This is a genomic window from Glycomyces rhizosphaerae, from assembly GCF_042647865.1.
Taxonomy (GTDB): Bacteria; Actinomycetota; Actinomycetes; order Mycobacteriales; family Micromonosporaceae; genus Glycomyces; species Glycomyces rhizosphaerae.
The window spans coordinates 113238-169400 of the sequence record NZ_JBHRWO010000008.1 but is presented as its reverse complement, the minus strand read 5'-3'; the positions used below and the strand labels follow the sequence as shown (position 1 = coordinate 169400).

Annotated in this window: 52 protein-coding genes and 1 pseudogene (2 of these 53 running past the window's edge); 25 read left to right on the top strand and 28 right to left on the bottom strand. The window is 69.6% G+C overall.

What is annotated here, in order from left to right; genetic code table 11:
- Together ACFO8M_RS08915 and ACFO8M_RS08910 are read left to right on the top strand one after the other, a co-directional pair.
- A protein-coding gene (locus tag ACFO8M_RS08915) for a hypothetical protein (RefSeq protein WP_387973504.1) crosses the window boundary here: on the top strand, window positions 1-342 show its 3' portion. It extends 18 nt beyond the left edge of the window; the window shows 342 of its 360 coding nt (coding positions 19-360); its start codon lies beyond the left edge, outside the window; its stop codon occupies window positions 340-342.
- 142 nt (window positions 343-484) lie between these two features.
- A complete protein-coding gene (locus ACFO8M_RS08910) occupies window positions 485-1963 on the top strand; it encodes a family 43 glycosylhydrolase (protein WP_387973501.1) in 1479 nt (492 codons plus the stop codon).
- A gap of 69 nt (window positions 1964-2032) precedes the next feature.
- On the opposite strand, the gene ACFO8M_RS08905 is transcribed toward ACFO8M_RS08910, so the two are convergent.
- Together ACFO8M_RS08905 and ACFO8M_RS08900 are read right to left on the bottom strand one after the other, a co-directional pair.
- A complete protein-coding gene (locus ACFO8M_RS08905) occupies window positions 2033-2464 on the bottom strand; it encodes a YybH family protein (protein ID WP_387973499.1) in 432 nt (143 codons plus the stop codon).
- Between the two features lie 42 nt (window positions 2465-2506).
- Complete coding sequence (locus tag ACFO8M_RS08900) at window positions 2507-3337, bottom strand: SDR family NAD(P)-dependent oxidoreductase (protein ID WP_387973496.1); 831 nt, start codon at window positions 3335-3337, stop codon at window positions 2507-2509.
- A gap of 151 nt (window positions 3338-3488) precedes the next feature.
- Here ACFO8M_RS08900 and ACFO8M_RS08895 point away from each other — a divergent pair, with 151 nt between their 5' ends.
- Window positions 3489-3737, top strand: a complete 249-nt coding sequence (locus ACFO8M_RS08895; protein WP_387973494.1) for a BTAD domain-containing putative transcriptional regulator — start codon at window positions 3489-3491, stop codon at window positions 3735-3737.
- Here the strand turns inward: ACFO8M_RS08895 and ACFO8M_RS08890 are convergent.
- Window positions 3716-4150, bottom strand: a complete 435-nt coding sequence (locus tag ACFO8M_RS08890; RefSeq protein WP_387973491.1) for a CBS domain-containing protein — start codon at window positions 4148-4150, stop codon at window positions 3716-3718. The genes ACFO8M_RS08895 and ACFO8M_RS08890 overlap by 22 nt on opposite strands.
- Window positions 4151-4228: 78 nt before the next feature.
- The gene (locus ACFO8M_RS08885) at window positions 4229-4759 is read right to left on the bottom strand and encodes a LysR family substrate-binding domain-containing protein (protein WP_387973488.1); all 531 of its coding nucleotides are present in this window, start codon (window positions 4757-4759) and stop codon (window positions 4229-4231) included.
- On the opposite strand from ACFO8M_RS08885, the gene ACFO8M_RS08880 reads away from it, so the two are divergent.
- Complete coding sequence (locus ACFO8M_RS08880; protein ID WP_387973712.1) at window positions 4759-5295, top strand: RraA family protein; 537 nt, start codon at window positions 4759-4761, stop codon at window positions 5293-5295. The genes ACFO8M_RS08885 and ACFO8M_RS08880 overlap by 1 nt on opposite strands.
- Window positions 5296-5391: 96 nt before the next feature.
- Here ACFO8M_RS08880 and ACFO8M_RS08875 read toward each other — a convergent pair whose 3' ends face one another.
- Window positions 5392-5856, bottom strand: coding sequence for a heme-degrading domain-containing protein (locus ACFO8M_RS08875; protein WP_387973485.1), 465 nt, complete (start codon window positions 5854-5856; stop codon window positions 5392-5394).
- A gap of 221 nt (window positions 5857-6077) precedes the next feature.
- Between ACFO8M_RS08875 and ACFO8M_RS08870 the strand changes: the two genes are divergently transcribed.
- Window positions 6078-6575, top strand: coding sequence for a hypothetical protein (locus tag ACFO8M_RS08870; protein ID WP_387973482.1), 498 nt, complete (start codon window positions 6078-6080; stop codon window positions 6573-6575).
- 82 nt (window positions 6576-6657) lie between these two features.
- Window positions 6658-7395, top strand: coding sequence for a hypothetical protein (locus ACFO8M_RS08865; protein WP_387973479.1), 738 nt, complete (start codon window positions 6658-6660; stop codon window positions 7393-7395).
- Window positions 7396-7399: 4 nt separating this feature from the next.
- Here the strand turns inward: ACFO8M_RS08865 and ACFO8M_RS08860 are convergent, their stop codons facing one another.
- From ACFO8M_RS08860 to ACFO8M_RS08840, 5 genes and pseudogenes are all read right to left on the bottom strand, one after another.
- A complete protein-coding gene (locus ACFO8M_RS08860) occupies window positions 7400-8905 on the bottom strand; it encodes a molybdopterin-dependent oxidoreductase (protein ID WP_387973476.1) in 1506 nt (501 codons plus the stop codon).
- 125 nt (window positions 8906-9030) lie between these two features.
- Window positions 9031-10170, bottom strand: a complete 1140-nt coding sequence (locus tag ACFO8M_RS08855) for a trans-sulfuration enzyme family protein (protein WP_387973473.1) — start codon at window positions 10168-10170, stop codon at window positions 9031-9033.
- A gap of 47 nt (window positions 10171-10217) precedes the next feature.
- On the bottom strand, window positions 10218-11006 hold the full coding sequence (locus tag ACFO8M_RS08850; protein WP_387973470.1) for an S-methyl-5'-thioadenosine phosphorylase: 789 nt from the start codon (window positions 11004-11006) through the stop codon (window positions 10218-10220).
- 10 nt (window positions 11007-11016) lie between these two features.
- On the bottom strand, window positions 11017-11694 hold the full coding sequence (locus tag ACFO8M_RS08845) for a glycosyltransferase family 2 protein (protein ID WP_387973709.1): 678 nt from the start codon (window positions 11692-11694) through the stop codon (window positions 11017-11019).
- A gap of 168 nt (window positions 11695-11862) precedes the next feature.
- Window positions 11863-12312, bottom strand: a pseudogene (locus ACFO8M_RS08840) (TIGR04282 family arsenosugar biosynthesis glycosyltransferase); the annotation flags it as partial.
- 113 nt (window positions 12313-12425) lie between these two features.
- Between ACFO8M_RS08840 and ACFO8M_RS08835 the strand changes: the two are divergent.
- The 12 genes from ACFO8M_RS08835 (at window position 12426) to ACFO8M_RS08780 (ending at window position 26226) form a co-directional block, all read left to right on the top strand.
- The gene (locus tag ACFO8M_RS08835) at window positions 12426-13121 is read left to right on the top strand and encodes a response regulator (RefSeq protein WP_387973467.1); all 696 of its coding nucleotides are present in this window, start codon (window positions 12426-12428) and stop codon (window positions 13119-13121) included.
- Window positions 13121-14356: a sensor histidine kinase gene (locus tag ACFO8M_RS08830; RefSeq protein WP_387973464.1), complete on the top strand. Its 1236-nt coding sequence runs from the start codon at window positions 13121-13123 to the stop codon at window positions 14354-14356. The genes ACFO8M_RS08835 and ACFO8M_RS08830 overlap by 1 nt, the downstream gene beginning before the upstream one ends.
- A complete protein-coding gene (locus ACFO8M_RS08825; RefSeq protein WP_387973461.1) occupies window positions 14353-15639 on the top strand; it encodes a hypothetical protein in 1287 nt (428 codons plus the stop codon). The genes ACFO8M_RS08830 and ACFO8M_RS08825 overlap by 4 nt, the downstream gene beginning before the upstream one ends.
- A 19-nt stretch (window positions 15640-15658) precedes the next feature.
- Window positions 15659-16690 (top strand): NAD-dependent epimerase/dehydratase family protein, encoded by a 1032-nt coding sequence (locus ACFO8M_RS08820; RefSeq protein ID WP_387973458.1) that lies wholly within the window; start codon window positions 15659-15661, stop codon window positions 16688-16690.
- A gap of 380 nt (window positions 16691-17070) precedes the next feature.
- The gene (locus tag ACFO8M_RS08815; protein WP_387973455.1) at window positions 17071-17736 is read left to right on the top strand and encodes a DUF624 domain-containing protein; all 666 of its coding nucleotides are present in this window, start codon (window positions 17071-17073) and stop codon (window positions 17734-17736) included.
- A gap of 62 nt (window positions 17737-17798) precedes the next feature.
- Entirely contained in the window at window positions 17799-19319 is a 1521-nt protein-coding gene (locus ACFO8M_RS08810) for an extracellular solute-binding protein (RefSeq protein ID WP_387973453.1), read from the top strand.
- Between the two features lie 133 nt (window positions 19320-19452).
- Complete coding sequence (locus ACFO8M_RS08805) at window positions 19453-20421, top strand: ABC transporter permease (protein WP_387973450.1); 969 nt, start codon at window positions 19453-19455, stop codon at window positions 20419-20421.
- Window positions 20421-21305, top strand: coding sequence for a carbohydrate ABC transporter permease (locus tag ACFO8M_RS08800; protein WP_387973447.1), 885 nt, complete (start codon window positions 20421-20423; stop codon window positions 21303-21305). Before ACFO8M_RS08805 ends, ACFO8M_RS08800 begins: the two co-directional genes overlap by 1 nt.
- Window positions 21305-22009, top strand: a complete 705-nt coding sequence (locus tag ACFO8M_RS08795; RefSeq protein ID WP_387973444.1) for a GDSL-type esterase/lipase family protein — start codon at window positions 21305-21307, stop codon at window positions 22007-22009. Before ACFO8M_RS08800 ends, ACFO8M_RS08795 begins: the two co-directional genes overlap by 1 nt.
- A complete protein-coding gene (locus ACFO8M_RS08790) occupies window positions 22006-22665 on the top strand; it encodes a DUF1961 family protein (RefSeq protein ID WP_387973441.1) in 660 nt (219 codons plus the stop codon). Before ACFO8M_RS08795 ends, ACFO8M_RS08790 begins: the two co-directional genes overlap by 4 nt.
- Window positions 22662-25301 carry an exo-rhamnogalacturonan lyase family protein gene (locus ACFO8M_RS08785; protein WP_387973438.1) on the top strand — a complete coding sequence of 880 codons (2640 nt, stop codon included), beginning with the start codon at window positions 22662-22664 and terminating at the stop codon, window positions 25299-25301. Before ACFO8M_RS08790 ends, ACFO8M_RS08785 begins: the two co-directional genes overlap by 4 nt.
- A 61-nt stretch (window positions 25302-25362) precedes the next feature.
- The gene (locus tag ACFO8M_RS08780; RefSeq protein WP_387973435.1) at window positions 25363-26226 is read left to right on the top strand and encodes a hypothetical protein; all 864 of its coding nucleotides are present in this window, start codon (window positions 25363-25365) and stop codon (window positions 26224-26226) included.
- A 46-nt stretch (window positions 26227-26272) separates the two neighbouring features.
- Here ACFO8M_RS08780 and ACFO8M_RS08775 read toward each other — a convergent pair whose 3' ends face one another.
- Together ACFO8M_RS08775 and ACFO8M_RS08770 are read right to left on the bottom strand one after the other, a co-directional pair.
- Window positions 26273-27178, bottom strand: coding sequence for a hypothetical protein (locus ACFO8M_RS08775; RefSeq protein WP_387973433.1), 906 nt, complete (start codon window positions 27176-27178; stop codon window positions 26273-26275).
- Window positions 27175-28176, bottom strand: coding sequence for an SPFH domain-containing protein (locus ACFO8M_RS08770; protein WP_387973430.1), 1002 nt, complete (start codon window positions 28174-28176; stop codon window positions 27175-27177). Before ACFO8M_RS08770 ends, ACFO8M_RS08775 begins: the two co-directional genes overlap by 4 nt.
- A gap of 70 nt (window positions 28177-28246) precedes the next feature.
- Between ACFO8M_RS08770 and ACFO8M_RS08765 the strand changes: the two genes are divergently transcribed.
- Window positions 28247-28927, top strand: a complete 681-nt coding sequence (locus ACFO8M_RS08765) for an NUDIX hydrolase (protein ID WP_387973427.1) — start codon at window positions 28247-28249, stop codon at window positions 28925-28927.
- Window positions 28928-28936: 9 nt separating this feature from the next.
- Here the strand turns inward: ACFO8M_RS08765 and ACFO8M_RS08760 are convergent, their stop codons facing one another.
- From ACFO8M_RS08760 to ACFO8M_RS08740, 5 genes are all read right to left on the bottom strand, one after another.
- Window positions 28937-29701 (bottom strand): enoyl-CoA hydratase-related protein, encoded by a 765-nt coding sequence (locus ACFO8M_RS08760; RefSeq protein WP_387973424.1) that lies wholly within the window; start codon window positions 29699-29701, stop codon window positions 28937-28939.
- A gap of 14 nt (window positions 29702-29715) precedes the next feature.
- Window positions 29716-31008: a hypothetical protein gene (locus ACFO8M_RS08755; RefSeq protein ID WP_387973422.1), complete on the bottom strand. Its 1293-nt coding sequence runs from the start codon at window positions 31006-31008 to the stop codon at window positions 29716-29718.
- Window positions 31005-32504 carry an amino acid adenylation domain-containing protein gene (locus ACFO8M_RS08750; protein ID WP_387973706.1) on the bottom strand — a complete coding sequence of 500 codons (1500 nt, stop codon included), beginning with the start codon at window positions 32502-32504 and terminating at the stop codon, window positions 31005-31007. Before ACFO8M_RS08750 ends, ACFO8M_RS08755 begins: the two co-directional genes overlap by 4 nt.
- 340 nt (window positions 32505-32844) lie before the next feature.
- Window positions 32845-34407, bottom strand: a complete 1563-nt coding sequence (locus ACFO8M_RS08745) for a phytoene desaturase family protein (protein WP_387973703.1) — start codon at window positions 34405-34407, stop codon at window positions 32845-32847.
- 533 nt (window positions 34408-34940) lie between these two features.
- A complete protein-coding gene (locus ACFO8M_RS08740) occupies window positions 34941-35378 on the bottom strand; it encodes an RNA polymerase sigma factor (protein WP_387973700.1) in 438 nt (145 codons plus the stop codon).
- A 317-nt stretch (window positions 35379-35695) separates the two neighbouring features.
- On the opposite strand from ACFO8M_RS08740, the gene ACFO8M_RS08735 reads away from it, so the two are divergent.
- On the top strand, window positions 35696-36325 hold the full coding sequence (locus tag ACFO8M_RS08735) for a hypothetical protein (RefSeq protein ID WP_387973419.1): 630 nt from the start codon (window positions 35696-35698) through the stop codon (window positions 36323-36325).
- A 33-nt stretch (window positions 36326-36358) separates the two neighbouring features.
- The gene (locus ACFO8M_RS08730) at window positions 36359-37111 is read left to right on the top strand and encodes an SIR2 family NAD-dependent protein deacylase (RefSeq protein ID WP_387973416.1); all 753 of its coding nucleotides are present in this window, start codon (window positions 36359-36361) and stop codon (window positions 37109-37111) included.
- A 4-nt stretch (window positions 37112-37115) separates the two neighbouring features.
- Here ACFO8M_RS08730 and ACFO8M_RS08725 read toward each other — a convergent pair whose 3' ends face one another.
- Entirely contained in the window at window positions 37116-37625 is a 510-nt protein-coding gene (locus ACFO8M_RS08725; RefSeq protein ID WP_387973413.1) for a mycothiol transferase, read from the bottom strand.
- A gap of 192 nt (window positions 37626-37817) precedes the next feature.
- Between ACFO8M_RS08725 and ACFO8M_RS08720 the strand changes: the two genes are divergently transcribed.
- The gene (locus ACFO8M_RS08720; RefSeq protein WP_387973410.1) at window positions 37818-39314 is read left to right on the top strand and encodes a SulP family inorganic anion transporter; all 1497 of its coding nucleotides are present in this window, start codon (window positions 37818-37820) and stop codon (window positions 39312-39314) included.
- 7 nt (window positions 39315-39321) lie between these two features.
- Here ACFO8M_RS08720 and ACFO8M_RS08715 read toward each other — a convergent pair whose 3' ends face one another.
- Both ACFO8M_RS08715 and ACFO8M_RS08710 read right to left on the bottom strand, forming a co-directional pair.
- A complete protein-coding gene (locus ACFO8M_RS08715; protein WP_387973407.1) occupies window positions 39322-40290 on the bottom strand; it encodes an ADP-ribosylglycohydrolase family protein in 969 nt (322 codons plus the stop codon).
- Window positions 40291-40307: 17 nt separating this feature from the next.
- Window positions 40308-41801 carry an aminotransferase-like domain-containing protein gene (locus ACFO8M_RS08710; protein WP_387973404.1) on the bottom strand — a complete coding sequence of 498 codons (1494 nt, stop codon included), beginning with the start codon at window positions 41799-41801 and terminating at the stop codon, window positions 40308-40310.
- On the opposite strand from ACFO8M_RS08710, the gene ACFO8M_RS08705 reads away from it, so the two are divergent.
- A complete protein-coding gene (locus tag ACFO8M_RS08705) occupies window positions 41800-42768 on the top strand; it encodes a DMT family transporter (RefSeq protein ID WP_387973401.1) in 969 nt (322 codons plus the stop codon). The genes ACFO8M_RS08710 and ACFO8M_RS08705 overlap by 2 nt on opposite strands.
- On the opposite strand, the gene ACFO8M_RS08700 is transcribed toward ACFO8M_RS08705, so the two are convergent.
- Complete coding sequence (locus tag ACFO8M_RS08700) at window positions 42713-44134, bottom strand: dihydrolipoyl dehydrogenase family protein (protein ID WP_387973399.1); 1422 nt, start codon at window positions 44132-44134, stop codon at window positions 42713-42715. The genes ACFO8M_RS08705 and ACFO8M_RS08700 overlap by 56 nt on opposite strands.
- A gap of 437 nt (window positions 44135-44571) precedes the next feature.
- Here ACFO8M_RS08700 and ACFO8M_RS08695 point away from each other — a divergent pair, with 437 nt between their 5' ends.
- Window positions 44572-44970 (top strand): hypothetical protein, encoded by a 399-nt coding sequence (locus tag ACFO8M_RS08695; RefSeq protein ID WP_387973397.1) that lies wholly within the window; start codon window positions 44572-44574, stop codon window positions 44968-44970.
- 219 nt (window positions 44971-45189) lie between these two features.
- Here the strand turns inward: ACFO8M_RS08695 and ACFO8M_RS08690 are convergent, their stop codons facing one another.
- Window positions 45190-45600 (bottom strand): hypothetical protein, encoded by a 411-nt coding sequence (locus ACFO8M_RS08690; RefSeq protein ID WP_387973394.1) that lies wholly within the window; start codon window positions 45598-45600, stop codon window positions 45190-45192.
- Window positions 45601-45940: 340 nt separating this feature from the next.
- On the opposite strand from ACFO8M_RS08690, the gene ACFO8M_RS08685 reads away from it, so the two are divergent.
- Window positions 45941-46411, top strand: a complete 471-nt coding sequence (locus ACFO8M_RS08685; protein ID WP_387973718.1) for a hypothetical protein — start codon at window positions 45941-45943, stop codon at window positions 46409-46411.
- A 239-nt stretch (window positions 46412-46650) separates the two neighbouring features.
- On the opposite strand, the gene ACFO8M_RS08680 is transcribed toward ACFO8M_RS08685, so the two are convergent.
- From ACFO8M_RS08680 to ACFO8M_RS08655, 6 genes are all read right to left on the bottom strand, one after another.
- Window positions 46651-47208, bottom strand: a complete 558-nt coding sequence (locus tag ACFO8M_RS08680) for an IS5 family transposase (protein WP_387973391.1) — start codon at window positions 47206-47208, stop codon at window positions 46651-46653.
- A 1851-nt stretch (window positions 47209-49059) separates the two neighbouring features.
- Window positions 49060-50637 carry a ricin-type beta-trefoil lectin domain protein gene (locus ACFO8M_RS08675; RefSeq protein WP_387973388.1) on the bottom strand — a complete coding sequence of 526 codons (1578 nt, stop codon included), beginning with the start codon at window positions 50635-50637 and terminating at the stop codon, window positions 49060-49062.
- A 104-nt stretch (window positions 50638-50741) separates the two neighbouring features.
- Window positions 50742-51839 carry a Gfo/Idh/MocA family protein gene (locus tag ACFO8M_RS08670; RefSeq protein WP_387973386.1) on the bottom strand — a complete coding sequence of 366 codons (1098 nt, stop codon included), beginning with the start codon at window positions 51837-51839 and terminating at the stop codon, window positions 50742-50744.
- Complete coding sequence (locus ACFO8M_RS08665; protein WP_387973383.1) at window positions 51812-52519, bottom strand: ThuA domain-containing protein; 708 nt, start codon at window positions 52517-52519, stop codon at window positions 51812-51814. The genes ACFO8M_RS08670 and ACFO8M_RS08665 overlap by 28 nt, the downstream gene beginning before the upstream one ends.
- Window positions 52520-52713: 194 nt before the next feature.
- A complete protein-coding gene (locus ACFO8M_RS08660; protein ID WP_387973381.1) occupies window positions 52714-55299 on the bottom strand; it encodes a family 78 glycoside hydrolase catalytic domain in 2586 nt (861 codons plus the stop codon).
- A gap of 91 nt (window positions 55300-55390) precedes the next feature.
- Window positions 55391-56163 carry the 3' portion of a LacI family DNA-binding transcriptional regulator gene (locus ACFO8M_RS08655; RefSeq protein ID WP_387973378.1) on the bottom strand. The gene runs 301 nt beyond the window's last position, so the window shows 773 of its 1074 coding nt (coding positions 302-1074); its start codon lies beyond the right edge, outside the window — the gene reads right to left on this strand; its stop codon occupies window positions 55391-55393.

The window sequence follows — 56163 nt, the reverse complement described above, 5'->3', positions numbered from 1 at the left end:
GCCCTGGTCGGCCGCGACACGATCGATTCGGCGCGCCTCGACCTCTCCCGGTTCGAACCCCACCCGAAGCGGTGCGTCGACGACGGGCGGTACTGCGGGGCGAGCGCGAGATCCCGGTGGGGGAGTCGTTCGCCGCCGTCCTCGACCGGGTCCGCCGCGCATGCGCGCCCCTGCGGAGCGGTCTTCGGGGCGATCGCTCCGCAGCTGTTCGGCCCGGACTACGCCGCAACCGCCTCGCCGATGGCGATGCTCGCATTGCTCGCCCTCGCGTCCCTGGCGCTGGCCCTCACGTCCGGAAAGACCCCTGTACCGGCCCTTGAGGCCACCGCGGTGAAGGCGTGATCCCCACCCGGCGCCACCCGCGGGCGACGGGTTCGGCATCGAGGACGACTCCAAGTTGTGTTATCGGTAAAACTTAGCTAGGCTACCTGCACTAACCCATCGATAAACACAAATGCCGCAATGTCGGTGCTTGGAGCGCAACATGTCCAGCATGACCCTCACTCGCGCTCGCGCGCTCGTCGCGTTCGCCCTCATAGCCGCTCTGGCGGCGTTCGGGCTCTCGATCGTGGCTGCGAAGCCTGCCAAGGCCGCGGTCACGACCGGTACCTGGTTCACCATCACGAGCGCCCACTCGGGCCTGGCGCTCGACATTCAGAACGCCTCGACCACGGCCGGCGCGCCGCTCAACCAGTACACGCCGAACCAGTGCACCTGCCAGCAGTTCCGCTTCGTCGCCGCCGGCAGCGGCTACTACAAGATCCAGGCCCGGCACTCCAACCAGGTCCTCGAGGTCTTCGAGTGGAACGCCGCAGACGGCGCCACCATCGCCCAGTGGAACGACCTCGGCGGCACCAACCAGCAGTGGTCGGTCACCGAGCACGCGGACGGCACCCTCAGCTTCATCAACCGCTTCTCCGGCAAGGCCCTCGACCTTTGGGAGTGGTCCACGTCCGCCGGCGCCCGCATCTCGCAGTACGCCTACAACGGCCTGAACGCGCAGAAGTGGCGACTCGCCGAGGTCCCCGCGACAGGCGAGTCCACGGTGTCGAACCCGTTGCGCTCCAACGGCGCCGACCCGTGGATCGAGTACTGGGACGGCTACTACTACATGTCCACGACCACCTGGGATTCCACGGTGACCATGCGACGCGCGACGACGCTGAACGGCCTGAAGACGGCTTCGGACACCGTCGTCTGGAACGACTCGGGCACCGCGAGCCGCTGCTGCTCCCACTGGGCGCCGGAGTTCCACCGCATCGGCGGCACCTGGTACCTGATGTACACCTCCGGGAACTCGCAGACGAACTTCGACGGCCAGAAGCTCCACGTCCTCCGCTCGACCTCCGCGACCCCTATGGGGCCGTATGAGTTCATGGGCACGCCGCTCCCGAACCAGTGGAACATCGACGGCTCCTACCTGCAGGTCAACGGGCAGCTCTACCTGATGTGGTCCGAGTGGGTCGGCGCCGACCAGTCGATCCGGATCGCGGCGATGTCGAACCCGTGGACCGTGACCGGTTCCCACGTCACCATCTCCCGGCCCAGCTACAGCTGGGAGATCCAGGGCGGCAGGACGAACGAGGCCCCGGCCGTCCTCCAGCACAATGGACGGACCTTCGTGACCTACTCGGCCTCCTCGTGCAACACGCCGGACTACAAGCTCGGCCTGCTGGAGCTCACCGGCGCCAACCCGTTGGCGGCCTCCTCCTGGACCAAGACCTCGACGCCGGTCCTCCAACAGGGCGGCGGCGTCTTCGGCCCCGGCCACAACGGCTTCTTCACCTCCCCTGACGGCACCGAGGAATGGCTGGTCTACCACGGCAACACAAGCTCCAGCCAGGGCTGCGGGTCCACCCGCCAGACCCGCGTCCAACCCATCACCTGGAACGCCAACGGCACCCCGAACTTCGGCACGCCGCTCCCGAGCGGCGTCGTGATCCCGGCGCCTTCGGGGGAGTGATCACCGAACCCGAACAGTGAACGGGCCCCCTCTCTCGGAGAGGGGGCCCGCTCGCCGCGTCGAACGCCGTCACGGCTCCAGGTCGGCCACTCCTTTGCCGCTGGCGATGTCGAACGGTACGGAGACCTGATCGTGGGCGATCAGCCAGTCGCCGTCCACCTTCTGGAAACAGAAGGTGACGCGGACCCACATCCCGTTCGTCTTCGCTCCGTTCATCAAGGTCCCGCTGAGCCGCCCGAAGCCGTACGCGAACGCGACGTCATCGCCGGCGGTGATCTTCAAGTCGCGGACTTCGTAGTTCACGTCTCGGAAGACCGTGAACACCCGCTCCCAGTTCTTCAGTTTCGCGGCGAGGCCGACGTGCTGCAGCGGCGGATCGATGTCGAAGGAGACGACATCCGCCGCATAGATCCTCGCCAGGACGTCGAGGTCCTTGGTGCGGAGCCCTTCGATGATCTCGTCGATCTGCCCGGTGATCGCGGATTCGTGCTGTTCACTCATCACTTCACTTGCCTTCCTTCGATTCGGATGTAGGTTCCGCGGTCATCCCTGTGCCGCGACGGCGAGGTCCTGCCAGTCGGCCCAGGTCTTGAGCCGGTCGGCATAGGCCTGCTGGACCATCGGGTAGAAGCCGGTGCCGAACAGGATCCGCACGGGCGGGTTCTCGTCGTCGGCGAGTGTGAGGAGTGCCTGCGCGGCGGCGGCCGGGTCGCCCGCGGGCTGCTTGCCCGCGAAACCCGCCAGGCGCTCGCGGAGTGAGTCGTAGGCGGGGTGCTTCTCGGCCATGTGGCCGTTGTTGAGCGGGTCGGGGTTCTCGCCCTGCCGGGTGGCGAACCCGCCGGGCTCGATGATCGTCACCTTGATCCCGAACTCGGCGACCTCTTGCGCGAGCGCTTCGTTGAAGCCCTCCAGCGCCCACTTCGAGGCGCTGTAGGCCGCGCCGAGCGGCACCGTGATCAGGCCCGCGGCCGAGGACAGCTGGAAGATCCGCCCGCCGCCCTGTTCGCGCAGGTGCGGCAGTACGGCTTGCACCACCCAGGCGGCGCCGAACAGGTTCGTCTCCATCTGGTCGCGCAGCTCGGCTTCGGTCAGTTCCTCGACAGCGCCGATCTGCGCGTAGCCGGCGTTGTTGACGACCACATCGATCCGTCCGAAGTGCGCCATGGCCTGCTCGACGGCGGCGAAGACCGCAACCCGGTCGGTCACATCCATCGCCAAGGGCAGCACCGCGTCCCCATAGGCCGCGACCAGGTCGCCGAAGCCCTCGACGCTCCGGGCCGTGGCGGCGACCTTGTCGCCGCGAGAGAGGGCGGCCTCGGTGAACCGCCGTCCGAGGCCGCGGGAGGAACCGGTGATGAACCAGACCTTCTGCATGTCTGTGTTCCCTTCTGCATCAGTGAATCTCGGGTGTGCGCAACCTGAACCGGGCACGCCCCGAATCCCTGACGGGAATCCCCTATGAAGCACCTCACATTGAACGTTCCGGGCAGCGCGACCCGACCGCGGCGTTCCAGGGCGAAGCGCGGTGGCGGCGACCTGCTTAGGGCCTCGTCGACGCGCGAAGGCGTCCGGCGACCCCGCCGAGTCGCATCGCCTTCTGCGCCAGTCGCTTCAGCGCTGGCGGGGTCCGGTCCTGGCCGGGCTCGACTGCGAGTTCATCGCCGCGGCGGCGTTGGGCATGGAGGAGGAGCCCATCGCCGCTTCCGAGGATTTCAATGAAGCGGCTCCGGGCTCAGAGCCGGTTCGGAGCGGTCAGCTCGCTCCGGATATGTAGCCCTCGAGTTGCTCCTTTTCGAACTCGAGCTGGCCGATGCGGCCCTTGACGACGTCGCCGATGCTCACGATGCCTGCGAGGGCGCCGTCGTCGGTGACCACGGGGACGTGGCGGATGCGCTGGTCGGTCATGAGGACCATGAGGTCCTCGATGGAGTCGTTCAGGATCCGGGTGTGCACGTTGGCGGTCATGATCCGCGAGACGGGCGCGTCGAGCAGGTCGGGATCCGAATGGAGCCCTCTGGCGACGTCGCGTTCGGAGACGATGCCGGCCACGGCGAAGCCGTCTGCGCTCACCACCAGCGCGCCGACGTTGTGCTCGGCGAGCTTGGCCACCAATGTGCGCACTGAGTCCTCGGGCTGGATGGTCACCACCGCAGCGCCTTTGGATCGCAGAATGTCACGTATCAGCACAGAGACCCTCCCGTTTGCACAGCGAGTAGCTTTCCAGCGTAGCCCAGACAGGGCCGGAGGAACACCGTCAAAGCTTCATCAGATGCGAGTGAGGACGGTTCGGGCGCATTCGGTGAAGTCGGCGGCGACGGGGCCGGCGTCGTTGCGGGCGGCGACTGCGAGGCCGACGGTCTCGGCCATGTCGAGGAGGTGGCGGGCGGTCACGTTAGGCGGGGCGGCGGCCATGGCGGTGGACGGGACGATGGTGACGCCGAGTCCGCAGGACACGAGCGCGAGCTGGCTCGTGATCGATCGGGCCCAATGGGTCGCGGCCGGGCTGAAACCGGCCCGTCGGCAGGCCGCGGCCATGGCGTCGTGGTAGTCGGGCGTGATCTGGCGCGGCAGCCACACCCAGGGCTCATCGGCCAGCGCCGCGAGGTCGAGAGGGGACTCCTCGGCCGCGAGCGGGTGCGAGCGGGGGAGTGCCGCGACGAACTGGTCGGAGAGCAGCGGCATCGACCTGATCCCGCCGATCGGGGCGGCCTGTCGGACGACCGCGACGTCGAGGCGCCGATCCAGCAGCGCCCGGTTGGCCTCGTGCGAGTCGATCTCCTCGGCGCGGATCTCCAATTCCGGGCGCCTGGCCGGGAGCCCGGCTCTGCGGCCCGGCCTTCACCGTCCAGGGCGCGGGCGGCGACAACCTCGCACTGCACCACGCGGTGGCCGAAGCCCCTGCGGGCCATGTGCTCGTCGTCGACGTCGGCGGCGCAGCATTCGGGCACTGGGGCGAGATCCTCACGGTCGCGGCGCAAGCGCGCGGCCTGACCGGACTGCTCATCGACGGCGGCGTCCGCGACCGCGCTGAACTCGAGCGGCTCGGCTTCCCGGTGTTCTCGCGCAACGATGCGATCGGCGGCACCCGCAAGGACTTCCCGGGCGTGCTCGGAAGGCCGATCCGGGTCGGCGGCGTCGAGGTCGGCACCGGGGACCTGGTCGTCGGCGACGCCGACGGTGTCGTCGCCATCGCCTCGGCCGACATCGAACGGATCCTCGGCGCGGCCGACGCACGGGTCGAGAAGGAGCAGGACATCATCACGCAGCTGTGCACCGGACGCGCCACCCTCGACCTCTACCCGTTCGGAAGACAAGCGGCGCAACGCAGCTGACAATTTGATGCTCGCAAGACGATCGAGCTCAGGCACCACCGCAGTCGGCGTTCGGAAGGTCCGAGTCGCACCGTCGATAAGCCGCAGCGCAAATGGTCACGCGCTCGCTGCGAGGTGGGCGCGGATGCCCGCGACGATGAGCGCGTGATCCTCCATCGAGGACAATCCCGATGCGGTGGCGGCCGCGACGACGCCGACGCCGCGCACCCTGATCGGGAACGAGCCGCCGGTCACCGCATATTCGCTGGACGGAAGCCAGCCGGTCGCCGCCGGGTCGACTCCCTTGGCGGCGAGGCCGGCGGCCATGAGCGCGCTGCTGACCTCGGTGCGCAGCACGACCGCCGCTTTGCGGGCGATCCACGACTCCTGGTCGGGGCTGCTGCCCGGCAGGGCGGCGCGGAACAGGATGAGGCCGGGGCGGCGGATGTCGATGCCGACGGGATGGCCGGCCTCGCGGGCCATGGCGGCGAGGCGCGAGCCGAGGCTCCAGGCGTCGTCGTGGTCGAACGAGTCGAAGACGAGGTCTTGTTCCTGCTGCTCAAGCGTGTTGACGTCGGTCATGGTCGGCTCCTTCGGGACGTGGCGGCGATCGGGGCGTGGGCCGGTCGATCGCGTCGATCGTATGCACCGGCGATTCGGTGCGGCCCTGGACCGCGAAGAGTGCGAGGGCGGCAACGGCCGCGACCGGTGTGGCACGATCCCGGGAGTTCCGATTTGCGAGCGGGTTCTATGGTTCTCATCGAAAGCACCGAACACTTCTCATACCCGAGGCAGGGAGAGCGATGAGCGAATTCGAAGACACCACGGTCGAAGAAGACTTCACCACGGACGAGTACGGCACCGACTCGACCGGGGACTACACCGCTGAGGACTCGTCGACCTACACCGACGAGACCTACACCGAGGACTCCTACACCGATGAGACGTCCACGGACGACGTCTACACCTCCTACGCCGACACCGACGTGGACGGCGACGGCGTGAACGAGTCGGTCTCCTACGACATGGACGGCGACGGCGTCACCGAGACCGTCGAGTCCGACCTGGACGGCGACGGCTGGATCGACACGGTCACGACCGACGCCGACGCCGACGGTGTCGCCGAATCCGTGATCGTCGACACCGACGGCGACACGTTCCTGGACACGATCGCCACGGACGCCAACGAGGACGGCGTCTTCGAGACCGTCGAATCCGACACCGACGGCGACATGCTCCTCGACACGGTCGCCACGGACGCCGACGGCGACGGCGCCTACGAGGACGTCCAGTCCATCTAGGCGCGATGCCTCGGAGTCGGGCCCGCTCAAGGGAAGCGGATATCCACTTCCCTTGAGCGGGCCCGACTGCTAGACAACGACGATGACCGAAACGCAGCCGCTCACGTTCGACGCCGTCACCCGCATCGCGGCAACCGACCCCGCCGTCGCCGGGCTCTTCCTCATCGGCTCACATGCCATGGAGGGCTTGACCACCGAGCACTCCGACCACGACCTCTTCGTGGTCACCGCCGAAGGCGCGCCGACCGGCCTCGACCGGTACCGGAGGCAGCGCACGGCCACACTCGACCTGAACCTGGTGTCCCTCAACGAACTCCGCGGCGACGCCCTGCCCGAGTTCATGCGATACGCGCTCGCACGCAGCCGGGTCGTCCTCGATCGCACGGACGGCGAACTCACCGCGCTGCTCGAAGCGAAGCGGCGCCTCGAACCGCAGGAGGCCGCGGATCGCGCCGCCGAAGTGCTTGACGCCTATGCGAACTCGCTGTACCGGTCGGTGAAGAACCATCGCGACGGCCACCTGCTCGCGAGCCGACTCGACGCGGCCGACAGCGTCGGCTACCTTCTCGACCTGCTCTTCGCCATGGACCGGCGCCCGCGCCCGTACAACAAGTGCCTGGAGTGGGAGCTGGAGCGCCACCCGCTGCCTGGCTGGGACACCGCGGCGCTGTTCGACGCCATCGGCCGGATCCTCGCGACCGGCGAGACGGCGCTGCAGCGGCGGCTCTTCGCCGAGGTGGAACCGAAGGCGCGCAAAGCGGGCCACGGCTCGACCCTCGATGCGTGGGGCGCGGACCTCGATCTCATGCGACCGGCCTGAGCGCTCAGTCCACGGTGACGGCGACGCTGTGGAGGCCGGTGGCGCCGTCGGGGATGACGCCTTGGACCTCGCTGGTCTGCAGCACCCCTTCGCCGTCGGTGGCGCGGACGGTGAGCGTGTGTTCGCCGGAGGGGGCGTCCCATTCGAAGAGCCACTGCCGCCAAGTGTCACCGGTAGCCACATCGGACAGTTGGCACGGCTGCCAATCGCCGTCGTCGACCTGCAGTTCCACGGCAGAGATGCCGCGGTGCTGGGCCCAGGCGACGCCGGCGACCATGACGGTACCGGTGCTCGCGCGGGTGCGCGGGGTGTCGATGCGCGAGGCGGTCTTGATGGGGCGCGGGGTGGACCAGCCGCGGGTGATCCAGTAGGCGTCGTACGAGTCGAAGGTGGTGAGCTCGAGTTCGGTAAGCCACTTGGTGGCCGAGACGTACCCGTACAGGCCGGGGATGACGAGCCGGACGGGCCAGCCGTGCTCGACCGGGAGCGGCTCGCCGTTCATGCCGAACGCGATCATGGCGTCGCGGCCGTCGAAGACCAGGTCGGTCGGGCTTCCGGCGGTCCAGCCGTCGTCGGAGCGGGACACGAGCTGGTCGGCGGCGGGGTCGACGCCCGCCTCGGCGAGGAGTTCCGCGAGGGACACGCCGAGCCAGCGGGCGTTGCCGACGAGGTCGCCGCCGATCTGGTTGGACACGCAGGCCAGGGTGATGTCGCGTTCGATCAGCTCGCGCCCGAGCAGATCGTCGAAGGTGTAGGTCCGCTCGCGGTCGACCATGCCGTGGACGCGCAGGCTCCAGGAGTCGACGTCGATGCGCGGCACGGTGATCGCGGTGTCGATACGGTAGAACTCACCGTTCGGGACCCGGTAGGGCGCGAGGCCCTCGACGTCGAAGTCGGCCACCGGGCCGGGTTCGGCGGCCGGTACGTCCGGTTCGGGGAGCGCGATCGCCTCTCGGTCGGCCTCGACTCCGGCCGGGCCACTGCGTCCCGCCCACCACGAAGCGGTGAACGCGGCCGCTCCGACACCGCCGGCGACGGCCAGGAACCGGCGTCGCCCTGTGGATTCGCCAGTCCGGTACCGGTGGTCCCACCATTCGAGCCCCGCGAACGCGACCGCTCCGGCCATGAGGGAGGGCACTGCCGCGGCGGCGCCCAGGCCCGGCCTGGTGGCGGCGGCACCGGCGCCGACCAAGGCGAGGACGACGAGTGCGGTCCGTGCAAGCCACGGGCGGGTGCGCCAGAGCAGCCCGATCCCGGCACCCGCGACCGTGACGCCGAGCCCGAGGCCGATGAACAGCAGCGGCTTGTCGAGGGTGCCGACCAGTTCGATGAACCAGTGCGACACCTCCAGTGGGACGACCGCGATGACGGCGTCGCTCAGCGCCGAGAGCGGGGCGGCGCGCGGTGCGGTCAGCGCGGCGACGAGGTGGCCGATCGCCAGGCCGACGATGGTGGCGATGGCTCCCGCGCCCGCCCAAGCGCGCCCGGAGACGGGATGCGTGGTGTTCACCCCCCAATCATCGCGCTTCTTGCGTCGCATGGCTGGCGGCAGTGCTTACGATCCGCTAAACAACCTCGCACCCAGGGCGGCGAGGGACGTTTCGGGCGGCGTCCGAGCTGGAAGCGGACCGCGGTTCAGGCCCCGAGCGCCTGGGCGAAATCGTCGACGAGGTCTTCGGCCGCTTCGATGCCCGCCGAGAAGCGGATGACGTCTGCCGACATGCCCGGGATCGGCCCAGGGTGGCCGCCCGCGGCCGGGCGGGTCACGAGCGACTCGACGCCGCCCAGGCTCGACGCCGCGTACGGCAGCTGCAGCGATTTGATGAGCAGTTCCGCCGCTTCATTGCCGCCGACCGGCCGGAACGTCAGGACCGAACCGAACCCGTCGAACCACTCGGCCGCCCGCCGGTGGTCCGGGTGCGCCGCCAAACCCGGATAGCGCACGTCCGCGATCCGGTCGTGCGCGGCGAGGAACTCGGCGACCGCCAGCGCGTTGGCGTTCTGCTGGCGGACCCGCAGCGCGAGCGTCTTGAGCCCGCGTGAGAGCAGGAACGCCGCGTGCGGGTCGAGCGTGGAGCCATAGGCGCACAGCACCGACGCGACGTGCGCGATCCGCGTGCTCGACCCGGTCACCACGCCGGCGGCGAGGTCCGAGTGGCCGTTGAGCGCCTTGGTCGCCGAGTGGCACACGAGGTCGAAGCCGACGGTGTGCGGCCTGAACACGACCGGTGTCGCGAGGGTGTTGTCGATGATGGAGGTCAGCGCGTGCTCGCGGGCGAAGCGGGCGGCCCCGGCCAGGTCGCCGATCCGGATGGTCGGGTTGGTGATCGTCTCGGTCAGGAACGCCTTCGTGCCCGGGCGCAGCGCCCGCCGCCAGGCTCCTTCGTCGTCGGGGTCGACGATCTCGAAGGTCCATCCGAGGCGTGCGGCGTGCTCGGTGAGGAACTGGAGCGTCCCGCCGTAGAAGGCGCCCGCGGCGATCAGGTGGTCGCCGACGCCGAGGACACTGTGGAGCGCGGCGGTGATGGCGGCCATGCCCGAAGCGGTGGCGACGGCGGCCTCGGCCCCTTCGAGGGCCGCGAGCCGGTGCTGGAGGTGGCGCTGCGTCGGGTTGGTGCCGAGCCTGATGTACGGCGCGTCGGCGGCCGCGTCGCCGGGATCGGCCTCGAAGACCGTGCCCTGGTAGATCGGGAAGACCACCGACCCGTCCGCGCCGGGCCTCGGTTCGCCGCCGTGCACGGCCAGGGTCTCGAACCGAGTCTGCATGTCGCTCATGTGGCTGAGGCTACGGATCTCCACTGTCCCCGATCAACGAAATGTCCTTAACTTTCGCTTACGGTCGCGGCGATCTCGGGGATCGCCGCGTCCAGCAGCGTGCGGACCTTGCGCAGGTTCGCCTCGAAGACCGCGAAGACGGCCTCCTGGGTCACCGGTTCGACGTCCGGGTCCTCGTCGAGGCCGGCGTCGTAGTCGGTGACGAGCGCGATGCCGACGAACGGGATGCCGGCCTCCATCGCCAGGGGCGCTTCCGGGGATTGAGTCATGTTCACGACGTGCCAGCCGCTCTCGCGGTGCCAGCGCGACTCGGCGCGGCTGGAGAAGCGGGGGCCGTTGACGACCACGACGGTGCCGCCGTCGTGCGCGGTCACGCCGACCTCGGCGGCCGCGTCGAGCACGACGCGGCGCAGCCGCTCGTCGTAGGGATCGGCGAACGGGATGTGCACGGGTCCGTCCTCGAAGGAGTCGTAGAACGTGGATTCGCGTCCCCAAGTGCGGTCGACGATCTGGTCGCACACGACGAAGTCGCCGGGCTTGATCTCCGGGCGCAGCGATCCGGCCGCGAACGGGGCGATCAGGGCGCGCACGCCGAGCTGCCGCATCGCCTCCACATTGGCCCGGTAGTTGACCTTGTGCGGCGGGTACCGGTGGTCGGTGCCGTGCCTGGCCAGGAACGCCACCCGCACGTCCCCGAACGCGGCGACGGTCACGGGTGCCGACGGTTCGCCCCAAGGAGTCTCGATCTCCCAGGCTTCGGCTTCCTCGGCGAGGGAGTAGAAGCCGGAGCCGCCGAAGACGCCGATGTCGGCCAGGGGTCGCGGTTGGTCGTTCAAGTCGTGCTCCTCATTGCTCGCGGGTTTTGATCAGCGCCAGTTGCGCCCGCATGTCCTTGACGGCCTTGAGGGTCCCGCCGAGGGTGCCGGTGACCTTGCTCTTGCCGATCCGGGGCCGGTAGGGGACCCGCCGTTCGGCGATGCGCCAGCCGTCCTGTCCGGCGCGGAGCACCATTTCGAGGGGCCAGCCGAAACGGCGGTCGGTGATGCCGAGTTCGAGGAGGGCGGTGCGGCGGGCGGCGCGCATCGGTCCGATGTCGCTGATGTGCGCGCCGCTGCGGCGGCGGACTTCCCAGGCCAGGTAGCGGTTGGCGATGCGGCTGTGCGGGGGCAGCGCCCCGTCCTCGGCGTCCCGGGCGCCGAGTGCGAGGTCGGCTTCGCCGTCCAGGACCGGCGAGCAGAGTCCGGGCAGGTCGCCGGGGTCGAGCGAGGCGTCGCAGTCCATGAACGCCACCACGGGCGCCGTCGCGGCGAGGAGCCCGGCGTAGCAGGCCGCGCCGAAACCGCGGCGCGGCTCGGTCACCACCTCCGCACCGAGACCGGCGGCGATCTCGGCTGAGCCGTCGTCGGAGCCGTTGTCGACCACGATCGGCCGGAACCCCTCGGGCATGCGTTCGAGGACCCATGGGAGGGCGTCGCGCTCGTTGAGGACCGGGAGGACGACGTCGACACCGGCCTCGCCGTCCAGCACCCCGCGCAGGTGCACCGCGGTGCGCGTGCGCGGCGCCAGACGCGCGATCGCGCGGGCGTCCTCGGCGTCGTCGAGGTCGCGCAGCATCGGCAGGTCGGCCACCGCCAGACCGAGGGCCTCCAACTGCTTGCGCTGCATCAGCCCGGTGTCGCTCCGACTCATCGGAACGTCCCTGAACGCCTCGGGGTGCGGCCGGGCCAGGCCCAGCGCCCACCACCCGCCGTCCTCGGCGAGGCCCAGCGCCGCGTCGCGGCCGTCCTCGGTCACGACCGCGAGCGACGCGTCGAGCAGCGCCGCCGTCACCTGCGGCGTGTCCATCCCGATCTGCAGACCCGGCCCGCCCGCGCGGGCCCAAGCCGCGGCGAGCCGCTCGTTGAACGTCCCCGCGACCTGCGGAACCACCTCGAAGCCCTCGGGCAGCCACGGGCCGGGTTCGCCGTCGAGCGCGACGATGCGCCGGTCGGCGCCGCACTCCGCGACGGCCGCCAAGGTGTCCGCGAGCGCCGCCTCCGCGACAGCGGCGGCCTCTACAGTGGTCAACGGGGGAGTGAGCCTGGTCTTGGACCGGCCCGGCACGGGGGCCTTCGCCACGACGAGGAGATGGGTCCGCTGCATGGGGCCGATGCTACTGACGGAACGGGCGCTCGGGCCCTGGAGCATTCTTACGGTATGCGAAAGTCTGGACCCATTGGATGACGGAGGCGGTCGCGATCGGTCATCGTGGTCATATGAACGCTGAAGCCGACCCGCGCGTGCTGGTCGTCGACGACGACCCTGCGCTGGCGGACGTCGTCGCCCGCTACCTGCGCCGTGAAGGCTTCGAGGTCGACTACGCCGCCGACGGCGCCACCGGCCTGGAACGCGCGCTCTCGACCCTGCCCGACCTGGTCGTCCTCGACCTGATGATGCCGGGCATGGACGGCTTCGAGGTGTGCCGTCGCCTGCGGCAGGCCACCGACATACCGGTGGTCATGCTGACCGCGCGCGGCGAGGAGAACGACCGCATCGCCGGGCTCGACCTCGGCGCCGACGACTACGTGACCAAGCCGTTCTCCCCGGGCGAACTCGCCGCCCGGGTGCGGGCGGTCCTGCGCCGCGCGACCGCCGCGGCCGGCCCCGCTCAAGCCGACGTCATCACCGGCGGCGAGATCGAGATCGACACCCACGCCCACAAGGTCCGCTTCAAAGGCGAGCCGATCACGCTGACGACGAAGGAGTACGACCTGCTCGTGTGCTTCCTCCAGAACCCGGGCCGGGCCTTCCGCCGCGAAGAGCTGCTCGAAACCGTGTGGGGCTGGAGCATCGGCGACACCTCCACCGTCACCGTCCACGTCCGCCGCCTGCGCGAGAAGGTCGAGGACGACGCCTCCGCGCCGCGCCACCTCGCCACGGTCCGCGGCGTCGGCTACCGATGGGAGCCGTGATGACGCACCTGAAACGGCGCCGGGCGGGATCGCTGCTGATCCTCGCGTGCGCCCTCGGCGCGGCCACCGCCCTCGCGGTCGCCTTCGACTTCCCGCCCGCCGACATCGCCGTCCTCGTCGTCATCGCGGCGGTCGCCTCCGCAGTCGCGGGCGCGGTCGGCGGCGTCGCGCTCCGGCGGCTGCGCAACCGCCCCGCCCGCGTCCAGACCATGACCGTCGCGCTCTCCTCGGTCCTGGTCGCCGCCACCGGCGTCGTCACCGCCGCGCTCGCCATGTTCATCTCCTTCCACGACCTCGTCGTGCTCTTCGTCGTCCTCATCGTCGCCTCCGGCGTGGCCTTCGGCGCCGCCTGGCAGCTCGGCGACGACATCGGCGCCGGAGCCGAGCAGGTCGGGGCCTACGCCCGCACCATGGTCGGCACCGACGGGAACATCAGCGCCGAACGCGCCCCCGCGGTCACCGGTCCCGGCGAACTGGCCGCGCTCGCGGACGCCCTCGCCGACGTCTCCCGCCGCCTCGAGGAGTCCCAGCGGCGCGAGCGCGCCCTCGAATCCTCAAGGCGCGAACTCATCACCTGGGTCTCCCACGACCTTCGCGCCCCGCTCGCCACCATCCGCGCGATGTCCGAAGCGCTCGACGACGGCGTGGTCGACGACGACGCGGCCGTCAAGCGCTACCACTCCCAGATCCGCACCGACGCCGAACGGCTCACCGCCCTCGTCGACGACCTGTTCGAACTGTCCCGCATCCACAGCGGCTCACTGCGACTCGGCAGCGAGAAGGTCGACGTCTGCGACGCCGTCGCCGACGCCCTCGCCGGGGCCAGCGCCGCCGCCGACGTCAAGGGCGTCACCGTGGTCGAGCGCCTCTCCGCGCTCCCGCCCATCGAAGTCGCCGCCCGCGAGTGCTGCCGCGCCCTGGACAACCTCTTCGACAACGCCATTCGCCACACTCCCGCCGGCGGCACCGTCGTCATCGAAGCCGCCGCGGACGGGGACGCCGCCGTCCTCCACATCGAGGACGCATGCGGCGGCATCCCCGAGACCGACCTGCCGCGCGTCTTCGACATCGCCTTCCGCGGCGACGAGGCCCGCCGACGCGACGAACGCGGCGGCGGACTCGGCCTGGCGATCAGCCGCGGCCTCATCGAGGCCCACGCCGGAACGGTCACCGTGGCCAACACCGCCGCAGGCTGCCGCTTCACCGTCCGGCTGCCCGCCGAAGGCCGCCGGTGACGGGCCGCCGCGCCGCGGCCCGAGACGCCGCCGTCCTCATCGGATGGACGCTGCTCCTATACGCCGCTTGGCTTCTGGGTCAGCACAAGCTCGCCCAGACGACCGCGAGTCTCCAGCTCGGCGCCATGCCCCTGTTCGGCAGCTGGGAACGGCACGTCGAACCGAAGCTCCTGGTGCCGATCGCCGTCGGCGCCGCGCTGATCGCGCTCCTGCCCTGGGTCGCCGCGCATCTGCGCTGGCGCTGGGTCGTCCCGCTCACGGCTTTGGGCGGCGTGGCGATGAGCCTCGCGCTCGCCTTCGCCCACTCGCACCCGCTCACGTGGACCGACATCCACCACCACTACGGCGACCCGATCCACTACATCGACGACTTCGGCGGCGTCGCGGCGTTCCTGGAGACCTACACCGACGTACAGAACTCCGACTTCTTCGCCATCCACCTGCAGTCACACCCGCCCGGGCTCGTCCTGTTCCTCTGGGCCGCAGCGCAGATCGGCCTCAAGGGACTGATCTTCGAGAACACCCTGGCGATGCTCGGCGCAGCCGCGGCCATCGCGGCGGCACTCGTGATCGCCCGAGACGTGGCGGGGACCCGGCTCGCCCGCCGCGCCGCGCCGTTCCTCGTCATCACCCCGGCCGCGTTCTGGCACAGCAACGCCGACATCATCTTCGGCGGCGTCACACTCGCCGCCGTCGCCTGCCTGATCCTCGCCACGAGCCGCCACGGCGCGAGAGCGGTGTGGCTGACGATCGCCGGGGGCCTGATCGCGGGAGCGGCGCTGATGCTGTCGTTCTCGGCCTCGCTGCTGGCGGTCCCGTTCCTCGTCATCGCGGTGTTGCGCAAGCGCTGGAGCGTCATCCTGGCGGGAGGCGCGATAGCCGCGCTGGTGCTCCTCGTGCCGCTGCTGTGGGGCTACTGGTGGCTCGAAGGCCTCCAGGTGACGCGCGTGCGCTACTACGCGGGCGTGGCCTCGCTCCGCGGCTACTGGTACTTCCTGCTCGCGAACCTCGCGGTGTTCGCGCTGGCGCTCGGACCGGCGATCGCGGTCGCCCTCGCCCGCCTGCGCAACCGGCGCATGTGGATCGTCGTCGGCTCCTGCCTCGCGGCCGTGGCCATCGCCGACCTGTCGGGCATGTCCTCCGCCGAGACCGAGCGGATCTGGCAGCCGTTCATGCCGCTGGTGCTCCTGGCCGGATGCGCCCTGCCGTTCCCGCGGGCCTGGCTGGCGCTCCAGCTGACCGTGGCCGTCGTCCTCGCCGCCGCACTGCGCGTGCAGTGGTGACCGAGAGAAAGGCAAACCCATGCGCGTACTGGTGACCGGCGGGGCCGGTTTCATCGGCGGGGAGATCTGCCGCCGGCTCGCCGCCCGCGGCGACGATGTGGTGGTCCTCGACTCGCTTGCAGCCCATAAGGAACCACCCGATTACCTGCCCGATTCGATCGAGCTCATCGTCGGCGACCTCGGTGACGAGCACGCCGTGCACCGGGCGGTCGAAGGGGTCGACGCCGTCTGCCACCAGGCCGCGCGGGTCGGCCTCGGCGTCGACTTCGACGACGTGGCCGACTATGTCGCCGACAACGACGGCGGCACCGCGAACCTGCTGCGGGCGCTGTGGCGGCGCTCGTTCACCGGCCGCCTCGTCGTCGCCTCCTCCATGGTCGTCTACGGCGAGGGACGCTACCGCTGCCCCGAGCACGGCGACGTCACCGCCGAACCGAGGCGGCGCAGCGACCTCGACGAGGGCCGCTTCGAACCCCTCTGTCCCCGTTGCGGTGCCGACCTCGCCTGGGCGACGGTGGGGGAGGACGCCCGGCTCGACCCCCGGAACGTTTACGCCGCCACCAAGGTCCACACCGAACACTTGTCGTTCCTGTACGGCCGCGAGTCCGGTTCGGGCGTATGCGCCTTGCGCTACCACAACGTCTACGGCCCCCGCATGCCCCGCGACACCCCCTATGCGGGAGTCGCGAGCATCTTCCGCAGCGCCCTGGAGTCAGGCACGGCCCCCCGCGTGTTCGAGGACGGCGCGCAGACCCGCGACTTCGTCCACGTCAGCGACGTCGCCCGCGCCAATCTCCTTGCCCTCGAATCGGACTGGACCGGCGCGGCCAACATCGCCAGCGGCGAGCCGCACACCGTCGGCGACATGGCCCGCGCCCTCGCCGCGGCCTTCCCCGGTGCCGCGGACCCCGTCGTCACCGGCGAGTACCGGCTCGGCGACGTCCGCCACGTCGTCGCCTCACCCGACCTCGCCGCCGAGACACTCGGTTTCCGGGCCGAGACCGGCTTCGCCGAAGGCATGGCCGCCTTCGCGCACGATCCCCTTCGCTGACCGTTCACCCGCGCAAGCCGCAAGGGCGTCGCCCATCATGGACGACGCCCTCACTCCGCTTGCGCTGCTACATGGGGCCGAGGGCGTGGCGGGCGGAGCGCGCCCTTGAACCGTTTCAACGCCGTCCGTCGCCGCTCCGGCCGCGATCCAACCCGTGAATCACGGCCGACCTTGAGGAGTTCCGTTGTGTCACAAGGATAATGATCCTTCTGGACATCTGATGCCCCTGCGCTGTTGACGTGGGGATGATCGTTAACTATCGTGTCTAACACAATTGAATCCATTCAAATACCTAGATGTCCGCCGCCCGGAGCGGCATCACCATGAGCGGTCACCGGCAGGCTCGCTCCATTGCATCGACGGGGATGTGGAGGGCACGCATGACGACAGTGGAGACCTCTCGCGGTCAAGCGCCGACCGATCGGTCGGTCCGCGACGGCTCGCGCGTCGAACGCTGGTACGGCCGGCTCGACGCCATCGCGTTCGTCGGCATGCTCAACCTCCTGGTCATCACCTTCACGCTCGCGGGCGGGATCGTGGCGGGCTGGGCTCCCGCCCTGGCCGCCGCGGCCTCGTGCAGCCGCACCCGCCTACGCGGCGACACCCAGAGCCAATTGCGCGCCTTCGCAACCCGATGGCGCCGACAGTTCTGGCACGCCAACCTCCTCGCCGCGCCATCCGCCGCCGCACTCGCCTGCCTCGGCGTGAGTTACTTCGCGCTGGCCGGGCCCGGCACGGGCGGGCTCCGTTTCGCGCTCGCCGCGGCGGCCGCCGTCTGCCTCGCCCACCTCGTGCTCGTGCTGACGATGGACGCGCATTACGAGCTGCGGCGGGCGCAATGCATCCGCCTGTCCTGGGCGTTCCTGATCCGGTTCCCCGGGGCGCCGCTCCTGCTCATCGCGACGACCGCGCTCATCGTCGCGATCACCGCGTTCGTGCCCGGGCTGCTGCCCGTGCTCTCCATCGGCGTGTGGGCGCACCTGTGCACCGCGCTCTGCCTGTCCTTCTTCGCCGCGAACGACCGGAACCTCCCGGCCACCGACTGACCCGCCGGCGCCCACGCCGGCGGGACCGCTCCGACGACCTCCCCTTCGAAAGGATCCCTCCCATGGTTGAAAGAAAGCGCATACCGCTGGCGCTCATCGCCATCGGCAGCCTCGCGCTGACCGCATGCTCCGACGGCGGCGCCAGCGACGAACCGCTGGAATCCCTCGACATCATGGCGCCCTTCTTCTCCCCGACACCGCCCGAAGAGGACGACCCGATCGACAAGGCCCTCAGCGAACTCGCGGGCCTCGACCTCAGCGTCCAATGGGTGCCCAACAGCGACTACGGCGCCAAGACCAACACCGTCCTCGCCGGCGACGACATCCCCGACGTCATGGTCATCCAAGGCAAGGACCAGGCCTTCGTCCAGACCGCCGAGGCCGGCGGCTTCTGGGACCTCACCGAGCACCTCGCCTCCGGCGACTACCCGAACCTCGTCACCGAGAACGCCGAAGTGCAGGAGGCCGCCAGCGTCAACGGCAAGGTCTACGGCGTCTACCGCGCCCGCGACGTCATCCGCAGCAGCGTGATCCTCCGCCAGGACTGGCTCGACAACCTCGGCCTGGCCCTGCCCGAGACCACCGCCGACCTCGCCGAGATCGCCCGCGCCTTCACCGAGGACGATCCCGACGGCAACGGCCAGAACGACACCTACGGCATGATCAATCCCGCCTGGGGCGGCATCGGCAACGGCAGCCCCTACGACGCCATGGAGGTCTGGCACGGCTCGGGCAACCTGTGGCGCGACGAGGGCGGCGAACTCGTCCCCGCCTTCACCACCCCCGAATGGAATCAGGCGCTCGAGTACGAGCGGAGCCTCGTCGCGGGCGGCTACGTCAACCCCGACTACGCCACCATGGACCCCGCGACCTGGAACGAGCCGTTCCTCAACGGTGAGGGCGGCATCATCCTCGACGTCCAGTCCCGCGCCACCGAACTCGTCAAGCTGTTCAAGGAACAGGACCCCGACAACTTCGACCAGTACGTCGCCCTCGCCGGCCAGCTCGAAGGACCGAACGGCACCTTCGCGCTGCCCACCGCCGGCTACTCCGGCTTCCTCGCCGTCCCCCGCGCCGGCGTGCAGACCGAAGACCAGCTCAAGCAGGTCCTCACGGCCCTCAACGAACTGAACACCACTGAGGCGCAGAACCTCATGAACCACGGCATCGAAGGCGACAACTACACCGTCGAGGACGGCGGCGTCGTCGTCGACCCCGCGAAGCAGGACTTCACCGACCAGGTGACCGGGGCCTGGGCGCAACTCGGCATGAACGTCGCCGGCTACAACGCCCACCCGATCAAGCCGGCGACCGAGTACGACGCGGCGCTCGCGCAGCTCCGCCTCGACCTCATGGCCGAGGACCTCCCCAACGCCGTCTACAACCCCGCCGCCGGCCTCGTGTCCCCGACCTACACCACCAGCGGCGCCCAGCTCGACACGATCATCGCGGACGCCCGCATCCAGTACCTCGCCGGGCAGATCGACGAGGCCGGCGTGCAGGCGGCCATCGAGACCTGGCGCTCCAGCGGCGGCGACGACGTCATTGAAGAGATGAACGACCTCTACTCGGAACTCGACTGACCCTCCCGTCAGGGCCGGGTCGTCACAGAGCCGGATTCACGGCTCGCAAGCACTCTTGGCGAAGCTTGCGAGCCGTGAATCCGGCTAGCCGAGGCCGACCCGGCCCTCACCCCGATCCCCGAAGGAGCCTGCGATGACGACCGTGCTCGAGGTCGACCGCGAACCACCCGGCGCGCCATCGCGCCCGCCCGCCCGAAAACGGCGCCTGGCCAAGGACTTCGTGTGGTACCGGTGGCTGTTCTTCCTCATGCTGCCGGGCCTCCTGTACTTCGCCCTGTTCCGGTTCTGGCCCATGTACGGCGCCCGGATCGCGTTCAAGAACTACATCCCGTTCCTCGGCATCGACGGCAGCGAATGGGTCGGCCTCGCCCACTTCCAAGAGTTCCTCTCCAACCCCGACTTCCCACGGCTGCTGCAGAACACGCTCATCGTCGCGGGCCTCAGCCTGTTCATCGCGTTCCCGCTCACCATCGTGCTCGCGCTGCTGCTCAACGAGCTGCGCCTCCAGGTCCTCAAACGCACGGTGCAGACGCTCGTCTACATCCCGCACTTCCTGTCGTGGACCGTCGTCGTCTCCATCACCGCACTGCTGTTCGCCATCGGCAACGGTCCGCTGTGGACGTTCTTCGGCTGGCTGTTCGGCACCGACGCCAACATGCTCGCCGACCCCGACTGGTTCCGGCCGCTCATCCTCATGCAGGAGGTCTGGAAGAACACCGGCTGGGGCACGATCATCTTCCTCGCGGCGCTCGCCGGCGTCGACCAGGAGCAGTACGAAGCGGCCGTCATCGACGGCGCGGGGCGCTGGCAGCGCGTCTGGCACATCACGATCCCCTCGATCCTCCCCACGATCGTGGTGCTCCTCATCCTGCAGACCGGCCAGATCCTCAACACCGGCTTCGAGCAGATCTACCTGATGTCGAACTCGCTCAACCGCACCGTCGCGGACGTCTTCGACACCTACGTCTACTTCGCGGGCATCGAGCAGGGCGCGTACAGCTACTCCACCGCCGTCGGCCTGTTCAAGGCGATCGTCGGGCTCGTGCTCATCTTCGGCACCAACTGGCTCGCCAAGCGCTTCAACCAGCAGGGGATCTTCTGATGACCTCCACGACCCACAAGCGGTTCAACACCCGCGCCGGACGCGCCTTCGACGTCCTCAACATCGTGCTGCTCACCGCCGTCGGCCTGCTCGCCATCCTGCCGTTCGTGTACGTGCTCGCCGGGTCCTTCGCGACCGAACTCGAGATCACCACCCGGCCGTTCTTCCTGTGGCCGAACGAGTTCACCACCGCCTCGTACGAGTCGATCTTGTCCTCGGACGTGATCGTGCGAGCGTTCGTGACGACCATCGCGGTCACCTTCGTCGGCACGATGATCCAACTGGCGCTCACGGTCCTCATGGCCTACCCGCTGTCGAAAGTGGACCTGCCCGGTCGCCGCACGATCCTCAGCCTGGTCATCTTCACGATGGTCTTCAGCGCGGGCATGATCCCGACCTTCCTCGTGGTCAAGGACCTCGGCCTGCTCGACAGCTACTGGGCGCTGATCCTGCCGATGGCGATCAACCCGTTCAGCCTCATCATCATCAAGAACTTCTTCCAGCAGCTGCCCCACGAGCTGGAGGAGTCCGCCAAGATCGACGGCGCGAACGAGCTGCAGGTGCTGCGGCACGTCGTCCTCCCGCTGTCGAAACCCGTGCTGGCGACGTTCGCGCTGTTCTACGCCGTCGGCATCTGGAACGACTACCTCTCGCCGCTGCTGTACCTGAGCGACACCGGCAAGTGGACGCTCCAGATGATCCTGCGCCAGGTGACGGCCGCGGCCTCGCTCTCGGCCGACGAGCTGAACTCGGACGTGCCGCCGCCCGCCCAGGGCATCAAGTTCGCCGTGGTCGTCATCGCGACGATCCCGGTGCTCCTGGCCTACCCGTTCCTCCAGAAACACTTCGCGAAAGGCATGCTCATCGGGAGCGTGAAAGGCTGATGACGATCCATCTCGCAGGCGACTCCACCGTCGCCCCCACCGACAACGGCGCCACCTCCGGCCGCCCCGACCTGCCGCTCCTCGGCTGGGGCGACGAACTCGCCGCCTTCACCGAGGAACCGGTCAGCAACCGCGCCTTCGGCGGCGCCACCACCCGGTCCTTCCGTGAGCAGGGCGACTGGAAGCAGATCACGGACGAACTCAGGCCGGGCGACACCGTCGTGTTCGGGTTCGGCCACAACGACCAGAAGGAACCCGAGACCCTGGCCGCCGACGGCGGCTACCGCGAGCGGCTGACCGCGTTCATCTCCGAGGTCCGCAGCGCCGAAGCCCGGCCCGTCCTGACCACCAGCGTCGAACGCCGCATGTTCACACCCGAAGGCGCGCTGCGGCACTCGCACGGCCCCTACCCGGCAGAGGTCCGCCGCCTCGGCCGTGAACTCGACGTGCCCGTGATCGACCTCAACGCCTTCACCCTCTGGCTCTACACCTGGCTCGGCGAGCGCGAGTCGGCCGCGCTGTTCGTGCACGGCGCCGCCGCCGAACGCGGCATCGAGGTCAGCGCCGACCTCGCCAAGGACAACACCCACTACACGACCGCCGGAGCCCGAGCGGCGGCCCGCTTCGTCGCCGAGGCGCTCCACGCGCTCGACGGCCGAGGCGCGGACGCCGCACCCGCCGGGCTGGAGATGCTCCGCAAGTGAGCACCTACCGCAACTCGCTCACGGCCCCTTCGGATCTCGACGGCTGGATCGCCGAAGGGCCCGTCGGGGTCGAACACCGCGACGGCGGCATGGTGCTGTCGAGCACCGCGAACGAAGCCGATCTCGTGGCCGCCGGTCGCGGCGACCACGCCCACTTCACGTACTGGTGCCCCGAGGTGTTCGCGCCCGACATCGCGATCTCCTGGGACTTCCAGCCGCTCAAGGGTGAAGGCCTGGCGATGCTCTTCTTCGCCGCCACCGGCACCGGCGGGCGCGACCTGTTCGACCCCCGGCTCGCTCCCCGCACCGGCCGCTACCCGCAGTACCACTCGGGCGACGTCTCGACTCTCCATGTGTCCTACCTGCGCCGCAAGTGGACCACCGAACGCCGGTTCCGCACCTGCAACCTCCGCAAGAGCCCCGGATTCCAGCTGGTCGCGCAGGGCGCGGACCCGCTGCCGGGCCCGGACGACGCCGACGGGCACTACCGCATGAGCGTCGTCAAGCGCGGCAACGACATCGCCTTCGCCATCGACGGCCTGCAGCTGTTCTCGCACCACGACCCCGAGCCGCTCGGCGCCGGACGGATCGGCTTCCGCCAGATGTCCCCGCTCGCCGCCCACTACCGCGACCTAGAGGTGAAGGAGCTGCCGTGACCACGGTCGACATTCCACTGCACTGGCTCGACGACGCCGCGCCAGACCTCGCCCTCTGCGGCGCCACCTGCGGCGTCCCGCTAGCGGCAGGGACCGTCACCGACCCGGGCCGCCTGGCGGTCCTCGACGACTCGGGCAATGCGGTGCCCGCGCAGACCTGGCCGCTCGCCACCTGGCCTGACGGCAGCGTGAAATGGGCGGGCATCGCGCTCGGAGCCGACCGCGATGCCGCCGAGGGCTACCGGGTCGTGGAACGCGCAACCGACCCCGAGCCTCCGGCCGTCCGGATCACCGTGACCCGATCCGAGGACGGCGTCACCGTCGACACCGGCGCTTGCCGCGTCCTCGTGCCCGGCACCGGCCCCGACCTGGTGCGCTCCATACAGATCGACGGCACCGAGGTCGCGACCGCAGGCCGGCTGGTCTCCAGCCGCCAGGACCATCCCGAATCCGACGTGCGCGGCCGCGTCCACTCGGTCGGACACGTCGCCGACTGCACCGTCGAGCAGGACGGGCCGCTGCGGGCCGTCGTCCGCGTCACCGGCGTCCACCGCGACGACGAAGGCGACCGGACCTGGCTGCCGTTCACCGTGCGCCTGGTCTTCGCCGCCGGAGCGGCCACGTTCAGGCTCGTCCACTCCTTCGTCTGGGACGGCGATCCCGACGACGACTTCCTCAGCTCGCTCGGCCTGCGATTCACGGTGCCGCTGCGCGCCGAACCGCACGACCGGCACGTGCGCCTCGCCGGCGCCGACGGCGGGTTCCTGCGCGAAGCCGTACGCGGTTTGACCGGCCTGCGCCGCGACCCCGGCCCCGAAGTGCGCACCGCGCAACTCGACGGGCGACCCACCCCGCCGACCGCCGAATGGGAACGCGACGTCGAAGACCTCTCGCGCTGGATCCCCGTCTGGCCCGACTACTCACTGCGCCAACTGAACGCGAACGGCTACACCATCCACAAGCGCACCGCCTCGGGCATGCCGTGGATCGATGTCGCCCAAGGCACCCGCGCTGACGGCCTCGCCTACGTCGGCGACATCTCCGGCGGCCTCGCCGTCGGCCTCAACGGCTTCTGGCAGTCGCACCCCACGGGCCTCGACGTGCGCGCCGCCGACACCGACGCGGCGACCCTGACCACCTGGCTGTGGTCGCCCGACGCCGCCCCGATGGACCTGCGGTTCTACCACGACGGCCTCGGCCAGGAGACCTATGCCGACCAGCTCGAGGCCCTCGAGATCACCTACGAGGACTACGAACCCGGATTCGGCACGGCGCACGGCATCGGCCGCACCCACGAACTCACCGTGACTGCGTTCGCCGCCACGCCCCCCGTCACCCAGCTGGCGCGCATCGCCCGCGGCACGGTCGCCCTTCCGCAACTGGTGCCCACCCCGCAGGCCCTCCACTCGGCGGGCGTCCTCGGCGACTGGGACCTGCCCGACCGCACCGATCCCCAGCGCGCGACACTCGAAGACCGGCTCGACTTCCTGCTCGACTACTACGTCGGCCAGGTCGATCAGCGCTCCTGGTACGGGTTCTGGAACTTCGGCGATGTCATGCACGCGTACGACACCGACCGCCACATCTGGCGCTACGACATCGGCGGCTACGCGTGGGACAACTCCGAGCTGTCGCCCGACCTGTGGCTGTGGATCTCGTTCCTGCGCACCGGAAGAGCGGACGTGTTCCGCCTCGCCGAACGCATGACCCGCCACACCGGGGACGTCGACGTCTACCACGCCGGTCCCTGGCAGGGGCTCGGCACGCGGCACAACGTGCTGCACTGGGGTTGCAGCGCGAAGCAACTGCGGATCTCCACGCCCGCGTACCGGAGGATCCACTACTTCCTCACCGGCGACGAGCACACCCGCGACCTCATGCTGGAGCTGCGCGACTCCGACACGACCTTCCTCGCCGTCGACCCCACCCGCAAGGTGCGATCGGACGCCGCCACCTACCGGCCCGAGCGCCGCGCGCTCGCGGTCGGTCTCGGGACGGACTGGAGCGCGCTCGCGGCGACCTGGCTGGCGGACTGGGAGATCACCGGGAACGCACGCTCGCGCGACCGCCTGCTCGGCACGATGCGCGACATCGGTGCGCTGCCGCAGGGCTTCTTCACCGGCGAGGCGCTGTACGACCTGGACACGGGCCGCTTCGACACCTCCCGCGACCGCGTGAACGTCTCGCACCTGTCCGCCGTGTTCGGCCTGGTCGAGGTGTGCAGCGAACTCGTGGCCCTGATCGACGCCGGTCAGCTCGACGCCCCCGGCTTCCGGGAGGCCTGGCTGCAGTACTGCCGCCTGTATCTGGCGCCGCCCGCGGAGCAGCGCGCGGAACTCGGTGTGGCGCCCTCGGGCATCCACCTCGAACAGGCGCACTCCCGTCTCGCCGCGTACGCCGCGAACCGCTTGGGCGACAACGCACTCGCCGACCGGGCGTGGCGGGCGTACTTCGCCGGGGGCGAGTTCATGGGGGAGGAGGCGTTCCAAGCGGTCCGGATCCTCCCGCCGTACGTTCTCGCCCCAGTTGACGAGGCCCGAACCCTCTCCACAAACGACGCCGCGCAGTGCGGCCTCGCCACCATCCAGAACCTGGCGCTGATCGGCCGACGGCTCGGATTGGTGAACGTCTCCTAAACTCTGCTCCTTAGCACCCGCGACTCTTCATCATGTACGACCGCCGAGGACAAGGAACTCAATGCCCCGCCCAGTGCCCGGACCAGGGGCGCTCGTCTGGTACATCCAGACCGGCGACCGCGATGCCCGCATCACCTATCGCGACCTGCCCGAGAAGGAGCGCCTCGAATACCGAGACACGGTGAACCGCGTGTACGCCAACGCGATCGCCCACCACTTCGGAGAAGCACCCGACGACGACGAGATCGACGACCTCATCGAGCGGCTCGCCGAACGGCATCCCCAGTACGCCGGAGGCATCAACATCGTCCTCCGCTCACTCGTGGAGCGCAGCCGGCGCCTGATCAGCCCGCGGCAGACCCTCACCGCGAAGCACCTCATCATCCGGGAGATCGCCAAGCTGCATCCGGGCTTCCGGGAGCGGGCCGACCAGATCGTCGAAGAGGCATCGCGCCACCCGCTTCCCGCCGGCGTCCAAGAGGAAGCGGCCGCTTCGGCACTGAACGCCTCGTTCTCCGGCGTCGACCCCGAACGCGTGGTGTCGCTGATGATCGGACTCGACTGCTCGCTGGTGTCGATCGAGCTGCTGCGCGGCGCGGAACGCATGGGCGGCAGGTCGATCGCCGCATGCATCGTGCGCGCCTGGGTCATCGCCGAGCGGCAGCGGTGGAGCCACGCCAAACTCCTCGGCATGTACGACTCGATCCCCGAACCGGGTTCCGGTGCGACCAGGGGCGACAGGTTCCTGTCCGAGGCGTATTCGCCCAGCCGCCTGGTTCGCGCCACAGTGGACCCGTACGGGCGCCTGCGCAGCGTCACCTTCATGCGCAACGGCCTGTTCGGCGACGACGGCCGCTACGGCCTCGCCGCTGAGATCCGCATGGCGATCGACGGCGCGCAGGCCGCGCTCAAAGCGTCCCTGTAGCAGGCGGGCACTCGGACCTCGGTCCACAGTGCCCGCCCGAACCCCGCTACCCGGGAACCACCAGGTGCAGGTGGCGATCGGCCAACCCGATCGTGACCTGCTGGCCCCACGTGACCACGAGGTGGTCGGATTCGACGCCGTCGGCGAAGACCACGAGACGTTCGCTCTCGCATACCAACCGCAGCTCTTCGCCGGACCGCAACATGCCGCCGGTCAACGTGGCGCCGGTCGCCGGTGACGGCCACGCCTCCCGTACGAACCACGACAGCGACGCCTCCTCCGGGCCCGGCAGCGCCTCACTCCAACCGCGGTCGGCCGCAATGGAAGCACTCCATCCGGTGGCTCCGGTGCCCGTGCCGATCAGCACGCCGGACGAGGACTGGCGCTCATGCCGCCCGTTCGCCTCGAAGAGCCGGTAGCGCGCGGACTGGTGGCTGCCGTGGCCCGCGTACACCTCGTTGAGACCGGCCAGCTCCTGGCCGTCGTCGAGCCGCGCCGAGACCATCGTGAGCCGCCGGATCGCCGCCGTCTGCCGCGCCACGGCCCGAAGCGCCGCGCCGATCGAGCCCGCCTGAAACCGGATCAGCACCCCGAGTCCCCGTCCCGGCTCGGGATCGACGCCGATCACCGGCTGGCCCGCAAGGTATTTCGCGAGGTTGGCGACGAGACCGTCCTGTCCGACGGCGACCACCACGTCTTCCGGGGTGAACAGGAACCTCGGCAGGTCCTCCCGGTCCACCCGGCCCCGGCGCCAGTCGGCCGGGACCGCTGCGTCCACTGTGGTGAGCGCCGCCTGCAGCGCCTCGTGCCGCGCGGTGACCTCGTCCAGGTCGCGCCCGCGCTGGCGCAGGAAGTGGTCGGCCGCCGCGCGGGTGCCGTGCCGGACGAGGAGCTCGTCCAGCTCGCTGCGGCGGCTGACCACCACCACTCTCGGTGCCAGCGTCGCGCTCATCGCGACCCGTCGGCGAGCCGCGTCAGCGCCCCGGTCAGCAGGTCGGGAGTGATCGTGAGCTGCCCGATCTCCGGCAGCTGACCGGCGAGCTCGCGCAGGGCCAGCGCCTGCACCATCGACGTCGGCAGGTCCCGGTAGGCGGCCAAGCGGGCGGCCTCCGCTTCGGCCTCGGCCGCGCCCACGGCCCGCACCTTGTCCGCGTGCGCGGCCGCGAGCGTGCGCTCGCGCTCCGCTTCGCCTTGGGCCGCCGCGAGTCCGGCGGCCGCGGCGAGCTCGGCCGTGCGCCGGTTGTTGGCGCCCTTCTGCTCGACCAGCTGCTGTTCGCGCCGGGCCAGCTCGATCTTGTTCTGCAGTTCGTTCTCGGCGATGGCCCGTTCCTGCTCCACGGCCTGGGCCCGCCGCGAGTACGTGGCCTTGTCGGCGTCCCGTTGCACCGCTTCACGAGTCGGGGTCTGCAGCGATCGCTCCAGTTCCGGCTCCGGCCGGACGGCCACGACGCGGGCGCTGACCACGGCGACGCCGATGTCGGCGAGCCGTGCGTCGTCCGAGAGCGCCGCGGCGACCGCTTCGCGGAGCTGCGCGACGGCGACGGTGAGCGCCTCGGCCAGCGGCAGGCGGGCGAGCAGGTCGAGGGCGGGCTGCTGGGCCAGTTCGGTGAGGAGGGTCGCGACCTGGTCGAGCGGGCGGGCGCGGGCCTGGCCGCGGTAGGGGTCGGCGGAGAAGTCGAGCCGGGTGGCGGCCAGCGCGGGGTCGTCGATCCGGTAGGTCACGGTGGCCTGGACGGTGACGTCGGCGTAGTCGGCGGTGCGGGCGTGGAACATCAGCGGCAGTTCGCGGTCGTCGACCGGCACTTCGGAGAGCACCGCGACCAGCGGGCGGTACCAGAACGACTGCCCGGTGCCTTCTTTGACCGTGCGGCCTCGTTTCTGGAACCGGACCCAGACGGTGGGGGTGCCGCGCAGGTGGCGCAGGAACAGGAGTTTGGTGACATCGGCCATGAGGGTGGGCCTCCTTTTCTCGTCACTCTGACGATAACAGTCGTGGTACTTTATCGTCAAGGTGGTGATAATGAGTTATCCAGTGTTCGCCGTCACCGTCGACCTCGTGGTCCTCACGGTGCGGGAAGGCGAGCTGTGCGTGCTGCTGGTGCGGCGCGGCATCGAGCCCTACAAGGACCGATGGGCGCTGCCCGGCGGTTTCGTCCTCGCCGACGAAGACCTGGCCGACGCGGCGCGGCGGGAGCTCGCCGAGGAGACCGGATTGGACGGTCCGGGCGGGCATCTCGAACAGCTCGCCACCTACGGCACGCCCGATCGCGACCCGCGCGGCCGCGTGGTCACCGCCGCCTACCTCGCGCTCCTGCCCGACCTGCCCGTCCCGAATGCGGGCTCGGACGCGGCGGCGGCCGCATGGCGGCCGATCACGCAGCAGGGCCTCGCCTTCGACCACGACCGCATCCTCGCCGACGGCGTCGAACGGGCCCGCTCCAAACTGGAGTACTCGCCGCTGGCCACCGCCTTCTGCCCGCCCGAGTTCACCGTCGCCGCCCTGCGCCAGGTCTACGAAGCGGTCTGGGGCGAATCGATCGACCCGCGCAACTTCCACCGCAAGGCCACGTCCACACCCGGCTTCCTCCTCCCCACCGGACACTCGACCGAAGGCGAACCGGGCCGGCCCGCCAAGCTCTTCCGGCGCGGCGACGCGACACTGCTCAACCCCCCGATCCTGCGCCGCAGGACCGGGGGGTGAGCTGGGGCCCTACTTCCCGGTGAACGAGGCCGCCCGCTTCTCCAGGAACGCCCGCATGCCCTCCCGCTGGTCCTCAGTGGCGAACAGCGAGTGGAAGACCCTGCGCTCGTAGCGGATGCCGTCCGCGAGACCCGTCTCCAGGGCCCGGTCGACGCAGTCGCGGGCGGCCATCGCGGCGAGCTTGCCGTAGCCCGCGATCTGCTCGGCGACCTCCATCGCCTCGGTGAGCAGATACTCGGCCGGGACGACGCGGGAGACCAGGCCGATGCGCTCGGCCTCGTCGGCCCCGATCAGCCTGCCGGTGAGGATCATGTCCATCGCCTTTGCCTTGCCCACCAGCCGGGTGAGCCGCTGCGTGCCGCCGATGCCGGGGATGACGCCCAGGGTGATCTCGGGTTGGCCGAACCTCGCGTTGTCCGCGGCGATGATCAAGTCGCACATCATCGCCAGTTCGCAGCCGCCGCCGAGCGCGTACCCCGAGACCGCTGCGAGCTTCGGAGTGCGCAAGGCCGCGAAGGCCTCCCAGCCCGAGAAGTAGTCCTCGGCCACCATCTCCGCCGCGGACTTCCCGGCCATCTCGGTGATGTCGGCACCGGCCGCGAAAGCGCGCTCCGACCCGGTGATCACGAAGCAGCCGACCCCGGGATCGCGGTCGAGCGGCGCGAGAGCCTCGACCAGTTCGGTCATGAGCTCGGTGTCGAGGGCGTTCAGGACCTCGGGCCGGTGCAGGCGCACCTTCACGACCCGGCCGATCCGTTCGATCTTCAATCGCATGATGTCTGCCTTTCTCAGGAGTCCCAGATGGCGCCGTACGCGGGGATGCCCCTGCGCTCGAGCCCGTGGACCACCTGCCAGGTGAGCTTCTTGTTGGAGATGCAGATGACGGCCTCGGCGCCGAAATCGCGGTAGGCGGCATAGGCCAGCTCGACCATGTCGGGCTTGCCGCGCTGCGCCGTGTCCCAGATCCGGGCTTCGGGCTGTACGGCGAGGATCTCGTCGACCAGCTCGTCGCCGAACGTGGTCCGCGGCGCGCGGGTCGACCAGACCAGCAGGGCCGGAACCTCCTGGGCCAGCAGGTGCGGCAGGCACGGGCCGATGCCGCTGCCGGTCGCCACGTAGACGACCTTGCGGAACAGGACCTCGATGTTCGCCACCCCGGCCACCGTGATCCCCTTGACCCACACGTGCTCCGGCAGGTCGTCGATGAACCGGCCGGTCCAGTCGCCCGACCGCGAGATCGTCAGCCTGAACCCGTGCTCCTCAGGCGAGGGGATGTTCGCGAACGAATGCCACTCCCGCAGCGGAGACCGGCTGATCGCCGTCGAAGACCCGGCGAAAGGCTTGCGGCCGTGCGTGAACCGCGCAATGGCCACATGCGACGACGGACGGGTGATGTCCACCGGCACCCGGCGCAGCCGAGTCCATGGCGCGGCGATCGCCGCAGTGAGCACGCACAGCACCCAGAACTCCACCGCTCCGACGAGCGGCACTCCACTGTGCCCGATCTGGATCACCGTGAGCACCCACAGCAGGACCAGCGACAGCCAGCCGCCGAAACGGTGGACCAGCTCGAACCCGTTGTGGTACTTGGCTCTCAGCTGCGGCAACGTCGTCACCACGATGCCGGCGAACAGCACCACCAGCGCATACGCCGGCACCAGCACATCAGTGGGAGCACCCTCGGCCGTGGCCAGGGCGACGAACGCGCCGAACCACAGCGTGCCCGAGAGCGCGCCCCCGACGTGCAGTCCGCCGAAGTGGTACACCTTCGCCAGCGTCCACCGCACCCGCAGCGGCCACGTCACGGGAGCGGCGGTGGCCAACCGGAACAGCAGGTTGATCACGCGCTGGCGGCGGATCAGGATCGCCAGCGCGAAGTTCCAGAGCGCTGCGCGAGAAGCGAACTCGGCGTCGACGCCGTCCGGAAGCGCCACCGCCAGCACCACCACGTTCACCGCGATGACCGTGGCGGCCAACCGGTTGTAGTGCATCAGCAGCGGATGCTTGAAGGCGCGCCGAGCCCGGGGGAGGAGCGGCGGGAGCACGGCGTCTTCGGTAGGGGACTCTTTCAACAGGCTCATGCCATCGCTCCTTCCTCGGCGCGGGCGAGTCGCAGCAGCCGGGCTTTGTCGATCTTGCCCCGGCTGGTGAGGGGGAGCGCTTCCAGTGTGTGCACGGCGGCCGGCACGCAGTAGTACGGCAGCGCATTGGCGACGGCGTCCCGAGCGAGGCCCGGGTCGACCGAGGCGGGTTGGACGAACGACACCAGCGTGCGGTCGTCCAGTCGGACGGTGGCCGCCCTGACGCAGCCCGGCACGCCCTCCAGCACCGCCGACACCGAGTCCAGCTCGACGCGGAACCCGCGGATCTTCACCTGGTCGTCGGTGCGCCCCAAGTGCTCCAGCTCGCCGTCGGCGGTCCAGCGCCCCAGGTCGCGGGTGCGGAACATCTGCCGCCCGCCGCCGAGGAACGGGTCCGGCGCGTACCGCTCGGCGTTGAGCTCGGGGTTGGCCAGATAGCCCGCGGAGACGCAGTCGCCGCCCGCCCACATCTCGCCGACCTCGCCGATCGGGAGCGGATTGCGGTGCTCGTCGAGGACGTAGACGGTGTTGTTGGGCGTCGGCCTGCCGATGGTGAGGCGACCGGTGCCGGGGCGATACCGGTGCATCGTGTTCACGATCGTGGTCTCGGTCGGGCCGCAGCCGTTGTAGAACGTGGCCCGCACGGCCCACTGGTCGGCCAGGTTGCGGGGGCACGGCTCGCCGGCGACGGCCACGGTCCGCAGGCGCTCGCACGCGGCGGGGTCGATCCGGGAGAGGATCGTCGGCGTCGCGATGAGCACGTCGGCCCTGCGTGCGGTCGCCCCGATGTCGTCTCCGCGGATGAGCAGTGTGCCGCCGTGGGTGAGGCAGCCGAGGATCTCCCACGCGGCCATGTCGAACGCGATGTTGAGGATCTGGCCGACGACGGTGCCCGGTCGGATGCCGAGGTCGCCGGGTTCGGTCAGCAGCAGGTTCGCCACGTTGGCGTGGGTGACCTCGACGCCGTTGGGGCTGCCCGTGGTGCCCGAGGTGAACAGGACGTAGCAGCCCCGCTCGGGCGCGGATCCGACGCGCGGGTCTGCCGTTTCGGTCCGCTCGGCCATGACCGCGTCGATGTCGATGCCGACGTGCCCGGCCGGGATCGCCACGGGCGCATCGGATTGCGTGAGCACGATCCGGGCCCTCGCGGTGGTGAGCATGTGCCGAAGCGTCACGGGTCGGACGATCTTGGCGTCCTGCGGCACGTAGGACGCGCCGGCCTTCAGGATCGCCAGGATGCCCACCACCATCGGGAGGCCGCGGCGAACGACGAGCGCGACGCGGTCGCCGGGGCGGGTGCCGTGCTGCACGAGGCGGGTCGCCAGTCGGTTGGCGTGCGATGTCAACTCGCCGTAGGTGATCCGTTCTCCGGCGTGCTCGGCGGCGATCGCCGCGGGCGTCGCCGCGGCCTGCGCTTCGATCACCTCGTGGATCGACGAGCGGGGGACCGGGCGTGCGGGACCCCACCCGAATTGATAGAAGCGCTCCCAATTCATTCCGTCCAATAGGGACGTTTCTACTGTAAGGCCAGGCTGCATGCGAGGCCTTTCGAAAAGATGGGTACAGTCGGTTCTACGGCCATTCTTATGGCCGATTCGGTGCATTGGAAAATCGATTTCAGGCATGCGAATACCATCGCTTCCATTGGTGTTTGGACTGTGTCTAGACTTAGATCCGTTATAGGATCAGGGTCTCAGTACCGAGTTCGTTGCTGCCGAAAGACTCACTGCTCCAATCGTTACCGGTCGATTGCGCTCGCGGCGTCCAATATACATATATACAGAGAAGTATGTCAATGTTAAGGTCGGCGTCGACCAATCCGCCTGTTCGCGGTCGCTATTCGGTCGATCGGGATTCGAGGACCGCCATTGCGGCGTTGTGGCCGGGTATCCCGCTCACGCCGCCGCCGCGTACCGCCCCGGCCCCGCACAGGTGCACATTGGCGTGCGCGGTCTCCACGCCCCACCGTCCCGACGCTGCTTCGGTGCGGAACGGCCACGACAGGTCGCGGTGGAAGATGTTGCCGCCCGGGAGCCTGAGGTCCCGTTCGAGGTCGACCGGGGTCTTCGCCTCGATGCAGGGATCGCCGTTCTCGTCCTCCGCCAGGCAGTCGGCCAAAGGCTCGTCGAGGTAGCGGTCGAGCTGGCCGACCGTGGCATCGAGCAGCCGCGCCTTTGACGCCTCGCCGCCGTCGAACAGCCGCGCGGGCGTGTGCAGGCCGAACAGGGTCAAGGTCTGGAATCCCTTGCGCACCAGGTCATCGCCGAGGATCGACGGGTCCGACAGCGAGTGGCAGTAGATCTCTGAGGGCGGCTGCGACGGGAACCGCCCGGAGGCCGCCTCGACGTACGCGGATTCGAGCTGCTCGAAGCTCTCGGAGACATGGAAGGTCCCCGCGAACGCCTCGCGCGGGTCAACGCCCGTGTCACGCAGTCTCGGCAGTCGCTTGAGGAGCATGTTGACCTTGAGCTGCGCCCCTTCGGCCCGCTCCGGCCGTGCTTCGCCGAGCAGGTCGGCCAGCGCCTCCGGCGAGGCGTTGACCAGCACGTGCCGCGCCTCCACAGTCCCCGCGCCCTGCTCGTTCATGTAGGTCACCTCGGCGCGCGAACCGTCTGTACTGATCGCCGAGACCTCGTGCCCGGTGAGGATCTCCGCGCCCGCCGTTCTCGCGGTGGCGGCGAGCTCGTCGGTGAAGGCGCCCATGCCGCCCACGGGCACGTCCCAGTCTCCGGTGCCGCCGCCGATGACGTGGTAGAGGAAGCAGCGGTTCTGCCGCAGGTCCTCGGCCCACGCCGACGAGAACGTCCCGATCAGGCCATCGGTGAGCACGACCCCGCGCACGAGGTCGTCCCCGAACGTTCGCTCGATCGTCTCCCCAAGGGGCCGTTGGAAGAACATGTCCCAGATGCCGTCGTCGCCGACGCGTTCCCGCAGTTCCTCCTCAGTGGGCAGCGGCCCGGTCAGCGTGGGGAAGACCCGTTCGGCCACGTGAGCGGCCTTGCCGTAGAAGTCCCGCCAGGCCTCGAACTCGGCGTCCGAACCGGTGAGGCACGCGAAGGACTCGCGGGTCCGCCGCTCGTCGCGCTGCACGAGCAGCCCGGTGGCCCGGCCGCCGCGCTCGGTCGGCGTGTAGGAGGAGACGCTCCGCTTGCGCACCTGGAACCGCAGGCCCAGGTCGTCCCGGATCTTTCGCGGCAGGAGGCTGACCAGGTACGAGTACCGGGAGAGCCGGGCGTCGACCCCGGGGAACGCGGGCGCGGAGATCGCGGCGCCCCCGGTGCGCCCCAGGCGTTCCAGGACCAGGACGCGCTTGCCGGCGCGGGCCAGGTAGGCCGCCGAGACCAGGCCGTTGTGGCCGCCGCCGACGATGACGGCGTCATAGGACTTCTGCAGAGGCATGCCCATTCCTAACACGCCGTGGGCGGTTTGGGGTGAAGTAGATGAGTGCGCCGACCGCGGCCGGCCCGTCGGATCAGGTCGCGGTGCGCTCCTGCAGCAGCCGAAGGGATCGCCGCCCGGCGCCCGCTCGACTCCGAGGGGGATCAGGGCGGCCCGGCCCGGGATGCGGACGCCGCCCGTGAGGGCGACGCGGGTCCGGGCGGGACCGTCAGGTGCCGCCGCCACTCCGATGAGGAGGAACCGGCTCTGCAACCAGCACCAGCCGGGGCGCAGCGTGCCGCGGAGCCGGGCCCGCATGCCGTACTTGCTGACCGCGAGCGCCGCGATGCGGTCGCCTTCGCGTTCGATGACGCTGAGGCGCCTCATGTCGGGCTCGAAGTCGCCGAAACTCCCTTCGAGGTCGGCGACATGCGCCCAGACGTTCGCGAAGGGAGCGTCGACGGTCCCCTCGGTGACGCGGGCGCCGCGGACCGCGGCGGCCAGGGCCTTGAAGCGGGCGATCGAGTCGGATTCGGCCACAGGCCATTGAGAGCTCACTCGGACCACACCTCTCGGAAGGTTCGCCGGGCCCGGTGGAGCCTGGACTTGACGGTGCCGACTTCGATCGCGAGGAGCGCCGCGGCCTCGGATTCGCTGTAGCCCTCGAGGTCGCGGAGGACGAGGACGGCCCGGTGCTCGGGGGAGAGGCGCCGCAGCACGTCCCCGATCTCCGTTTCGAGCTGGGGATCGCCGCGTTGGGGCAGGTCGGCGAGTTCGGCGGGGACGGTGCGGCGGTCCCGGGCGACGCGGACGGCCTCCCGGACCGCGATCGTGCGCGCCCACCCCCACACGGCTTCGGGTGCGCGGAGGGTCTTGAGCGACTTGAAGATCGCGATCAGCGCCTCCTGCGAGGCGTCGGCTCCATGGCCGAGGGCGATGGGGCCGCAGATACGCCCGACGAAGGGCGCCAAGGCGTCGAGCAGCTCGTTCATGGCGAGCGTGTCGCCCCGCTGGGCCCGGAGGACCAGCGGAGCGAGCTCCGGGGCGTTCACGAGAGGCATCCTGCCATCGCTGTCATTTCGCGAAGGTCTTCTCCCTCCGAAGAGAACAGGTTCGCAAAGGAAGAGGGCCGTGAGCGCCGAAAGGTTCCCGCGGTGCTCCGAGCCGCATCCACCGATGAGTATCACGCCTTATGTCCGACCAATGATGATCTACCCCTTGCGTCATGACTCGGCAGTATTTATGCTGGATCCAATAAATCGAAGGTGATCGATAACAGTGCCTTCGCGACCCTCGGATTGGACCACCCATGAGCCCGTCAACCCACAACGGAAGCAACAGAACACCGCAACTCATCGCGGCCGCGGCAGTGGCCGCGATCCTGCTCTTCCTCAACCCGTTCGCGGCCCCGGCGCAAGCCGACCAGGACCCGCAGACTTCGGCGGCCGAGACCCGCCAGAGCACCATCACCTGGACCCTCGTGCGCGTCCAGAACCCCACCGCCGACCAGCAGGACGCCTACGCCCGCATCACCTCCGCCATGAACGCCGCCGTCGCCCGCTACAACAACCTCAGCGACCTCGGCAAGAACATCACCGTCCACTACGACCCGAACGTGCCCACCGCCGACGGCAACATCAACGGCACCATCCGCTTCGGCGCCAAAGCCTCCATGAACGAACGCACCGCGCTCCACGAGATCTCGCACACCATCGGCGTCGGCACCAGCGGCGACTGGGGTTCCCTCGGCTGCGGCGGCACCTACAACGGCGCCCAGGCCACCGCGCTCGTCAGGCAGTACGACGGCTCGAGCGCGGCCATCAAATGCGACGGCTCGCACTTCTGGCCCTACGGACTGAACTACGACAGCGAGTTCTCCCAGACCAACGCCGACCGGCACGTCGAGATCGTCGAGGCCATGGTCCGCGACGGCCTCTAGGACCCTTTCAAGGAGTGCGGTACGGTCCCTCAGATGAGCGCGAACTCCGCAACGGAGGTGGCCCGCCGATTCGGCGAGGCCGCCTCCATCACGGTCCTGACCGGCGCGGGCATCTCCACCGACTCGGGGATACCGGACTTCCGCGGCCCGCAAGGCGTCTGGACCAAGAATCCCGCCGCCCAATACCTGTTCACCATCGACAACTACCTGGCCGACCCGGACGTGCGCCGCCAAGCCTGGGCGGCCCGCCTCGCCAGCCCCATGTGGACCGCCGAACCGAACGCCGCCCACCGCGCCCTCGTCGACCTCGAACGCACCGGACGCCTGCGCGCCATCATCACCCAGAACACCGACGGACTCCACCAAGCCGCCGGCTCGGACCCCGCACGCGTCATCGAAATCCACGGCACCGCCCGCGAAGCCGCCTGCCTCGACTGCGGCACGCGGATGCCCATGACCGAAGTCCTGGCGAGACTCGAAGCGGGCGAGACCGATCCGCCCTGCCCCGCCTGCGGCGGCATCCTCAAGGCCGCCACCATCTCCTTCGGACAGCAGCTCGACCCCGACGTCCTCGAAGCCGCCGCCGACGCGACCGGCGACGCCGACCTGTTCGTCGCGATCGGCACCTCGCTCGGCGTTTACCCCGCGGCCGGACTCTGCGACTACGCGTTGGCGGGCGGCGCGAGCCTCGTGATCGTCAACGCCGAGCCGACGCCCTACGACGCCGTCGCCGACGCCGTCCTGCGCGAGCCCATCGGCGAGATCCTGCCGTACCTGGTCGGCTGACGCCTCAACGCGATTCGAGCAGCCCACGCACGTACGCGGCCTGGCCGGTGTGCTGCTGGTTGTCGTTCACCACGCTCACGAGCCGCACGCCCAGCGTCACCGGCGGATCCCAACTCGTGTCCACGATCCGGTCGAGATCGACCGCCGCCAGCGTCCCGACGTACTCGAGTGTGGCCGCGTGGACCGCGTCGTAGTAGTCGCGCAGCTCCTCCGCGGTGATCCCGCTGACCAGACCCGCCTGCTCACTGGTGTGCCCGTAGCCGATGTCGACGGGCGTGAGCGCCAGCCCGAACCGCTCGTGCCACCCGTCCGCGGTCCAGTTCTGCTCGCGCCCGGCCACACCCGCGACATGGTCGTCCTGCACGCGCGCGATGTGCCACACGAGCCACCCGATCGAATTCGCCCCAGGCCCGGGCCGCGCGTCCAGCCCCTCCTGCGAGAGACCGTCCAGCACCGCATGGACCTCCTCCTGGACTCGCGAGAACGCGTCCGCGAAGACGCCGCTGACCTCCATGAGCACTCCTGACTCGGCCGACAAGGATTCTCAGCCCATCCTCGCACCGGCCCGCGGCGACAATGTCAGCCGACCCACGAACAGACGCGATGACACCGGGCGCACATCCGCCGCTTTGTAAGATCTGAGGTGTCTTCCGGCACCGTCGCACTGTCGCTGCGATGCCATCCTCCACCACGTGAACGGTGCCGCATGCCCACTGCCGCCCTGCCCGCGCGCGACCGTGCCCGGTTCCGCCTCCCCCGACCCGCGCTGCCGTTCCTCCGCACCGAACTACTCGCGGGACTCCTGGTCGCGCTGGCGCTCATTCCAGAGGCCATCGCTTTCTCGATCATCGCGGGCGTCGACCCCAGCGTCGGCCTGTTCGCGTCCTTCGTCCTGGCCTGCTCTATCGCGATCCTCGGCGGCCGCCCGGCCATGATCTCGGCCGCGACCGGCGCGATGGCGCTCGTCGCCGCCCCGCTGGTCGCCGCCCACGGCGTCGGCCACCTGATCGCGGCCACGATCCTCGCCGGCGTGTTCCAGATGGTGCTGGCCCTCACCGGCGTCGCCAAGCTCATGCGGTTCATCCCGCGCAGCGTCCTCACCGGCTTCATCAACGCCCTCGCCATCCTCATCTTCATGGCCCAGATTCCGCACTTCTGGGGCGAGAGCTGGGTCGTCTGGACCATGCTCGGCGCCGGGCTCGCGGTCATCTGGGGCCTGCCGCTCCTGACGAAGGCCGTGCCTGCGCCCCTCGTCGCGATCGTCGGCCTCTCCGTTGTAACCGTCGCCTTCGGCATTTCGGTGCCGAACGTCGGCGACATGGGCGACCTGCCCTCAGGCCTGCCTTGGGTCGCGCTGCCCGACGTGCCGTTCACCCTCGACACGCTCGCCGTCATCGCCCCGTACGCGCTCGGCCTGGCCGCGGTCGGCCTGCTGGAATCCCTCATGACCGCGAAGGTCGTCGACGACGCCACCGACACCCGCTCGAACAAGACCCGCGAAGCCGCCGGTCAAGGCCTAGGCAACGTCCTCGTCGGCTTCTTCGGCGGCATGGCCGGTTGCGCGATGATCGGCCAGACCATGATCAACGTCAAGTCGGGCGCCCGCTCGCGCCTCTCGACGTTCTCGGCCGGGCTCTTCCTGCTGATCCTCATCGTGGTCCTCGGCGACCTGGTCGCGCAGATCCCGATGGCGGCACTGGTCGCGGTCATGGTCTTCGTGTCGGCCGTGACCTTCGACTGGCACTCGATCCGCCCGAAAACCTTGCGGCGCCTGCCCATCAGCGAAACCATCGTCATGGTCGCCACGGTCGCGGCCACCGTCGCCACCCACAACCTCGCCATCGGCGTCGGGATCGGCGTCATCGTCGCGATGGTCGCCTTCGCCCGCAAGGTCGCCCACGTCGTCGAGGTCACCAGCGTCACCGACCCAGAAGGCGGGTCCGTCATCTACGCGGTCACCGGCCAGCTGTTCTTCGCTTCAGGCAACGACCTCGTGCACTTCTTCGACTACGACGGCGACCCGGAGACCGTCGTCATCGACCTCTCCGACGCGCACGTCTGGGACGCCTCAGCGGTCTCGTCTCTGGACGCGATCGCCGAGAAGTACGCCAAGCGCGGCAAAGAGGTCGAGATCGTCGGCCTCAACCGGCCCAGCGCCGACCTCCACGGGGAACTCTCCGGGATCCTCAACGCGGGGCACTAGGGCCCTTTCAGGCGTCGGCCTCGCCGAGGTACCGGCGCGATTCGAGGGTCGCCAACCGGTCGGCCGCCGCCCGCACCCGCTCCGGCTGCTCCAACTGCGCCGCCCAGGACGCCGGGACCGCGCTGTCACCGCAGTGGGCGCCGCACATCGCCGCCGCCATCGCCGCGATGGTGTCGGTGTCCCCGCCGAGCCCGATCGCCTCCTTGACCGCGGCAGCCGGATCGTCGGGGTAGCGAAGGAAAACCGTGATGGCCGCCGGAACCGCGCCGAGAGCGGTTGCATCGCAACGGAACCGGTCACTGATGGCGCCGGCCGGACCGTCGAGCAGCGCCGGAATCGCCTCCAGCTCAGCAGTGAACGCCGCAGTCGCGGTGCGCGAGGCGATCGCGCCGATCAACTCCTCCGCCGAAGGACGCTGCCGCCGCGGCGTCCTAGCGGCAAGGGCGACCGCCAGAGCCTGAGCGACCGCACCGTCGATCCCCTCAGGATGGACGTGCGTCACCAAAGCGGAGGCCACCGCCGCGCTCGCGACCGCATCGAGCCCCCACCCCGTGATCAGACCGACCGGCGCCACGCGCATCGCCGCGCCGTTGCCCAGCGACCCGGCACCGTCGAACAGCGACCTGCCCGCCACCCGCCACGGCACACCGGTGGCGATCTGCGAGAGCAATTGCGCCGCACCGGGTCCGTACCCGCGCCAAGGTTCGGCCGACCACTCGTCGGCGAACGCCGCTGCCAGCGCGTCCGACGCGACCAGACCCCCGTGCTCGGCCAGGTGCGCGGCCAGCACCAGCATCTGCGCGGTGTCGTCCGTCCATCGCAGCGGCGACTGCGGCCGGTCGACCGCGGCGGCCACCTGCTCCGGCGAGAGGCCCCGGCGTCCTTCGAAGGCGGAACCGAGCGCGTCGGCGCACGCGGCGAGCAGGAGCGATCCTCGAACCCGCGTCCGCCACAAGCTCGTCTCGGCAGTCCGCATCGGCTCCACCATGCCGATCAACCCCCTTCGTCATGATGCGCCGACTCTACCGGGACTCCGGAATTCCCAATAGTGCTGGTCTGCAGCCATTCTGACGCTCTTAAGTGCTGCTCTTCAATGGCCGCCTGCAGGATCCGCGCCGCGTCGGGGAACCGGTCAGGGGCCGGACCCGAATAGTTGAGCCTGACGTACGCATTGGCGGGCTCGGCCGGGAACCATTCCGTCCCAGGGGCGATGATCAGACCGCGGGTCTCGCAGTCGCGTACCAGACGCTCCACATCGGTGCCGTCGGGAAGGCGGAGCCACAGGTTGAGCCCGCCGGCGGGGACGCGTTCGAGGATCGCGTCCGGCGTGTGCTCGCGGAGGCTCTCGACGAGCAGGTCTCGCCGAATGCGGGCCTGATTCCGGAAGGCGCGCAAGTGGCTTCGCCACCCGGGCTGGGTGACCACGTCGAGGGCCGCGGTCTGGAGGACGCCGCTGACGTACATGGCCTCGGACCCCTGATCGGCCACGATCCGGTCGCGGATCGGCCCGCGCGCGATGACGGCCGCGACCCGCAGCGCCGGCGACACGCTCTTCGTCAGCGACCGGATGTAGATGACATGGCCGCTGTCGTCTTGGGCGGCAAGCGGAGCGGGCTCGGCGTCGATCGCGAGGTCGAAGGCCCAGTCGTCCTCGATGAGGAACGCCCCGTGCTCGCGCACGACCTCGAGGATCGCCTGCCCGCGCTGCGGCGACCACTGAATCCCCGTCGGGTTGGCGAACGTCGGCTGGGCGTAGAACGCGCGCGCCCCGGTCTGCCGGAAGGCCCGATCGACCTCCTCCGGATCCGGACCGCCGGGCCCGCTCGGGACCGGCACGAGCGTGAGCCCGGACTGCTCCGCCCCGAGAATCGCGCCCCAGTACGTGGGCGACTCGATGAGCAGCGGCCGACCCGAACCCACCACCGAGCGGAAGATCGAGACGAGACCACTCTGGCTGCCCGACACGATCATCACGTCTCGGGCCGTGGGCGGGGCGACCCCGGCCGGAACGCTCTGGCCCAGCTCGGCGGCGAACCACGCCTGCAGCTCCGGCATCCCGCGCACCGGCGAACGGGTCACCGCCGCCTCCGACTTGGCGGCGCGGGCGAGCGCGGCCCGCACCAACCGCTCAGGCAGCAGATCCCTTTCGGGGTAACCCGAATGGAGACTGATCGCATCCGGTGCGGCGGACCGCTGCGTCGAGGACACCAACGGCAACCGGGAATGCTGCGAGCCCAAAGCGGCCGTCTGCCAACCGAAGTCCACCGCCCGCGGGGCGCGCACCGCCCGCACGAACGTCCCGACACCCGGCCGACTCTCCACCAGTCCAAGGGCATTGAGCGCGTGCATCGCCTTCTGCACGGTCACCGGGCTGGCGCCGTACTCGGCCATCAACTCCCGGTTCGTCGGCACCTTCGCACCCGGCGGCGCACTCGCGATCCACGCGCGCAGGCCGTCAACGATCCGCTGAGTGCTACTATTCGACATGAGTATAGAGAGTAGCACTATCGTTCCTGTCGGGCCCGCGCTATCGCTCCGCGCGGGCCTCTGGTGGGGGTTCCTCGGCGTCGCGGCGTTCTCGTTCACCGTCCCCTTCACCCACATCGCGGTCGAGGGCCTGTCACCGCTGTTCGTCGGGACCGGGCGCGCGGTGATCGCGGCCGTTTTGGCGGGGGTCGCGCTGGCCGCGACCCGGCAGCGCCTTCCCACTGCGGCCCAATGGGGACGGCTCGCGATCGTCGCCGGCGGCGTCGTGGTCGGCTTCCCCCTCCTGACCTCCTACGCCCTGACCACCTCCTCCGCGAGCCACAGCGCCGTCGTGATCGCGCTGCTGCCCGCCGCCACCGCGATCACGGCCGTGCTCCGGGTGAAGGAACGCCCCGCGACCTCCTTCTGGCTGTTCGCCGGTCTCGGCGCGATAGCGGCGGTGGGTTTCGCCGTGCTCCAGGGCGGCGGGCTCGGAAGCCTCAGCGGCGCCGACCTGCTCCTGTTCGGCGCCGTCGCCGCTGCGGCGATCGGCTATGCCGAAGGCGGTCTGCTCGCCCGCGAACTCGGCTCCTGGCAGACCGTGTCGTGGGCGCTGATCTGCGTCGCCCCGCTCATGATCGGGCTGAACGTCGTCTCGGTCGTGCAAGAGCCGCCCACTGCGACCCCGGTGCAGTGGCTCGCGTTCGGGTACCTCTCGGTCGTGAGCATGTTCCTCGGGTTCTTCGCCTGGTACCGGGGCTTGGCGATCGGGCCGATGGCGCAGGTCAGCCAAGTGCAGCTCACCCAACCGGTCATGACCATCGCCTGGGCCGCACTGCTTCTGGGCGAGCCGCTCACCTGGGCCACCGTTGCGGGCGGCCTCGCCGTCATCGCCTGCGCGGGCCTCGCCGTTCGCGCTCGCCTGTCGAGCGTCAGGCCGACGACGGGCGCCCGTACTCCTCCAGTAGTCGCAGCCAGATCTCACTGACCGTGGGATAGGGCGGCACCGCGTGCCAGAGGCGGTCGATCGGAACCTGGCCGACGATCGCGGTGGTGGCCGCATGCACGAGTTCGGCCACATCGGGACCCACGAAGGTCGCACCGATCATCACGCCGCGGTCCTCATCGACGATCATGCGCGCGGCACCCTGGTAGTCGTCGCGGGAAAGGCTCGCCCCGGCGACCCAGCCGAGGTCGTAGTCGACGACGCGGATCGTCTTCCCTTGCGCGCGAGCCGCATCGGCCGTCAGTCCAACAGCCGCTACCTCAGGATCGGTGAACACGACCTGCGGCACAGCCGCATGATCGGCCGTCGCCACATGCGCGCCCCACGGCGCGTCATCGACCGGACGGCCCTTGGCACGCGCCGCGATCACATCGCCCGCCGCCCGAGCCTGGTACTTGCCCTGATGGGTCAACAGCGCCCGGCCGTTGACATCGCCAACGGCGTAAAGCCACTCGGAACCGGCGACACGCAGCGTGTCATCGGTCTCGAGCCGCACCCCAGGATCGAGCCCGACCTGCTCCAAACCCAAATCGGCGGTCGCAGGGGACCGCCCCGCCGCCACGAGCAACTCGGAGGCGGTCACCGTGCCGGCGCTGGTCTCTATACGAACCCCCGCATCGTTACGCTCGACGCTCAAAGTCTCTGTGTCCGTGAGGATCGCAACACCACGCGACCGCAGCGACTCGGCAACCCGCTCACCCGCGAACGACTCGACCCCGCCGAGAACGGTGCCCCTGACGATGACCGTCACCGCGCTCCCGAAAGAGGCGAACGCAGTCGCCATCTCCAAAGCAACGACACCGCCGCCGATGATCGCAAGACTCTCGGGCACCGACTTCGCACTCGTCGCCTCCCGGCTCGACCACGGGTTCGCCTCACGCAGACCTGGAATGTCCGGCAGGTTCGGCACCGACCCGGTCGCGACCGCGACCGCGTGACGGGCGCGCAGCAGTGTCGTGCTCCCGTCGTCTGCCGTCGCGGTGACCTCGCGCTCGCCGCTCAACCGCCCGTGCCCGCGCACCAGGTCGATACCTGCGCTCTCGAGCCAGCTCACCTGACCGTCGTCGGACCAGTTGCTCGTGAACGAGTCCCGCCTGCGAAGCACGGCAGCGACATCGAGCTCGCCGGCGACGGCCACTCCGGGCATGGCACGCGCTGCGCTGAGTACCTGCGCCGGACGAAGCAACGCCTTCGACGGCATGCACGCCCAGTACGAGCATTCGCCGCCAACGAGCTCGCGTTCAACGATCACCGTTTCGAGCCCGCCCTTGACAGCCCGATCGGCGACGTTCTCGCCTACCGGCCCAGCGCCGATCACGACGAGGTCCACTTCGCGTTCCTTGGTCATGTGCCAGTCCCTTCCCGATGCGTCCCGAGGACGCAGCCTACGCGCTTCGGTCGGCTCGGTAGCATGCGTGCGTGACTCCTCAAGGGCGACCATCGGATGAAGTCCTTTCCGCGTTCGGCAGCGGGGAGGCGAGACGGCAGAAGCTCGACGGTGGCCGGGGGCTGACGTGGAGAGCAGGGCCGGTGGTGCTGCGCCCGACCGGTGGTGGGGACGAAGCGAACTGGCGAGCAGGTGTGCTCGAGCGTCTCGTGCACACGGCGGAGTTCCGGACGCCGCGTCCCATCAGAGCCGTGTCGGGCGAGTGGGTCGTAGACGGATGGGAAGCGTTGCAGTGAGTGCCCGGTGCTGCGGACGAGTCACGCGTCCGAGCGATCTCGGCTTTGCCTCGTCCAGCGTTCATCGACACTTCCGACGACCCCTGGGCTCGCGCTGATCGCATGGCATGGGAAGAGGAGCCGCTGCCTGCCGACGCGATGCTTGAACGCCTCGCGGCACAGTTCCATCCCGTGGAGTCGCCATCGCAGCTCATCCATGGAGACTTGCTCGGCAACGTCCTCTTCGCCGAAGGAGAGCCGCCGACGATCATCGACTGGGCGCCGTATTGGCGCCCGGTTGGTCTCGCTGCCGCAATCGCGGTAGTAGATGCGGTGTGCTGGCACGGTACTCCGATCGAGCTGCTGCCCGTGGTCGGGCAGGACATCGCGAACTGGGAGCAGCTGCTGGTGCGCGCCTTGGCCTTCCGGATGTCGACCCTTCACTTGCGCAATGTTTGGGACTCGTCGCTAGCGGATCATCATGCTCCCTTCGTGGATGCGATTCTCGCCCTCGTTCGGTGACTCGCTGAGCCTTTCCGGGCGACTCATGCCAGGGCATGTTCAAGTGCCCGAAAGGTTCGGTTCCTCGCTGATGCGCAGGTGCGGAAGGATCTGGTGCTACCGCGACCAGTTTCGGAGGCCCGAATGAAGGATGAGGATTCCGTTCCCGGGCTGGTGGTCAAGCCTCGCCTGCACGACGAGGGGACCCTCGCCCGCTACGAGTTCGGACCTCGCTCCTGTCTAAGGGTGCGATCCCCGGGACGTTGGCGATTCGGTGGCGCCGATGTCGGGGTACCGCTGTGCTATGAGTTCCCAGTCTTCACGGCGAAGCCGCCATTTTGCGATCTCGGTCTTCTCGATCGTGCCGTCAGGCCCCTGGATGCAGAGGCAGTGCTTTGCGATCACGAATCGTTGTTCCCGCTTCAGCCGCTTGAGGTCGTGGAACCTTCCATTGCTCTGGCGGCGCGCCAAACCGCGGGTGTCGATGCGGGTAACCGAGTGCGCCACGCCGAACGCGCCGATGGCAGCCCCCGCACCGAACGTGACCACGGTCAAGCCGAGCATCCAGAAGTTGACCAGGCTCTCCTGGCCGATGCGGATCGCTGAGACGGCGGGGATGGCTCCGAAGATCGATCCGATGATCAGGATCATGCGATTGGAGTATTTGACGATGAGCAACTGAGGACCTTTCACTTATGGATCCTCATCTTGCCGCAGGTCATGTCCCAGTGGGGGCCATGGCATGGGTGCAGATCGGTGGTGTGCGATCGGTCTTGACGAGCGGGTTCAGCCGTCCTCGAGTCGCGTCGGCCTCGACGGCGGCGCGTCGCATGATGATCGACACGAGAGGCAACGATCCGCTCCACATCGCGCGTCCTAGGAGGCGTTCACGAACCCCCGGGCCAGTTCGCCCTGCATGAGAAGCGACGGTCTGCCAACATGACCGTTCTGGGCGGCCAGGGGGGAACCCATCAACAACTGAGGAGAACCGATGACGAGACTTCGCCGCGCACTGACCGGGATCCTGATGGCGTTGGCGGCCACGGCCGGCGTCCTGAGCGTCGCGCAACCCGCCTCGGCCGCCATCCCGGACTACTGCGCCCAATGGAACTGGGACGACGGCCGCGAAGTCCATGTGACCAACGACGCCAACGGCGGCGGGGCCAGCGTCGACGCCACCATCTGCATGGCCTACAACAGCGACGGAACGTACATCTCTCTCGTCGTCTTCGAGGTCACCGACACCAAGGCGAACGGCGCGGGCGCGACGATCCGCATGGAGTGGGCGGACTACGACGGCACCACGCACTACGACGTGCCGATCGAGGCGCACCGCGCCTGGAGCTTCGGCGAGACCGTCAACGGCGACTGGCGCGACGATCGGACGAAGACCGACCTGTATGTGCGCGCCTGCCTCACCAACGCCGCCAATGAAGCGCACCACTGCGGCGGCAAGGCCTAAGAACCCGTTTCTTCTCGGTTCTGTCGCGTTGTTCTTGTAGTGAGGCGAGGGAAACGCGGGCCGCAGCAGCGGCGCAGTCATGGCCAATGCAGCGAGGCTCGTCAGGGCTTCATGCAGATCGAGGCGGCGCTCCCAGCGGATGGCCAGGCGTCTGAACTGGTGGAGGTGGGCGATCGTGCGCTCCACCACCCAACGCAGGCTGCCGAGCCCGATGATGTCCCGACGTTTCCGCTGGGAGATCACCGCCAGGTTGCCCGCCGCTTCAGGTTGGCCCGGAACGCGGCCGAGTCATAGCCCTTGTCGGCCAGAACCGCATCGGGCCTTGAACGGGGACGGCCGATGCGTCCGGCGACCGTCGGGACCGTGGCGATGAGCGACTCGGCCATGGCGATATCAGGCACGTTTGCGCCGGTGGTGATGACTCGCAGCGGAAGGCCCGCACCATCGCAGACGATGTGGTGCTTCGAGCCGGGCTTACCGCGGTCGACCGGCGAGGGACCTACCCCCTCGCCTCCTTTCTTGGCCTTGAGATGACTGGCGTCAAATGCAGACCCGAGACCAGTCCGCCTCGCCGGTGGCATGCAGGCGCGCCAGGAGCAACCAGTGCAGCGACCCGAAGACCCCCGGCACCACCGCTCCAACCAGCGCCAACAGGTCATTCCCGAGCCGTACCCGAGCTCCTGCGGCAGATGCTCCCACCCGATGCCGGTGTACAGCACGAATAGGACTCCCTGGAGGCACCGCCGGTCGGGTATCGGCTTCGGCCCACGCTGCCTGGGAGGCCAGGCGGGCAGCAACGGCTCGATCAGCGCTTACAGCTCATCATCGACGATCCATGGTTGGCTCACCCAACAAGGGAACCAGCCCGAGCCCGCCAGACATCCCAGAGTCATTGCGTCCCAATGTGTTAGGAGCTCTTACAGACCATTGCCATTCATCGGAATTACACCATAACCCAGCACTCGCCCACGCCCTGCGACTCATGCGGCACATGAGCGAGTGCGAGGTGGCTCCCTCGGCCCTTGGGGATTCCCGCTGTTCGAGCGGGCGGCGACGAGGAGGTGGATGGGTGGGGTCGGTTTTCGGGTGGCGGGTCGGTTTGGGTTGGGGCGCAGCGGGTCTGGTGGTGGTGGGGGCGGGGGAACATGAAACCTTTCGCACCGTGTGGGTGTTGCCGTGTGGTCTGGGGTTGCGGATAATTGAAGGTACGTACAAGGATGCGAAATCCGAGCAGATGAACGTAGAGTCTGGTGGTAAGCAGACTACGACATGAGCCTCTGGCCAGATACTCCGTTCACCTCGTAGAAGCCAAGTTGCGCCAGCCAGATTGGGAGCTGGACAGATCTGCTTCCTTGCTTGTGCCATTGCCTTAGGTGACGGGTCCTCGCAGGTATGGACCGGCCGACGGCGACCGGTGGGTGTGGTTCCCTGCCGGACACGAACGGCCCGTGGCAATCCGGCCGGTCACGACAACGACAGCAAGCGCATGGGCGCCTGATGGAGCAGGCCGCCAACGGCACGACGATCCCTGGGTTCGCGACCACGATCAACAGCGACCCGACCTACCAGGCCCGACACCCGAACCGACCATGCACGAAGGAGGTGAACACACCATGACCATGACTGATGCGACCGACACGACCCCGCCGGGTGCTCGGCGGCGGGAACGAACCCGCCCAACCGGGCAGCCGGCACCGATCGGCATCGTCCACAACGCCTCAGGTTTCGAGGTGCGATCGGCACCGCCCCGGCGACACGGCATCCCCGCGAATGTCTCCCACGGCACCGTCGCCGACGGTGCGCGGCTCGCTGTGCATGCTCGGGTCGGCTCGCACCGGACCATCCCTGATGGCTCGCGCCCCGCCCGACTGGGGACCGGGCATGCGGCGCCGACCGGCACCGCCCAACCCGCCAGTCGGCGGCATCGACCGACCCGGCCCCGGGCACACGACCCCGGGTCCGATCCGGCCTCGCCGTCGCTGACCGCCTGTGGCGCAAGCACAGCGAGACCGGGAGGCACCAGCGACTGGCAACGCCTTGTCGGCTCGGCCCCAGCGCTTGCCGATTCCGGCCCGGCCCCGGCGGCACGTCCAGGGCGCAATCCCGCCTCTCCATCGTTGACTGCTTGCGGCGGAAGTAAAACGAGATCGATAGCGCCGGTGACCGTAACCGCGCACCTAGCCAAGTGGCGGCAGCGGCCAGCCCGGCCCCGGGCACACAACCCGAGGTCCGATCCGGTCTCGCCGCTGCTGACCGCTTGTGGCGTAAGCAAAGCGAGACCCGATGTCGTCAACGACCGGCACCGCACACTCGGCTCGGCTCCAACACCGCCCGACCCCGACCCGGCTACGAACTCCCCGGTCAGCTCCAGACTCGCTGTCGCTGACGGCTTGAAGCCTGCCCGAGTTGCGGCCGAGCGGGAACCGACGACCGGCACCGCCCCGGCGGCAGCGCGGGCAGCGTCGACCGGCCCCGTGAGATCGGTTCGACAACGGCGACCGGCACCGCTCCAGCCGTTCGCAGCGACCGGCCCCACCTCGGCGTCACACCCCCGGCAGACTCACACCTCGCCGTTAGTGATGGGTTGGGGCCGGACGGAATTCCGTCCGGCCCCGTTCGTTTGTCTCGGGGTATGTCACTGCCTCTTACTAGTAGACGCTCGCTCCGATCCAGTCGTCGTGGCCGTAGCCGGCCGGGTTGGCGTAGTTGCGATCGGCTAGTGAGAGAGCACTGGCTGGCGTGCCGCACTGCGTCAGGACCAGCGACGCTCCGGTGCCGGTTCCGTTGAAGCCCAGGCACAAGTCCGAGTGGCCGACCGGGTGGATTCCCGAGCTGTCAGCCACGAACTCCTGGTTGAGGCCCCCGTGGCAGTCCCACAGGACGAGCGCGGTCCCGGCCTGCATTCGGCCGCTTTCCACGTCAATGCAGCGGTCGTGGCTCAGCTCCACATGCAGCGAACCCCGCTCCTCGTCAAGCCAGAAGCCCTGATTGCGGGCCCCGTTGCAGGTCGAAGAGATCAAGTCGGTGCCGTTGCGGGAGTCGTAACCCTCGGCATCGACACATAGGCCGCTGGCCGCGTTCTTCAGATCCTGGAACTCGAGCAGCCCTTCGTAAAGGGCGGCGCTGTCCGTGCTCGCCGGGTCGACGCATGTGGAAGTCTCCCACTCCGGATGCGCGTAGAACTCGGTGATGCATTGCGCGAATGCGCCGTGGCCGAGGTAGTTGGGGTGCAAGGACTGCCGGAAGGCGTGCTCTGAAGGCAGCTCGCCGACTTCGACATAGACGCCGCGCGCCCATGGCTGTTCCTCGCACACGCCGTGGCCGTCGAAGAGACGCTGGGCGTCGAGATACCGCACGCCCTTGTCTAGTGCCGCATCGCGAATGCCTCGTTCGAACAGGGGCACGGCCTTGTTGCGGGCGAAGGCCGCGTCCGCGAGGTAGAGGAGGCAGCCGCCGGCGTACCAGCCGGGGAAGTCGGGGTTGTCCTCGACGTCGGGCCCGCCGGGGCTGGGGTAGGACATGACGACCAGGTCGTAGTCGGTGCCGAGGTACCCGGCGTCGGTCATGGTCTGGCGGACACCGTCGATCGCGTTCTCGACGCCGTCCTGGCTGACCTCGACGCGGGCGGCCCAGTCGTCGGTGTGGTTCGGCCAGCAGGGGCCGAGGAACAGGATGCGGTTGGTGGCGCACTCGGTGGCGACCGGTCCGAACTCGATGCCGCCGGTGTCGTTGGCGCCCACCACGATCCACACGAGTTTCACGTGCGTGTTGCGGGCCTTGACGGCGAGCTGGTCGCCCTGGTTGAGTTCGTTCCATTGCTGCTGGCCGCTGCCTTCGAGGAGGTGCGGGGAGGCGGCGCCGGAGCAGGAGACGTTGTACTGCTGGTCGCTTTCGATGCCGGTGCGGAAGAGCGCCTGGTCGAGCGAGCGGTCGCACCAGTTGCCGTCCGTGTGCGTGCCGGGCTCGTAGTTGCCGACGCCTTCGCCGGAGATCTCGCTGTCGCCCATGGAGACCAGCGAGGTGTCGCGGTCTTCGAGGGGGAGGATGCCCGGGCTGCCGTAGAGCTCGGTGGCTTCGGCGGCGCGGACGGCTTCGAGGTTGTCGGGGAGCGGAACGGGGTCGGGCCGTTCCGCGGCCTGGGCTGATGAGGCCATTGTGGAGAGAGTGAGGGTGGAGAACACCGCTGCGGCCAGCGCAGCGGTGATCCTGTTCCGGGGAGTGGACATGGCAGTCTCCTGTTCGGAAACATCGCTGTCGACGGATCGTAGAAGCGAGACTACCGTTACTCCGCGGTAATGTGAAGATTGTCGGATTGATCAATTTCGATAGATCAGGCGGCCGTCCAGTCCTCGTGAGCGGTGAGCGGCACCAGCTCCGGGCGTTCCACCGTGGTCCGGATGTCCAGGCGCCCACCGGTTTCCGCCGAGCGCAGGAGCGTGGTCATCACCTCGAGGACGTGGAGCGCGAGCGCTCCGTCCGCCCGCGGGGCCCGGTCCGATCCGGTGCGGGCCATGTCGATGAGGCCGACGCCGCGGCCCGACTCCGCGTACCCGGCGCTGGGCGGGAGCACGATCCGGTCGTCGCCGATCCGGTGCAGGCCGACCTCGCCGTCGAAGTGGTTCGGGTCGGGCACGCCGATGGTGCCCTCGGTGCCGTGGACCTCGATGTTCGGGGCCTGGGTGGCGTGCCCGTCGAAGCTCATGACGATGGTGCTGAGCGCGCCGCCCGCGTGTTCGAGGATGCCGGTGACGTGCGTGTCGATCGAGACCGGGACTGATTCTCCCGCACGGGGACCGGAGCCGATGACGCGCTGGTCGCGGGACCGGCTGGAGGCGCCGGTGACCGAGACGACCGGGCCGAGCAGGTGCACGAGCGAGGTGACGTAGTACGGCCCCATGTCGAGCAGCGGCCCGCCGCCCTCGGTGTAGTAGAAGTCCGGGTTCGGGTGCCAGCGCTCGTGGCCGGAGGCGATCATCGTGGCGATCGCGAACGTCGGGGCGCCGATGTCGCCCTTGTCGATCGCGGCCCGGGCGGTCTGGACCCCGGTGCCGAGCACCGTGTCCGGTGCGCAGCCGACCCGCACGCCGGCCGCAGCGCCCGCCTCGACCACGCGCTCGGCGTCCTCGAACGCGGCCGCGAGCGGCTTCTCGCCGTACACGTGCTTGCCCGCGGCGATGGCCTGGAGCGCGATGTCGGCGTGGGCCGCAGGGATGGTGAGGTTGAGGACGGTGTCCACATCGGGGTGTGCGACGAGTTCGTCCACGCCGAGCGGCACGGCCCCGGTCGACTCGGCGACCTCGGCCGCGCGGGCCGCGTTCAGGTCCGCGACGGCCGCGATGCGGATGCCCGGGCAGGCCGCGAACGTGTTGAGGTACTGGCCGGAGATGGCTCCGAGGCCGACTATGCCGATGCCGTGCGGGTCGCCCACAGCATGCCCCTTTCGATGATGGTGCGGACGTTGTCGTCCTGGAGGACGTCGACGCTGTGGCCGGGGGTGGCGACGAAGACGCGGCCCTCGCCCCACAGTCGCGTCCACACCGCCGGGGAGGTGATCGGCCGGTGCCACGGGTGGTACGGCTGCACGGGGTGCGTGGTCGTGGCGAGCACGTCGATGAGGTCGTCGTGCAGCACCCAGTACTGCTCGGTGTCGAGGTCGAAGTCCGCGATGCCGTCCATGACGGGGTGCTCGCGGCCGAGCTCGGTCAGCTCGACGGTGTAGGGCAGGTAGTTGTCCTCCTGGCTGCCCTTGCAGGCGCCCGGCTCCTTGGAGGGGTGGGTCGCGAACTGGCCGCCGATGAGCTGCAGGTAGTCCGAGGAGTTCCGGTACGAGTCGGCGATGCCGCCGTGCCAGCCCGCCATGCCGGTGCCCGCCGCGACGGCCGCGCGGAGGCCCATCACCTGGTCGTGGCTGATCTCGGACATCGTCATGCTCTGGACGATGAGGTCGGTCGCGGCCATGGCGTCGGCGTCCGCGTAGACCCCGGGGGACTCCTCGATCCGCACCTCGTAGCCATGCTCCTTGAGGAAGGGCAGAAACAGTTCAGTCGCTTCGACCGGTGCGTGCCCCTCCCATCCGCCTCGGACGATCAGCGCTGTTCGCTCACTCATGTGTTTCCTTCGCCGGTGCGCCTACACCGTTCATTGGTATCGCTTTCAGAAGTCGCGGAACGACCGTAACCGATGCCGGAGCGGACCGCAATGGGCTTCCCAGCCGCTGCCGTTTCGCCTCGTCGTGTAAAAAGTTTCGAGCTTGCGAGGCGGAACGGAGCCTCGAACCGCCCACCGGTCCGAGGCCCCGACCCCTATGCCTTCGGCTCCGTGGCGGGACGCGGGTCCGCGATCGTCCACGTGTGCTCGCCCGAACCCACTTCCTCGGGCTCGCGCCCGGGCAGCTCGACCAGCGCGGTCGTATTGGGCGGCACCGTCGCCCGCACGAGGACCTGACCGCCGTCCGCCTCCCAGCGCACCGTCGCGCGGCCGTACGGCGTCTCGTGCTCCGTCGCCGCCCAGTCCAACCCCGCCAGTGGCACCGGCGCGATCGCGATCCTCCGGTACCCGGGATCGCGCGGCGCGAGCCCCGCGACCGTGCGGTGCATCCAGTCCGCGATCGCCCCGAACGCGTAGTGGTTGAACGAGGTCATCTGGCCCGGATTGATCGTGCCGTCCTCCAGCATGGAGTCCCAGCGCTCCCAGATCGTCGTGGCGCCCATGGTGACCGGATACAGCCACGACGGCACCCCGGTCTGCAGCAGCAGCGCGCGAGCGGTGTCCGCGTGGCCCGTCCGCACGAGCGCGTCCTGGATGAGCGGCGTGCCCACGAACCCGGTCCCGATCCGGTGATCGGCCTTCTCCACCAGCTTCGCCAGCCGCCCGCCAAGGCGCGCAACCAGATCCGCGTCCGCAGCGATGTCGAACATGATCGCCAGCGCATACGCCGTCTGCGTGTCCGACACGATCCTCCCGGCCGGGGTCGCATACTCCCGCAGCCAGGCCGCGCGCACCTCCTCCGCATAGGCCTCGTAGTGCTTCGCGTCCTCGTCGAGGCCGAGCAGCCGGGCCGCACCGGCGACGAGTCTTGAAGAGCGGAACAGGTAGGCGCTGGCGACGATGTCGTGGTCGGTCTTGGCCTGGAAGGGGTCGTCCGGCGGGGCGTTCGGGTCGAGCCAGTCGCCGAACTGGAAGCCGCCCTCCCAGAGCCGCCGTTCGCCCGCGAGCGCGGCGATCTGGTCGACCCAGCCCTTCATGCTCGGGTACTGCCGTTCGAGCACGCCGCGGTCGGCATAGCGCTCATAGAGGACGGAGGGCACGACCGCGGCCGCGTCGGCCCAGGCCGCGGCGGGGGTCTTCGCCCATTCGAGCACGTTCGGCACGACGAATGTGACTCCGTTGTTCGCTTCCTGCTCGAGCGCGAGGTCTTCGAGCCACGAGGCGAGGAATCCGTCCGCGTCGAACAGGTATGAGGCGGTGGGGGAGAAGACCTGGATGTCGCCGGTCCAGCCGAGGCGCTCGTCGCGCTGCGGGCAGTCGGTGGGGATCGAGAGGAAGTTGCCGCGCATGCCCCAGACGACGTTCTCGTGCAACCGGTTCAGCTGCGCGTGCGAGGAGTCGAACCAGCCGGTCCGGTCCATGTCGGAGTGGACGACGACGGCGGTGACGTCGGCCGGGTCGAATTCGCCGGGCCAGCCCTGGATCTCGGCGTACCGGAAGCCGTGGAAGGTGAACGCGGGCTCCCAGGTCTCGCTCCCGTTGCCCGCCAAGGTGTAGCGGTCGGTGGCCTTCGCGTGCCGCAAGGGCCGGACGCCGAGCTCGCCGTGTTCGAGGACCTCGGCGTGCCGCAGCACGACCGTGTCGCCTTCGCGGCCCGAGACGCGGATGCGCAGGTGCCCCACGAGGTTCTGTCCGAAGTCGAGCACCGTCCGTCCACTGGGGGTGGTGATGACCTCGGCGACCGGAAGCTCCTCGGTGGCCCGCACCGGCGGCGCTGTACGCGGGACCGGCACGATCGCCTTGGCCGCGTCGGTCCGGGCGTCGATCCAGGTGGCGTCGGCGAAACCCGGTGACGACCAGCCCGGCAGCGCGCGCCGCGCGTCGTGGTCCTCCCCGGCGTAGATGCCGCTCGCCGTCACCGGCCCGTCCGCGGCGGCCCGCCAGCGGCCGTCCCCGGTGGCGATGACTTCGGTTGCGCCGTCCTCGTATTCGAGCACGAGCTGCGCCGCGAAGCTCGGGTACTTGCCGTAGAACGGCCTGGCCTCGCCGTGGAAGCCGAAGCTCTCGGTGTACCAGCCGCCGGCCAGCGCGGCCCCGATCGCGTTCGGGCCCGCCGCCAGGAGCCCCGTGACGTCGTTCGTCTCGTGCACGAGGCGGCTCTTGTACGCCGTCCACCCGGGCTTGAACCGCTCCTCGTCGACCGCGACGCCGCTGATCTCGACCTGGAAGAGCCCGCGCGCGGTGCTGTACAGGGTCGCGGCCCGAAGCCCTTCGCGCACAGTGAATTCGCGCCGCAGCAGCACCGGCTGCCCGATGTCGGCGGGCTCGGGCACCGTCAGGAACTTGGCGTGCCATTCGCCCTCGCCGAGGAACCCGGCGCGGATCTCCAGCGGCGCGCTCCAGTCCGAGACCGCGTCGTCCGCGCCGCGCACCCGCACCCGGACGCTGCCGCGCTCGCGCGGAAGCAACGACGCGAACGGCCAGGCGACGAACACCGAGTCGGGCCCGTCGACGTGGGCGACGGCGGTCGCTTCGCCGCGTCGCCATTCGATGTCGGCGCCCGCCTGTGTCCAGTTCGGAGCGGTCGTCTCGGTCTTCCATGACAGCCGCGGGCGGTTCACGCCGACGAACGGCGAGTCGGTGCGGTATTCGGCGCGCACGCCGTGAACGGATGGGTGCATTCGGTTCTCCTGTTGGTGACGCCCGATCGTCCTGATTGGAACGATTCATTTCTGAGGGATCGCGCTATGCGGTTGTGCTCGTGTGGATGGGTCAGTGGTCGCCGAGCGCCTGGAGGCGCGTGGCGGTGCCGCGGGGACGCGGCGGCCGGGTGCTGGAGCGGACGACGAGGTCGGGTCCGACCACTTCGTGCCGCGGTTCGGTGCGCCCGGTGATGCGTTCGAGCAGCAGCTCGACGGCGAGGCGGCCCATCCGCTCGCCGTCCTGGCGCACGGTGGTGAGCGAGATGCCCGGATGCCCGGCGATGTCGATGCCGTCATAGCCGGCCACCGAGACCTCATCGGCCGTCAGGCCCGCGTCGGCGACGGCGCGCAGGACGCCGAGGGCCGGTTCGTCATGGCAGGCGAAGACGGCGGTCGGCCGCTCGGCGCCGGTGAGCAGTTGGAGCGCGGTCCGGTGCGCGCCGGTCGCGACGTCCACGGCGCGTGCGACGTTGACGCGGTCGCCGAGGCCGGCCTCCTGCATGACCGCTCGGTACGTCTGCAACCGGATCGCCTGCGGCACACCGGATCCCGGTGCGGTCCGGTCGGATTCGCCGGTGAGGTGGGCGATGTCGCGGTGCCCGAGGTCGAGCAGGTGCCGCATCAGCCGGCGGGTGCCGGCCTCGTCGTCGCTCACCACGGTGTCGTAGCCGTCGGCCCGGTCGTGGCGGCCGATCATGACCACCGGCACCGTGGCGGCGAGTTCGGTCAACCAGGCCGGCTCGACCAGCGGCGAGACCGCGATGACCCCGTCCACCTGCCGGTCGACGAGCGCCTGGATGGCGCGGTAGCCCTCGCTGTGCGCGGGGTCGGCCGGGGCGATGA

Coding starts and splice junctions, on each gene's coding strand:
- ACFO8M_RS08910 (WP_387973501.1), top strand. CDS start 485: ATGTCCAGCATGACCCTCACTCGCGCTCGCGCGCTCGTCGCGTTCGCC.
- ACFO8M_RS08905 (WP_387973499.1), bottom strand. CDS start 2,464: ATGAGTGAACAGCACGAATCCGCGATCACCGGGCAGATCGACGAGATC.
- ACFO8M_RS08900 (WP_387973496.1), bottom strand. CDS start 3,337: ATGCAGAAGGTCTGGTTCATCACCGGTTCCTCCCGCGGCCTCGGACGG.
- ACFO8M_RS08875 (WP_387973485.1), bottom strand. CDS start 5,856: ATGACCGACGTCAACACGCTTGAGCAGCAGGAACAAGACCTCGTCTTC.
- ACFO8M_RS08870 (WP_387973482.1), top strand. CDS start 6,078: ATGAGCGAATTCGAAGACACCACGGTCGAAGAAGACTTCACCACGGAC.
- ACFO8M_RS08865 (WP_387973479.1), top strand. CDS start 6,658: ATGACCGAAACGCAGCCGCTCACGTTCGACGCCGTCACCCGCATCGCG.
- ACFO8M_RS08855 (WP_387973473.1), bottom strand. CDS start 10,170: ATGAGCGACATGCAGACTCGGTTCGAGACCCTGGCCGTGCACGGCGGC.
- ACFO8M_RS08835 (WP_387973467.1), top strand. CDS start 12,426: ATGAACGCTGAAGCCGACCCGCGCGTGCTGGTCGTCGACGACGACCCT.
- ACFO8M_RS08830 (WP_387973464.1), top strand. CDS start 13,121: ATGACGCACCTGAAACGGCGCCGGGCGGGATCGCTGCTGATCCTCGCG.
- ACFO8M_RS08820 (WP_387973458.1), top strand. CDS start 15,659: ATGCGCGTACTGGTGACCGGCGGGGCCGGTTTCATCGGCGGGGAGATC.
- ACFO8M_RS08815 (WP_387973455.1), top strand. CDS start 17,071: ATGACGACAGTGGAGACCTCTCGCGGTCAAGCGCCGACCGATCGGTCG.
- ACFO8M_RS08810 (WP_387973453.1), top strand. CDS start 17,799: ATGGTTGAAAGAAAGCGCATACCGCTGGCGCTCATCGCCATCGGCAGC.
- ACFO8M_RS08805 (WP_387973450.1), top strand. CDS start 19,453: ATGACGACCGTGCTCGAGGTCGACCGCGAACCACCCGGCGCGCCATCG.
- ACFO8M_RS08800 (WP_387973447.1), top strand. CDS start 20,421: ATGACCTCCACGACCCACAAGCGGTTCAACACCCGCGCCGGACGCGCC.
- ACFO8M_RS08795 (WP_387973444.1), top strand. CDS start 21,305: ATGACGATCCATCTCGCAGGCGACTCCACCGTCGCCCCCACCGACAAC.
- ACFO8M_RS08780 (WP_387973435.1), top strand. CDS start 25,363: ATGCCCCGCCCAGTGCCCGGACCAGGGGCGCTCGTCTGGTACATCCAG.
- ACFO8M_RS08775 (WP_387973433.1), bottom strand. CDS start 27,178: ATGAGCGCGACGCTGGCACCGAGAGTGGTGGTGGTCAGCCGCCGCAGC.
- ACFO8M_RS08770 (WP_387973430.1), bottom strand. CDS start 28,176: ATGGCCGATGTCACCAAACTCCTGTTCCTGCGCCACCTGCGCGGCACC.
- ACFO8M_RS08765 (WP_387973427.1), top strand. CDS start 28,247: ATGAGTTATCCAGTGTTCGCCGTCACCGTCGACCTCGTGGTCCTCACG.
- ACFO8M_RS08760 (WP_387973424.1), bottom strand. CDS start 29,701: ATGCGATTGAAGATCGAACGGATCGGCCGGGTCGTGAAGGTGCGCCTG.
- ACFO8M_RS08755 (WP_387973422.1), bottom strand. CDS start 31,008: ATGAGCCTGTTGAAAGAGTCCCCTACCGAAGACGCCGTGCTCCCGCCG.
- ACFO8M_RS08750 (WP_387973706.1), bottom strand. CDS start 32,504: ATGAATTGGGAGCGCTTCTATCAATTCGGGTGGGGTCCCGCACGCCCG.
- ACFO8M_RS08745 (WP_387973703.1), bottom strand. CDS start 34,407: ATGCCTCTGCAGAAGTCCTATGACGCCGTCATCGTCGGCGGCGGCCAC.
- ACFO8M_RS08740 (WP_387973700.1), bottom strand. CDS start 35,378: ATGAACGAGCTGCTCGACGCCTTGGCGCCCTTCGTCGGGCGTATCTGC.
- ACFO8M_RS08735 (WP_387973419.1), top strand. CDS start 35,696: ATGAGCCCGTCAACCCACAACGGAAGCAACAGAACACCGCAACTCATC.
- ACFO8M_RS08730 (WP_387973416.1), top strand. CDS start 36,359: ATGAGCGCGAACTCCGCAACGGAGGTGGCCCGCCGATTCGGCGAGGCC.
- ACFO8M_RS08725 (WP_387973413.1), bottom strand. CDS start 37,625: ATGGAGGTCAGCGGCGTCTTCGCGGACGCGTTCTCGCGAGTCCAGGAG.
- ACFO8M_RS08720 (WP_387973410.1), top strand. CDS start 37,818: ATGCCCACTGCCGCCCTGCCCGCGCGCGACCGTGCCCGGTTCCGCCTC.
- ACFO8M_RS08715 (WP_387973407.1), bottom strand. CDS start 40,290: ATGCGGACTGCCGAGACGAGCTTGTGGCGGACGCGGGTTCGAGGATCG.
- ACFO8M_RS08705 (WP_387973401.1), top strand. CDS start 41,800: ATGAGTATAGAGAGTAGCACTATCGTTCCTGTCGGGCCCGCGCTATCG.
- ACFO8M_RS08710 (WP_387973404.1), bottom strand. CDS start 41,801: ATGTCGAATAGTAGCACTCAGCGGATCGTTGACGGCCTGCGCGCGTGG.
- ACFO8M_RS08700 (WP_387973399.1), bottom strand. CDS start 44,134: ATGACCAAGGAACGCGAAGTGGACCTCGTCGTGATCGGCGCTGGGCCG.
- ACFO8M_RS08695 (WP_387973397.1), top strand. CDS start 44,572: ATGGCATGGGAAGAGGAGCCGCTGCCTGCCGACGCGATGCTTGAACGC.
- ACFO8M_RS08690 (WP_387973394.1), bottom strand. CDS start 45,600: ATGATCCTGATCATCGGATCGATCTTCGGAGCCATCCCCGCCGTCTCA.
- ACFO8M_RS08685 (WP_387973718.1), top strand. CDS start 45,941: ATGACGAGACTTCGCCGCGCACTGACCGGGATCCTGATGGCGTTGGCG.
- ACFO8M_RS08675 (WP_387973388.1), bottom strand. CDS start 50,637: ATGTCCACTCCCCGGAACAGGATCACCGCTGCGCTGGCCGCAGCGGTG.
- ACFO8M_RS08665 (WP_387973383.1), bottom strand. CDS start 52,519: ATGAGTGAGCGAACAGCGCTGATCGTCCGAGGCGGATGGGAGGGGCAC.
- ACFO8M_RS08660 (WP_387973381.1), bottom strand. CDS start 55,299: ATGCACCCATCCGTTCACGGCGTGCGCGCCGAATACCGCACCGACTCG.